Origin of the sequence: Delftia sp. K82, from assembly GCF_002193035.1 — a bacterium.
Lineage (GTDB): Bacteria > Pseudomonadota > Gammaproteobacteria > Burkholderiales > Burkholderiaceae_C > Comamonas > Comamonas acidovorans.
In genome coordinates this window covers 2,097,821-2,155,491 of sequence record NZ_MYFL01000001.1, presented here as the reverse complement: position 1 = coordinate 2,155,491, position 57,671 = coordinate 2,097,821, and the positions used below count along the sequence as shown (strand labels likewise).

Sequence of the window (57,671 nt, the reverse complement as noted above, 5' to 3'; positions counted from 1 at the left end):
AGCAGGGCCGCAGCTACTTCCTGGAGTCGCTGTTCAAGGACGTGATGTTCAACGAGTCCGGCCTGACCGGGCGCAACGCCAAGAAAGAGCGCCAGCTGCGCCTGATGCAGGCCGCCGGCCTGTGCGCCCTGCTGCTGGCCCTGGGCGGCGCGGCCCTGGCCTGGACGCTGAGCTACGAGAACAACCAGCGCTACCTGAACGAAGTGGCCGACAACGCCGGCACGCTGCGCCAGGCCGTGGAGGAATCCAAGGCCACCGACCCCGACAACGTGGTCGCCCTGGTGCCCATGCTCAACCATGCGGCGCGCGTGGCGCAGAGCAGCCGCTTCGAGGAATCGGCCCCGCTGGGCTGGCGCTGGGGCCTGCTGCAGGTGCCCAAGGTGCAGACGGCCGCCCACGCCACCTACCTGCGCCTGCTGGAAGACGCCTGGCTGCCGCGCCTGAGCAGCCATGTCGCGCGCTCGCTGCGCCAGGTCAGCACCGGCAGCCCCGAGGCCAGCTACGAGACGCTCAAGGCCTATCTCATGCTCTATGAGCCCGACCACTTCGACGCCACCTTCGTCAAGGCCTGGCTGCGCAGCGATTGGGAAAACACCCTGCCCCAGCATCTGGTGCAGGCCGGCCTGGTGGACCAGCTGTCCGAGCACCTGGACCGCCTCATCGACGGCCGCGTGGTGGTCTCCGCCCAGCCCATCGACGCCAACCTGGTCGCCGAAGTGCGCCAGCGCCTGGCCCAGATGTCGCCCGCCCAGCGCGCCTACAGCCGCCTCAAGCAGCTGCTGAACACCGGCGACAAGCTGCCGCCCGACTTCAGCGTGGTGCGTGCCAGCGGGCCCGAGGCGCCCCAGGTCTTTGCGCGTGCCAGCGGCAAGCCGCTCACCCAGGGCATCAGCGGCCTGTTCACCTATGACGGCTACCACGGCCTCTTCCTGCACGAGCTGCCCAAGGTCACCACCTTGCTGGCCAAGGAGGAAACCTGGGTGCTGGGCCAGGCCGAAGGCCGGCGCAGCGTGGCCCAGGAAGTGCTCACGGGCCAGCTGGCCAACGAGGTCAAGCGTCTGTACCTCATGGAGTACGCGCGCCTGTGGGAAACCTTCCTGGCCGACATCCGCCCCATACGCACGGCCTCGCTGGAGCAGGCCGGCGAGCAGGCCCGCCTGTACTCGTCCGCCAACTCCAGCCTGGAGCAGTTCATCCGCGCCGTGGCCCGCGAGACCACGCTGGCCCGCCGCCCGGACCAGCAGGAAGGCGGCAGCTCGGGCAGCACCAGCAGCTGGCTGGGCGAGAAACTGCAGCGCATCCGCGAGGAACAGCACCAGCTCAGCCGCCTGACCGGCAAGCCGCTGAACGTGGGCGGCATGCTGGCCACCGGCACGCTGGAGGCCGACATCGTGGACTTCCGCTTCCGCGAATACCGGCGCCTTGCCACCAGCAACGGCTCGGGCCCGGCGCCCATCACCGCCAGCCTGCAGGTGCTCAACGAGGCGGCGGCCGTCATCGCCTCGGCGCGCCAGCAGGTGATCCAGGGCGGCGGCGTGCCTCCCTCGCTGAGCGGGACGCTGGAGAAGGTGCGCTCGGAAGCCAAGCGCGTGCCGCCTCCGCTCAACAGCATGTACGAGGCCCTGGCCACGTCCACCTCGTCCTTCGTGGGAAGCAGCGTGCGCAGCACGCTGGGCGGCAACCTCAACGCCACCATCGGCGACTTCTGCCGCCGGGCCATCCTGGGCCGCTACCCCTTCACGCGCAGCGCCACGCGCGACGTGACCACGGACGACTTCGCCCGCCTGTTCGCCACCGGCGGCACCATGGACGAGTTCTTCCGCACCCAGCTGCAGACCATGGTGGACATCTCCACCGTGCCCTGGACCTTCAAGCAGGGTGTGGACGGCACGCCGGTGGGGGGCTCTGCCTCGCTGGCCGCCTTCCAGCGCGCGGCCTCCATCCGCGACGTGTTCTTCCGCGCAGGCGGCAACACGCCCAGCATCCGGCTGGAGATCAAGCCGCTGGACATGGACGCCTCCATCTCCCAGATGGTGCTGGACGTGGACGGCGAAATCGTGCGCTACCAGCACGGCCCGCAAATCCCCAAGGCCGTCTCCTGGCCGGGCACGCGCGGCACCGGCCAGGCCCGGCTGCAGATCACGGCCGCCGGCGCCCAGAACACCGGCATCGTGACCGAAGGCCCCTGGGCGCTGCACCGCCTGTTCGACCGTGCCCAGATCCTGCCGGGCAACTCGCCCGAGCGTTTCACGGCCATCTTCACCATCGACGGACGCAAGCTGCGCATGGAAGTCACCACCAGCAGCGTCCTCAACCCATTCCGGCTCAAGGCCATGGAGGAATTCGAATGTCCGGACCGGCTGTGAACGCCATGACCCTCCAGCGACCCTGCGCCGCCTGGTGGGGCAAGCTGCCAAGCCAGGGCGATTTCGTCGGCCGGCGCATGCCCCACGCACTGACCATGCGCTGGGACGAGTGGCTGCGCAACGGCATGGACCAGCTGCGCAGCGATGCGGCCGACAACTGGTCCACGCGCTTCGTGCACTCGCCGCTGTGGTTCTTCCTGTGCCCCGCCTCCATCCTGGGCCAGCCCATGGTGGGCGTGATCGGACCCAGCTCCGACCGCATCGGCCGGCTCTTTCCACTGGCCATCATGGCCACGGTGGACGGCAGCTCCGGCATGCCGGCGTCCGACCAGGACATCGAACGCTTTCTGAGCGGCGCACGCGATGCACTCATCGACGCCCGGCGCCTGCCCCTGTCAGCCCAGCAGCTCGACGAGCGGCTGGCCACCCTGCAATGGCCGTTCCAGCAGGACGGCCGCACGCCGGGCAGCGCCTCCATCCACAGCCTGCTGGCCGACCTCGACATGGGCACCTCGCAAGGCAACGCCGCGCGCCTGCCGCGCATGGACTGGCGCGCCTGCATGCGCCCGGGCTCCACCACCTCCGTCTGGTGGATCTCGGCCACGCCGCGCCACGCCCCTGACGAAGTGGTCCAGCACGAAGTGCTGCACCGCCGCCTGTTCACCCGGCTGTTCAAGGGCGCCTGAGTTCGTCCAGATCGCACCGTCCACTCCACACCATACCCAAGCAATACCGACCCGCCCATGGCCAATATCCAGGACCTGCTGACCGAGACCGCCGCCGAGCCGCCCTGCGGCCCGGACCTTACCTATGACAACGATTTCCAGGCCATGGAAAGCGCTGCGCAGGGCAAGGTAGAACAGCAGTTCGGCGACACCGTCATCCCCGCCGAGCCACCGGACTGGCGCGACGTGGAGCGCCAGGCCTCGGCCCTGATGCAGCGCACCAAGGACCTGCGCGTGGCCGTGCTGCTGTGCCATGCCTGGACCATCCTGCACGGCCTGCCCGGCACGCTGCAGGGCCTGCAGCTGTGCGGCGCCCTGCTGGAGCGCCACTGGGAGCATGTCCACCCCCTGCCCGAGGATGGCGACGACTACTTCATGCGCATGAATGCCCTGGGCACCCTGTCGGACGTGACAGGCTTTGTGCGTGACCTGCGCAACGCCGACTTCCTGCGCGGCGCGCTGGGCCAGATCAGCGTGCGCGACGCCGAACTGATGGCCAAGGGCAACGTGCCCGAGGACCTGCCGCACCTGACCGCCGACGAATTGCGCATGGCCTCGGCACGCGCGCATGCCGAGGGCCACGAAACCCTGCTGGCCGTCACCCCTGCGCTGCAGGAACTCGACCGGATCCGCGCCTGCTGCGAACAGCACCTGCCCAGCCACCAGCAGCCCGAGCTCGACGGCCTGCGCCAGCTGCTGCTGGCCCTGAGGCAATGGCAGCCCCAGTCCACAGCCGATGCCGACACGGCCGCCGAAGCCGATCCGGCCGCACAAACCGGTACAGAGGGCGGCACGGTGGCCCACCCCGCGCCAGGCTCGGCACCCGCCCCGGCGCGCAACCGCGAACAGGCGATTGCCCAGTTGCTGGAGATCGCCGCCTTCGTGGAGCGCACCGAGCCCTCCAACCCCGCCCCCCTGCTCATCCGCCGTGCCGCCCGCTTCATGCGCATGGGCTTCATGGACATCCTGCGCGAACTGTCGCCCGACAGCCTGGCCCAGGTGGAAGTGATCACGGGCGCCCACCTGCAGGACCAGCAGACATGAATGCCAAATGCTGTTTCATGGCCCTGGGCGTGGGTCTCTCGACGCCAGCCTTCGCAGATGCCGGTGCACGGCCTGCAAACGCCATCGAGCGCATCACGATCCGCGACGGCACCGCCAAAAGCGAAGACCCCCGCATCCATTGCGATTCACTGCGCATTGACGAAAAGCGCGCGCGCTACTTCCTGCGCCACGCCAAGCCCAGCAGCCAGTTCAATTACGCGCATGCCTATGAAACCGGTAGCTGCAGTGCCCGTGCCGTCGTGCGCTTCAAGGGAGGCCGCCAGGTCAACCTGACCATCGACAGCGGCACGGGCTGGGGAACGGCGGAGAACAAGCGCTCCATCGCCTACCTCTACTGCGAGGAATGCACGGACCTGCTGGACCCGGACTTCGCTTTCAAGGAGCTGGCTGCCCCATGACACCCACCCCATCCACCTGTTTCCACACGGCCTCTTGCGCCCTCAGCCCTTCGGTCCGCCGCAAGGCGGGACTCCAGGCTTTTTACTTCTGCGACCTATTTTTTTCTTGAAAGGAACACCCGCATGTCGCTCACCAAAACCGGCAAGAGTGGTCAGAAATTCATCGCGCGCAACCGTGCGCCGCGCGTGCAGATCGAGTACGACGTCGAGATCTACGGCTCGGAAAAGAAGGTGCAGATCCCCTTCGTGATGGGCGTGCTGGCCGATCTGTCGGGCAAGCCCGTCGATCCGCTGCCCGAAATCGCCGACCGCAAGTTCCTGGAAATCGACATCGACAACTTCGATGCGCGCATGAAGTCCATCAAGCCCCGCGTTGCGTTCCAGGTGGACAACACGCTGACGGGCGAGGGCAAGCTCAACATCGACCTGAGCTTCGAGAGCATGGAGGACTTCTCCCCCGCCGCCATCGCGCGGCGCGTGGGCGCGCTCAACTCGCTGCTGGAGGCCCGTACCCAGCTGCACAACCTGCTTTCCTATATGGACGGCAAGCAGGGCGCCGAGGAGCTGATAGGCAAGGTGCTCAAGGACCCTGCGCTGCTCAAGTCGCTGGCCGCCGCGCCCAACATCACTGCCCCGCAGGCCTTGGGCCCTGCATCCGAGGCTTGAGGCAGCACATCAGGAAGGCAAGCACGTCATGAATACCGCAACCCAACTCGAACAATCGACCCAGGCGCTGGCCGGCAGCGAATTCGGCAGCCTGCTGCAAAAGGAATTCAAGCCCAAGACCGACCAGGCCCGCGAAGCCGTGGAAGCGGCCGTGCAGACACTGGCCCAGCAGGCCCTGGGCTCGGCGATCACGCTGTCCAACGATGCCTACCAGACGGTGCAGGCCATCATTGCCGAGATCGACCGCAAGCTGTCCGAGCAGATCAACCGCATCATCCACCACGACGACTACCAGAAGCTCGAAGGCGCCTGGCGCGGCCTGCACCACCTGGTGACCAACACCGAGGTGGACGAGATGCTCAAGATCCGCGTCATGAACATCTCCAAGAAGGAGCTGCACCGCAACATGCGCCGCTTCAAGGGCGTGGGCTGGGACCAGAGCCCCGTCTTCAAGAAGGTGTACGAAGAGGAGTACGGCCAGTTCGGCGGCGAGCCCTTCGGCTGCCTGGTGGGCGACTACCACTTCGACCACAGCCCGCCGGACGTGGAGCTGCTCGGTGAAATGGCCAAGGTGGCTGCCGCGGCCCACTGCCCCTTCATCTCGGGCGCGGCGCCCGCCATCATGCAGATGGAATCCTGGCAGGAGCTGGCCAACCCGCGCGACCTGACCAAGATCTTCACCAATACCGAGTACGCCGCCTGGCGCAGCCTGCGCGAGTCCGACGACGCCAAGTACATCGGCCTGGCCATGCCCCGCTTCCTGGCACGCCTGCCCTACGGCGCGCGCACCAACCCGGTCGATGAATTCGACTTCGAGGAAGAGACCGACAGCGGCGACCACGGCAAGTACTGCTGGGCCAACTCGGCCTACGCCATGGCGGTCAACATCAACCGCTCGTTCAAGTACTACGGCTGGTGCACCTCCATCCGCGGCGTGGAATCGGGCGGCGCGGTGGACAACCTGCCGGCCCACACCTTCCCCACCGACGATGGCGGCGTGGACATGAAGTGCCCCACGGAAATCGCCATCAGCGACCGCCGCGAGGCCGAGCTCGCCAAGAACGGCTTCATGCCCCTGGTGCACCGCAAGAACTCGGACGTGGCCGCCTTCATCGGCGCCCAGTCGCTGGCCAAGCCCGCCGAGTACTACGACTCCGACGCCACGGCCAATGCCAACCTGTCGGCGCGCCTGCCCTACATGTTCGCCTGCTGCCGCTTCGCGCATTACCTCAAGTGCATCGTGCGCGACAAGATCGGCTCCTTCCGCGAGCGCACCGACATGGAGCGCTGGCTCAACGACTGGATCATGAACTACGTGGACGGCGACCCGGCCAACTCCTCGCAGGAGACCAAGGCCCGCAAGCCTCTGGCCGCCGCCGAGGTGCAGGTGCAGGAAGTCGAGGGCAACCCCGGCTACTACACCTCCAAGTTCTTCCTGCGCCCCCACTACCAGCTGGAAGGCCTGACCGTGTCGCTGCGCCTGGTGTCCAAGCTGCCTTCCGTGAAGCAGGGCGCGAAGTAAGACTGCCCGCCTACCTGGCTCCTGGTGCCGACACGCTCGCACCAGGGCCAGGCCCCATAACAAGAAACAGGCCTGGAGAAGCTTTCCCCTCCAGGACCCAACTCAGAGAGGCTTTTCATGCCCTGGAATGTAGACAACGCCGTCGCCACCCTGCAGACCAATGCCCGCGCCAGCTCGGCCGGCTACTGCGCGCGCTATGTGCGCGATGCGATCGGCGCTGGCGGCATCGCACTGCAGCGCACGCGCGATGCCAAGGACTACGGCACCAGCCTGGTGGCCGCCGGCTTCACACGCTACGACGCCATGCCTGAAGGTGGCTACAAGAAAGGCGATGTGGCCGTGATGCAGGGCTTCACCTCCTCGCCTGCAGGCCACATGCAAATGTTCGACGGAAGCGTCTGGATCTCGGACTTCAAGCAGAACGGCTTCTGGGCAGGCCCCGGCTACCGCACCCACAAGCCCGCTTTCAAGATCTACCGCCATCCCTGATGAGCCCATTGAGCCACGCCATGAACGCCTTTTCCAAAGCCTTCTTCACCCTGCTGCTGGCCGGCACGGCCTGCGCCACGGTGCAGGCCGCCCCCACCACGACAACGGCAGCGGACATCACCACCCTGTTCACCGACGCCCTGCATTGCCGCATCGAGTTTCCCGATGGCCGCGACGAAGCGCTGGCCCAGCGCCTGCGCGCCCAGGGCGTGACCGTGGTGGACCGCGCGCCCGGCGAAAGCCTGGACCTGCTCTACCTGTTTGCCACGCCGCTGGAGATCGATGGCACGCAGGTGTCCTCCATCACCGTGCGCGGCGGCAGCGGCAGCATTGTCGCGGCGCGCGCCACGGGCAGCCTGCAGGCGCTGGTCCAGCGCACCAAGGCCCGGCCGCAGGCGCGCAGCAGCTGGAACCTGGAAGGTTTCGGCGAGCTGCCCGCCCAGTACGCACGCGCCATGCCGCTCAGAAAGGGCCTGGACGAGACGCCACCGCGCATCGTCATCGGCCATGTGGCCGGCGAGGCGCCCGACGCCGTGCGCTGGGGCTGCCGCTCCTACGACGACTGACCGGGGCGCAGCCGCACCCCGCCCCTCTCTTTTTCCTGCGTTTTCACCATGCCCCTGCCCAGCTTCACCTCACAGCTTTCCCTGGACGAGCAACTCAAGGCCCTGAAGGACCAGATCCGCCAGGCCCCGGCCTCGGCGCCCCTGCGCGTCTACTACTTCCAGCTGCTGTGCGTGCTGGGCGAATGGCAAAAGGCACTGGAGCAGCTGCAGCTGTGCGCCCAGCTCGACCCGTCGTGCGAGCCCATGGCGCGCGCCTACCGCGAGGCCATCCGCTGCGAAGTGCTGCGTGCCGAGGTCTTCGCCGGCAAGAAAAAGCCCTTTCTCATGGGCGAGCCCGCGCAATGGCTGGCCTGCCTGATCGACGCCCTGGCCCATGAAGGAGCGGCCGCCCAGGACCTGCGTGCCCGCGCCCTGGACGAGGCGCCCGCCACGGCCGGCCACATGGGCGAGCACCGCTTCGAATGGCTGGCCGACAGCGATACCCGCCTGGGGCCCGTGTGCGAGCTGCTGGCCCACGGCAGCTACTACTGGCTGCCCTTCGACGCCATTGCACAGATCGGCTTCGAGCCCGTGCAGGACCTGCGCGACCTGATCTGGCTGCCCTGCGAGGTCACGCTGCGCGAGGGCGGCGCGCTGCAGGGCTTCATGCCTGCGCGCTATCCGCTGGCGCCCGGCGATGACGATGCCGTCCGCATGTCGCGCCGCACGCAGTGGAGCCCGCTGGACACAGATGCCTCCGATCCTGACGAATCCGCAGGCCACGTGGCCGGCCACGGCCAGCGCACCTGGGTCACCGACTCCGAGGACTTTCCCATGCTGCAGGTACGCCAGCTCACGCTGAGCACCGCTGCCTGATCCCCCGCCCCTTTTCCCCATCCGCAAGACCAGACACCTGCCCACAATGTCCGCATCGATTGCCTTCACCCTCTTCCAAGTCAACTACGCCAAGTCCATCGCCGATGAGATGGAAAGGCGCCAGCTGGATGTCCTGGTGCTCACGCCCCTGGAGTACCTGGGCATCCTCGCGGACAAGGCACGCATCGACCCGCGGCTCGCCTCCCGGCTGCACGCCATCCTGGCGCAGACTCCGCTGGGCGAGTACTGGACCAAGGTGATGAGCCCCAACGTGGGCGAGCCCTGGGTCGCGCCTGCGGCCCTGGGCTCCATGGATGCCTACATGATCGCCAGAACCCTGCAGGCCCTGGGCATGGCCGGCGTGGGCTCCTATGTCAAGACCACGTCCAGCGGCACCTACATCATCATCAGGGGCCATGCGGGCCTGCGCGGTCACCTGCTGCGCGGCACGCGCTACCTGGCCTCCAACCCGCGCATGGTGCAGATGGGCCTGGGCATGCGCGGGCTGCAGAACGTGGCCAGGGGCGGCTTCATCCTGGGCGTGGTGGTCTCCAGCCTCATCGAGTCGCTGGACTTCATGTTCAACGACGAAAAGACCATGCACGACCTGGTCGGCGGCATTGGCGTGGAGGCCGTCAAGGCCGGCCTGGCCACCATGGTGGGCCTTGGCATAGGCGCTGCCGTGGCTGGCGCCACCGCCGTGGCCGTGCTCCCGCTGGCCGCCATGGCTGTGGCCGTGCTGGTCACAGGCATGGCGCTGAATGCAGCCGACCAGAAATGGCAGATCAAGCAAAAGGTGATTTCCGCCCTGAAATCCCTGACCGATGACACGCCCCAGGGCCTGTACCGCGTCAACACCCAGTCGCCCGAATGGAAGAAGCTGAACCAGGACAACGGTCAGCAGCCCGACGGTGACATCGCCTGCGCGCCCGGCCCCGGCAGTACCGGCCTCTTGTGCAGCATCAACCGCCAGAAGTGACAGGGACCGAATACTCCATGCAAGACCGCGTCCGCCAGAACCGCAGGAACGCCATCTGGGCCATCCCCCTTGGCCTGGCCCTGCTCGCGGCCAATGCGTACCTGGTGCTGGCGGAGATTGCGCCCGACATCCGGGGCCTGCTCGATCGCGCGCCTGCCGTCAGGATCACGCCGCTGTCGCCACTGGCCATCACAGCGCTGGCCTTCCCGCTGGTGATGACTGCAGCGGTCATCGCCAATGCCATTCCCTGCAGCAAGACCGTGCTCAAGAAGGTGGAGTACGCACTGATGGGCGTCCTCGCCATCAATGTGCTTTCCATTGCCGTGTCCTTTCTGGTAGTTGCGCCACTGCAGCACTACGCCATGCCCCGGATGGGATATGAGCGCTGCAACATCCTTCAAGGCCATCCCAGCATGTACTTCACCGACTGGGTCAGCAACCCCGCATGGTGCGTGCGCGGCAAAAGCCGTGAATGGGTGAATGAGCAGGCGCTGCGGACGAAAGAGTCCTCCAGCCTGCCCTCCCTTTCCAGCCACTTCAGCTCCTGAGGACCCTGCATGCGCCCCAGTCCCCTCAACCCCATGCCCACGCTGCGCACGCGCCAGAACCAGGCGACCGCAGCCAAGGATCGGCTGCAGCCCGCCCTGCTGGACCGGTTGACCGACCATGAGCCCCATCTGCGCACCGAGCGGCCCGACGCGGTCTTCGTGAACGAATCCCGCCTGCGCGAGGCCCTGCTGCGCGACCTGGGCTGGCTGCTCAATGCGCGCGATGCCTGGGACCACGTGGAGATGGAGGGGCTGGAGCATGTGCAGCGCTCGGTCATCAACTACGGCATGCCGCCGCTGGCCGGCCAGCTGCTTTCCGAGCTGGACTGGAGCCATGTGGAGCGCAGCATCCGCGAAAGCATCCTGGCCTTCGAGCCGCGCATCCTGCCCAAGACGCTGGCCGTGACGCTGCTGGCCTCCACCGAGCAGCTCAACCACCACAACACGCTGCAGTTCGAGATCCGCTGCCAGTTCTGGTCCATGCCCTATCCGCTGGAGCTGCTGCTCAAGACCAGCCTGGACCTGGAGACCGGCCAGGTCTCGCTGCAAAACCTCAGGGCCTGAGCCCGGACGCCGCCACACACACCATGAATCCCCGCCTCGTCGAGTACTACAACCGCGAACTGGCCTATCTGCGCGAGCTGGGCGCCGAGTTCGCCGCCGCCTTCCCCAAGGTGGCGGGCCGCCTTTCCCTGCACGACACCGATGTGGCCGACCCCTATGTGGAGCGCCTCCTGGAAGGCTTCAGCTTTCTGAGCGCGCGCATCCAGCTGAAGATGGATGCGGAGTTTCCGCGCCTGTCCCAGCGCATGATGGAGATGGTCTGCCCCCACTACCTGGCGCCCACGCCATCCATGGTGGTGGTCCAGCTCAAGCCCAGCGCCAAGGAAGGCAACCTCGTGGACGGCTTCACCTTGCCTTCGGGCAGCGTGCTGCGCACCCACAAGTCACAGGAAGAGCAGACCATCTGCGAATTCCGCACCGGCGGGCCGCTGACGCTGTGGCCGCTGGAGATACGCCAGGCGCGCCTGGGCGGCCCGGCGCTGGACCTGCCCCATGCCCTGGTACCCCAGCTGGGCGAGGCCGGCGGCCACCTGCGCCTGCAGCTGGCCACGCTGGACGCCTCGCAGTGCATGCAGCTGGCGATGGACCAGCTGTGGGTCTACATCCATGCGGGCGATGTCGTCGCCTCCCACCTGCAGGAACTCATCCACACGCAGACGCTGGCCATCGTGGTCCACCACCCGCAGGACCCGCGCCAGGTCTGGGACGTGCTGCAGCCCGATGCACTGCGCGCCGAAGGCCATGACAGCGAGCAGGCGCTGATCCCCTATTCGCACCGCGCCTTCCAGGGCCACCGTCTGCTGCACGAGTACTTTGCGTTTCCCGCACGGCAGCGGTTCTTCTCGATCAACGGCCTGTCGCGCAGCATGCGCCGCATTGCCCATGACGGCGTGGGCATCACCGTGCTGCTGCGCCGCGCCGCGCCCACGCTGGAGCCGCAGATCGACGCGGCCAAGCTGCTGATGCACTGCATTCCGGCCATCAACCTGTTCGAGTACACGGCGGACCGCCTGCATGTGGCCTCCAACGTGCACGAGTACCACGTCATTCCCGACCGCACGCGGCCGCTGGACTTCGAGGTCTATGGCGTGCAGGCCGTCACCGGCCACCACGAAGGCAAGACCCAGGACCGCGAATTCGCGCCGCTGTACGCATCCACGCACGGCCTGCACTCCACCGAGCAGGCCTACTTCACCACGCGGCGCGAGCCCCGGCTGTTTTCCGAGCGCAGCCTGCGCAGCGGCCCGCGCACGCAGTACCTGGGCTCGGAAGTCTTCATCTCCCTGGTGGACCAGCGCGAGGCCCCGTTCTCCGACGACCTCAAGCAGCTGTCCATGCACACCCTGTGCACCAACCGCGACCTGCCCCTGCTCATGCGCGTCAACCAGCCGGGCGGCGACTTTGCGCTGCAGGAATCGGCGCCCGTGGAATGGGCCCGCGCCATCGCCGGCCCCAGCGCGCCCATCCCCGCCGTGGCCGACGGAGGCCTGACCTGGCGATTGATCTCCCACCTGAGCCTGAACTACCTAGCCATGACCGATCTGTCCGACGAGGAAGGCGCGGCCACGCTGCAGGAGCTGCTGCGCCTGTACCTGGACCTGGGCAACCACCAGTTGGCCGGGCAGATCGCCGCCATCCAGGGCATGCGCATCGAACCCATCACGCGCCGCCTGCCCCAGCACCGCCAACTGGTCTACGGCCGCGGCGTGGGCGTACACCTGAGCGTGGACGAGCCGGCCATGGCCGGCGTCAGCCCCTGGCCCCTGTCCAATGTGCTGGAGCGATTCTTCGCCCGCCATGTGGGCGTCAACAGCTTCACCGAGCTGCAGCTGCACTCGCGCCAGCGCGGCCCCGTCGCGCGCTGGACTCCGCGCCCCGGACAAAGGCCCGGCATATGAGCAACGCCGCCCACGCCCCCCTGCCCGAACCGGAACACCCCCAGTCTGCGGCTCCAGCTCCAGCTCCAGCTCCGGCGCCCGCGCGTGCGCCCGTGCAGGCCGCCGGGCCCGACGACGCCCGGGCGCGCCTGTTCTGGCAGCGCCTGAGCGCCAAGCCCTACCAGTTCGACCTGATGCACAGCCTGCGCTACCTGCAGGCACGCCATCCCGCGCTGCCGCGCCTGGGCCAGGCCACGCGCCCCAAGGACGAGCCGCTGCGCCTGGGCCAGGACCCGTCGCTGGCCTTCGCCCCCGCCACCATTGCCGAAATCCTGCCCTCGCGCGCCGGCGAGCCCGAGCGCATGACGGTCTGGAACTTCGGCCTCTACGGCCCCAACGGCCCGCTGCCCACGCACATCACCGAATACGTGCGCGAGCGCCTGCGCCAGCATGACGACGCCACGCTGGCACGCTTTTCCGACATCTTTCACCACCGCATGCTGCTGCTGCTGTTCCGCGCCTGGTCGGACGCACAGCCCACCGCATCGCTGGACCGCCCGGGCGAAGACCCCTTTGGCCGCTACATAGACAGTTTCATAGGCGCCGGCCTGCCCAGCCAGCGCGCGCGCGACCACGTGCCAGACCACGCCAAGCGCTTCATGGCCGGCCATCTGACCCGCTGGACGCGCAACCCCGAAGGCCTGTGCCAGGCCCTGTCGCACTACTTCCAGATTCCCGTGAAGCTGGAAGAAAACTGCCTGCACCACCTGGAGCTGGAGCCCGAGCAGCAGACCCGGCTGCAGGGCCGCCCCTGCAACTCGCGCCTAGGCGTGGACGCCGTCGTGGGCTCGCGCGTGCCCGATGCGCAAAGCAAGTTCCGCCTGGTGCTCGGCCCGCTGGGCCTGGCGCAATACCAGCAGCTGCTGCCCCAGGCCGCACTGTTCCAGACCCTGGTGGACTGGGTGCGCAACTACCTGGGCATCGAATTCGCCTGGGACTACGTGCTGGTGCTGCGCCGCCAGGAAGTGCCCGCCGCCCGGCTGGGCAGCAGCACCCAGCTGGGTTGGACCACCTGGCTCACCCACGCCGAGCCCGCCCAGGACGCGCGCGACTTCCGCCTGGACCCCGAAGCCTGGCTGCGCCAGCGCCGCCAGCCCGTGCGCGGCCGGCGCCCGGGCCCCAGCCCTCGAACCACTGAATCCCCGAACCACTGAATCACCACTTCCCTGCTCGCACACATGCCCACCGTACAGATCAAGTTCCTGCACAACGCACCGGTCCCTTCCACGCTGACGTTGGTCGAAGGCAACCGCCTGCGCGTCAAGCTCGAGGCCGTCGCAAAGACCTACAAGCTGGGCGCCAGGATCGATGCGCCCAGCATTCTTGCGGCCCAGCCCCCCGCCCACAACGCCCGCGCCGACAGCTGGCAATTCGACTTCGTGGCCCAGCAGCCCGGGCTCACCAAGCTCAGCATCGTGGCGGTGCAGGGAACCGGGCTCAGCGTCATGCCCGCAGCCATCACCGTGCAGGTGGAGAAGAGCATTTCGCTGCCTGCGGAGAAGACGACGGAGGGGATGCTGGTACGCCTGCTGTTGGCCGAGAACTTCTCGCCAGACGGCGCCCCCCGAAACGTCGCATGGAAAGCTTCCGACGTCCTGACGTCCATGCGCTGGATGCGTCGCGTCATCGAGAACCGGCTCAAGAGCGGCAAGCCCGAGGAGTTCATGGCCCGCGGTGCAACCACCATCGCCGACATCATCAAGGCCAACGACCGAGGCATGGTGCAGTTCCATGGCTTTCCGACCTATCCCACGCTGAACCAAAACATGCAGGAAAACCTCACGGACTACCTGCAGATCGCCAACAACGGCCTGCATGGCAAGCGGACGGCGTACCAGCAGTTTGTACAAGCGGCCATCACTGTTGCCTCCGAACCGCTCGCTGCGGATCCCACAAGCACCGGCCTGTATGCCTGGCGATCGGAAGGCAGTGGTTCGCCCGGTCCGGATTTCAAGGTGCACGCCACGCTCATGGGCAACACCTTCTACACGCATGCCCGACTGCGCAAGCAGGACTAAAGACCCTGTCCCACCAACTCCCGACACCATGCCCATGCCACAACCCAAGAGTTCCTGGCTACCCGCCTGCCGCATACGATGGACTGCATGTCTAGTGGCCACGCTGGCTCTGTCTGTCTCCGCGCCTGCCCATACATCTGAAGCGGCAGACAACGCCACCGCTACGCCAACACCAGCAGCACCCCGAGATCCCGTTCCCGCCGACTTTTCGCGCCCCAGCAAGGCAAGCATCCCCTCGCCCACCGTGCTGCGCGCCTACCTTCAGCTCAAGGAAAGGCGTGCAGGCACATCCATGGCGGGGAAGCCCCAGCACTTTTGCTTTGTCCAGCAGCGCTCCACGCCACCCGAAGATCCAGGACCCTTCGTCTGGATGATCTGGCAAGACGGCGGCGAGATTCTCAATCTGGGTCGGCTGCCGGCCCAGGTCCACGCGACGGCGCAAGAGGCCGAAGAAGACGGCCAAGGCTTGGCACGAAGCAAGTCCATCCACCTCGCCACAGACGTCCGTGAAACGGCAGAGGAAATCTACGGCAGCAGCTTTCTCGTCGAACGCGCCTGGGTGAACAGACTGCTGGCGCAGTGCAAGGCCAAGGGCCGCACCATCAAAGTGGCTCCTGCCCGATAGCCGCATGCCGCATATCGGACGCAACCGCTTTCCCGGGCCATGCCGTTTCAGGCAAGGCCGTCGCCTGCTCGCAAGGTGTCTGCTGGCCACCCTGGCGGGATTGGCTCTGCCTTTGCTGGCAGCGCCGGAAAGCGGGCGGGCCTCCGATTTCTCGCGTCCGGCGCAATCCCTGACTCCTTCTCCAGCCGCCCTGCGTATCCATTTGAAGAGCCGCCAGGCATCGACTGGCCACGGAAAGCCTGCAGCCCTCCAGCGCTTTTGCTTCGTGCAACAGCACAACCGCAGCGCAGTCCCTGCGCGATTGTCGGTCTGGATGGTCTGGCTCGAAGGTGGCCAGATCGCCAATCTGGGACAGCGCCGCTTCACCGCCAAACCATCGCCGGATGAAGCGCAATGGGATGGCGATGCCTTGTCTGAAGCCAAGGCTATTCACCTCGCCACCGACGTCCGTGAAACGGCGCAGGAAACGACCGGCAGCAGCATCCTTGTCGAACGCACCTGGGTCGACCGGCTGCTGGCGCAGTGCCAGGCCAAGGGCCGCAAGGTCGAAGTCCGCCCCCTCCGCTAGCCGGCATGCCCGGCCCCCATTCATCCACTCTTTTTCCGCACCCAAGACCCATGACAGAAATCAGCCGCCAATCCCTCTTCGGCAAGCTCAACCCGCTGCTGTTCAAGTCGCTGGAAGGCGCCACCGTGTTCTGCAAGCTGCGCGGCAATCCCTATGTGGAGCTGGTGCACTGGTTGCACCAGCTGCTGCAGGAAAACGATTGCGACCTGATCCGCATCCTGCGCCACTTCGACATCGCCTCCGACCGCCTGGCCGCCGATGTGCTTCGCCGCCTGGACCAGCTGCCGCGCGGCGCCACCTCGATCAGCGACTTCTCCGAGCACATAGAGACCGCCATCGAGCGCGGCTGGGTCTATGCCACGCTGATGTTCAACGACAGCCAGATCCGCAGCGCCTATCTGCTGTCGGGCATGGTGCGCACGCGCTCGCTGGCCAATGAGCTGCGCTCCATCTCGCGCGAATTCGACAAGATCTCCGAGCCCGCGCTCAGCGACGCCTTCGCCCGCCTGCTGCCCGACTCGCCCGAGGCACGCATGCGCGCGGCCGATGGCAGCGGGCTGGAAGGCACGCCGGGCGAAGCCAGCCAGGCCACGGGCGTCGCACCCGGCCAGGGCGGCGCGCTGCAGCAATACACCGTGGACCTGACGGCCCGCGCCAAGGCCGGCGAACTGGACCCTGTCACGGGCCGCGACGACGAGGTGCGCCAGATGGTGGACATCCTGCTGCGCCGCCGCCAGAACAACCCCATCCTGGTGGGCGAGGCCGGCGTGGGCAAGACCGCCGTGGTCGAAGGCCTGGCCCTGCGCATCGCCCAGGGCGACGTGCCGCCGCCGCTGCAGGGCGTGGAGCTGCGCGTGCTGGACGTGGGCCTGCTGCAGGCCGGCGCCAGCATGAAGGGCGAGTTCGAGAACCGCCTGCGCGGCCTGCTGGACGCCGTGCAGTCCAGCACCACGCCCATCGTGCTCTTCATCGACGAAGTCCACACCCTGGTGGGCGCGGGCGGCCAGGCCGGTACGGGCGATGCCGCCAACCTGCTCAAGCCCGCCCTGGCGCGCGGCACGCTGCGCACCATCGGCGCCACCACCTGGGCCGAGTACAAGAAATACATTGAAAAAGACCCGGCCCTGACCCGCCGCTTCCAGCTCGTTCAGGTGCATGAGCCCGACGAGCCCCGCGCCGTGGACATGCTGCGCGGCGTGGCCGCCAAGCTGGAAAACCACCACCAGGTGCGCATTGCGGCCGACGCGGTGGCCGCGGCCGTCAGCCTGTCGCACCGCTACATTCCCTCGCGCCAGCTGCCCGACAAGGCCGTCAGCCTGCTGGACACGGCCTGCTCGCGCGTGGCCATGGCCCTGCATGCCACGCCCGCCCAGCTTGAAGCCGTGCAGCGCCGCATCGAGGCCCTGGGCGTGGAGCAGGAAGTGCTGCTGCGCGAGGCAGCCCTCGGCCTGCCCACGGCCGAGCGCCTGCAGGCGCTGGAAACCGACCTGGCCAGCCTGCGCGACCGCCAGGCCACACTGGCCGAACGCTTTGGCCAGGAAAGCGCGCTGGCCCGCCGCATCCTGGAAACCGAGGCCGCCCTCATGGGCCTGAAGCCGCCCGTCTTCTCCACCGGCGCCGCCGCAGACCCGTCCGCTGCGGCACCGGAAACGGCCGCCGAAGCCACCGCAACCGAACCTGCCGTGCCCCCCCAGCGTGGCCGCGCTGGAAGCGCTGCGCCGCCAACTGGCCGAGCTGCAGGGCGATGCCCCACTGCTGCAGCCCGTGGTCGATGCCGGCGTGGTCGCCGCCGTGGTGGCCGAATGGACCGGCATTCCCGTGGGCCGCATGGTGCGCGACGAGGTGCAGTCCGTGCTCTCGCTGGCCGACACGCTGGAGAAGCGCGTCATCGGCCAGCGCCATGGCCTGGAGGCCATCACGCGCCGCATCCAGACCTCGCGCGCGCGGCTGGACGACCCGGGCAAGCCCATCGGCGTGTTCCTGCTGGCCGGACCCTCGGGCGTGGGCAAGACCGAGACGGCGCTGTCCCTGGCCGAAGCCCTGTATGGCGGCGAGCAAAACCTCATCACCATCAACATGAGCGAGTTCCAGGAGGCGCACACCGTCTCCACCCTCAAGGGCGCGCCACCGGGCTACGTGGGCTACGGCGAAGGCGGCGTGCTCACCGAGGCCGTGCGCCGCCGCCCCTACAGCGTGGTCCTTCTCGATGAAATCGAAAAGGCCCACTCCGACGTGCACGAGATGTTCTTCCAGGTCTTCGACAAGGGCTGGATGGAAGACGGCGAGGGCCGCTACATCGACTTCAAGAACACCGTCATCATCCTGACCTCCAACGTCGGCTCGGACCTGATTGCCAACATGTGCCGCGACCCGGACCTGGCGCCCACGCCGGAAGGCCTGGCCCAGGCCGTGCGCCAGCCGCTGCTGCAGACCTTCCCCGCCGCGCTGCTGGGCCGCCTGACCGTCGTGCCCTACTACCCCATCTCCGACGCCATGCTGGAGCAGATCATCCGGTTGCAGATGCTGCGCATACAGCGGCGCATCGAAGAGCGCCACGGCGCGCAGTTCAGCTTCGACGAAGCCGCCGTGGACTTGGTGCGCCGCCGCTGCAGCGAGGTCGAGTCCGGTGCGCGCATGGTGGACGGCATCCTCACCCAGAACCTGCTGCCGCGCATGGCCACCCACTTCCTGCAGGCCACCGTGGAAGGCCAGGAACTGCAAAGCCTGCACGCTGGCGCCAGCGGCGACGACTTCACGCTGGACGTGCGCACCCGCGCTGCGGAGCCCGCATGAACGGGCGCCGTCTTCCACTCGCCACCACGGCCGTGATTGCCGCCGCGCTGCTGGCCGCCCCGGCCGCGCAGGCGCTGGACCTGGGCGCCATCGGCCAGGCTGCCGACACCGTGCAGCGGGCCTCGGGCGCCGCCACGGCCGGCCAGCAGGCGCTGGAGGCCGGCCGCAGCGCGGCCAGCACGGCCACCAACGCGGCCACCGGTGCCGCCAGCGAGGCCCGTGCTTGGTGGGACCGCAACCAGGCCCAGCCCGAGGCGGCACAGTCGCCGCCCTCCGGCGCCGCCCCCGTGCAGGACGACCAGGGCGGCCCACGCCGCGTCATGGCCGTGCTGGGCGATGCCTGGACGGACAGCGCCCGGCGCGGCCAAGCCGTGGTCGCGCTCATGGACCAGGGGCCGTACCTCGTGCAGCGCCAGGCCGCCCATGTGGCGCCGGCCAAGTCGCAATGGCTGGCCCTGCCGCGCGGCGACAGCACCGGCGTGGCCATCGAACTGCCCAGCGACCCCGACGGCACGACCTATGACCTGTCCACCGGCCGCGCGCGCCCCGGTGGCCGGGGCGTGCGCATCTTCGCCCTGTCCGTCCACGCCGACGTGCCCCAGCGCGCGGGCCGGCGCAGCCTGGACGCCATAGAGCAGCACGCCATGCTGCGCGCCAGCTCGGTGCGCACCGAATGGCCGCGCCAAAGCGGCGACATCCTGGAGCCCACGGGCGGCAAGCTGCTGGTCTGGGCCAGCGATGCCACGCAGCGCTTCCCTTCCGGCTTTGGCGCCGACGGGCGCCTGTTCACCGCCGACGACCCGATGGTCACCCTGCCGCGCGGCTACACCGTGGTCACGCTGGAGCCGCAGGGCCTGCGCTTCGACCGCGCCCGGGAAATCGCCCTGGCCTTCCACGCCGTCCAGCCCGCGCAGGACATCGACCTGTCCCGCCTGGGCGCAGGCGATGCGGCCCAGGCCCTCATCGGCCTCATTGCCGAGCGCCACCCGCTGGCCGCTGCCAGCGGCTTCGATGCCGGCAAGCTGCGTGCCGACTACGGCCAGCGCCTGCAGACCGCCGCCGAGCGCGGCGACAGCGCCGCACAGGCCCAGGCCCTGGCAGAAATGGGCCAGCGCCTGGGCGATGGCCAATACCGCGTTCTGCTGCCCGGCGGCCAGGCCTGGCCCGCCCGCACAGACCGGGGCCTGTCCCCGCAGCTGCTGGCACGCGGCAGCGTCAACATGCCCATGCCCCGCACCTGGCTGCGCGAGGACGGCCGCATCGCCATCACCAGCGTGGCGCCAGGCTCTGCCGCCGCCAAGGCGGGCCTGCAGCCCGGCAGCGACATCCTCGCCATCGAAGGGGAAAGCCCGGCACGCTACCTGGACCGCATTGCCCCCGCCTCGCTGCGCGCCGGTGCCGAAGCCCGCCGCGCCGACCTGCTGGCGCTGGACCTGGGCACGCCCGCCACGTTGAACCTGCGCACCGCAGCCGGCACACCCAACAGCACATCCAGCAACCAGGAACAGAACCTGCGCCTGGACGCCGCCCCCGCCGCCACCACGGCCCTGCCTGCGGCCGAGCCCGCCCTCGCCTCCTTCCTGCTGCGCAGCGCCCAGGGCGGCAACCTGGCCTACATCGCCCTCGACAGCTTTGCCGACGGCGCCACCGGCCAGCTCAACCGCTGGGAGGGCGCCCTGGCCGCCGCCACCCAGGCCAGGGTCACGGGCCTGGTCATCGACCTGCGCGCCCACCGGGGCGACGACGCCTACCAGCTGGTGCCCCACATGCTGGCCTCGCTCTACACGCGCGACAAGCCGCTGCGCATGCAGGACGCCGCCCAGCGCCTGTTCGACCCCGCCGCCCGCGTCTGGCGCAGCCGTGGCGGCCTGGGCCTGCCGGCCCAGCTGCCGCTGGCCGCCTCGGGCACGCCCTTCACGGCCCCCGTCGCCGTGCTCACCGGCCCCGGCTGCGCCGGCCCCTGCGAACTGTTCGCTGCCTGGCTGCAGCACAGCCAGCGTGCCGACATCGTCGCCACCAGCGCCACGGCTGGCGCCACCGGCCCCGCCACGCGCGTGCACCTGCCGGCCGGCTTCATCGTGCAAGTCCCCCTGCTCGCAGAAACCGGCCCCGCTGGCGGCAACAACCCCGCCGCACAAGCCCAAGGCGTGACCCCGCGCCTGCGCGTGCCCGTGGACGCGGCCTTCACCGCCTCCATCCAGGCCGGCGGCGACCCGCTGCTGGACGCTGCCGTGCTCCACCTGGATCGCAGCCGCACCGCGCAGGCGTCGCGCTAGACCCACAAGCCCTTGCCGCCATGCCACCGCACCTGAACCCCGCCCGTTTCGTGACTTGTGCAGTCATGGCTGCCAGCGCGCTGGCGGCGGGCTGCTCGTCCAGCACCGACCAGATGCGGGTTACCCTCGCTACGCCGGTTGCGGCCAAGGCACTCGATCCCGCCGATCCCACCGACCGCAGCCAGTACCGCTATCTGTATGCCGTGTACTGCAATGGCCGGGTGGATCGACTCGATCTGAAGAACCAGGCCAAGACAGGCAGTTTTCAACTGTCAGAACGCAGCGGCAAGCCTGCGGCCATTGCGGCGCTGCCACGGCCAGGAGTTCGACCTGGCGGCTGCCTTGCCCGCCCTGTCGTCACGCAGGATGCACAGGGAAGCAGTGACGGATTGGTGAACATCGTCGCCAGCAGCCGGCTGGACCCCGATGCGGACGGCCGCAAGCCCTACCAGCTGCTGACCTTCGCCCTGCCGGGCTGGACGCTGCAGCAAGCGCGCAATCTGGGCAGCTTCGATGCATTGCCCCGCCTGGCCCGCGCCGCTGACGGAACCCTGGCCGTGCAGCCCCGGGACAAGGAACCGGCCGCCGCCATGGCCGCGCAGGCCGGGGCCTGGACGGCAGCGGATGCGATGGCCTGGACCAGCGCCCAGGCATGGTCGGCAGGCAATGTGCTGTTGATCTATGCCTTGCCCGGGCAGCCCGGCATGGGCGCTGCGCTGGCACTGGGCGCCGAGGCGCGCAACGTGCACCTGGCCGAGTTCCGCAGCGGTGGCAACGACATCCCGCCCGACCTGCACCTGGCGCCGGGTGGCCGGTTCGTGCTGGCCAGCCTGAAGCGCTCCGTCCCTCTGGGCGAGGGCCTGCGCAAGGTCGAAGCCACCGGGGAGCTACGGCTGTATGGCGCGGATGGCCGGCAGACCCGGGTGTTGAACCAGGCGAGCCTGGCCGGCAGCGTGCTGGCCCGGAGCCGGCCGGGCTCGCTGGACCCGGACCAGCCCAGAACCGACAACGACTGGTTCAACGTAGCCCTGACGCCGGGCGGCCTGGCGGTTTTCACCGACCGGCGCGGCAACTACCAGTTCATTGCGCTGGGCCAGCCCTTCGACAGCGACCCTGTCACGGATGACGCCCAGGATGACGCCGACGGCGCCCGTCCTGGGCTGGTGTACGCAGCCCGCTAGCAGCAGAGGACCTTCCAGCCACCCCATGCAAGCCCTTCATCGACCGGCGCACGCAGGCCCCGCCATCCAGGCCTGAAGCCCCGACCCCTCTTCCACCCCAAGCACCGCGAGATCCGACACCATGACACGCAGAGTCACCATCAACACCCCCCTGGCAGACCAGCTGCAGCTGCGCCGGCTGCAGGGTCGCGAGGAAATCAGCCATCTGTTCGCCCTGGAGATCGACCTGCTCAGCGAAAGCGACAGCATCGATCCCAAGTCCCTGCTGGGCAAGGGCGCCACCGTGGTGGTGGAGACCCAGGACGGCGGCAAACGCTACATCGATGGCCTGGTCACGGCCTTTGGCATGCGCGGCCAGGACGAGCACCGCAACTTCCTGTACCGCGCGCGCCTGTCGCCCTGGCTGTGGCTGGCCACGCGCCGCAGCGACTTTCGCATCTTCCAGAACAAGACCGTGCCGGACATCATCAACGAGGTCCTGGGCATCTACGGCCACCCCATGCAGCAGCGCCTGACGCGCTCCTACCGCACCTGGGAGTACTGCGTGCAGTACAACGAGACCGACTTCCAGTTCGTCTCGCGCCTCATGGAGCACGAGGGCATCTGCTACTACCACCAGCACAGCGCGGGCCAGCATGTACTGACATTGGGCGACGACATCGTCGCCTCGCACGACCCGCTGCAGGGCGGTGCCGTCATCCCCTTCCACCCGCCGGGCAAGGCCGCCGTGGCGCGCGAGGAATGCATACACGCCTGGGAACTGCACCAGCGCGTCAAGCCCGGCCGGCACTACAACGACGACTACGACTTCAAGAAGCCCCGCGCCGAGCTGTCCAACATGCGCCGCAACCCGCCCGGCCATGCGCACGACGCCTACGAAATCTATGAATGGCCGGGCGGCTACACCGAAACCGGCGACGGCGAGGACTACATCCGCGTGCGCCTGCAGCAAAGCCTCACGCGCCAGAGCACGGTGCAGGGCAGCTCCAACCACCGCGCCATGGCGCCGGGCTACACCTTCACGCTGGACAACTACCCGCGCGGCGACCAGAACCAGGCCTACCTGGTCACGGCCGTGGACTACGCCTTCGAAGAAAACCCGCGCGTCAGCGACGGCGGCAGCGGCGAGGGCTCGACACAGAAATTCGTGCTCCAGGCCCAGCCCACCAGCCTGCCCTTCAAGCCCCAGCGCATTACCGCCAAACCGCGCACCACGGGCCCGCAGACCGCCGTCGTCGTCGGCCCCGCAGGCGAAGAGATCTGGTGCGACCAGTACGGCCGCGTCAAGGTGCAGTTCCACTGGGACCGCATCGGCGGCATGAACGAGAACTCCAGCTGCTGGATGCGCGTGGCCACCAGCTGGGCCGGGCCGGGCTTTGGCGCGGTGCACATCCCGCGCATCGGTATGGAAGTCATCGTGGACTTCCTCAACGGCGACCCGGACCACCCCATCGTCATGGGCTGCGTCTACAACGCCTCCAACATGCCGCCCTGGGCGCTGCCGGCCAACGCCACGCAATCGGGCATCAAGACCAGATCCAGCAAGGGCGGCGCACCGGGCGCGGGCATGAAGAACGGCCAGGGCGACGCCAACGCCATCCGCTTCGAGGACAAGGCGGGCGCCGAACAGCTGTGGCTGCATGCTCAGAAGGACCAACTCACCGAAGTCGAGAACGACGAGGACAAATGGGTGGGCAACGACCGGCGCAAGACCATCGACCGGGATGAAACCAACGTCATCCACCGCGACCGCACCGAGACCGTGGACCGCGACGAGACCATCACCGTGCACAACAACCGCACGGAGCGCGTGGACCACAACGAGAAGATCAGCATCGGCGACAACCGCAATGAAGACGTTGGCATCGACGAGAACATCTCCATCGGCAAGAACCGCAGCAAGACCATAGGCCGCAACGAGAAGGACAAGATCGGGAACAACTGGTCGATCAAGGTGGGCAGCTTCAAGACAGAGACCATCGGACTGGCCTACATGCAGAACGTGGGCCTGGCCAAGATGGTGAACATCGGCGCCGCCTACAACGTCAATGTGGGCGCGGCCATGGTGGTGAATGTTGGGCTGAACCAGAGCACGACGGTGCTCATGAACCGCAGTGTTTCAGTGGGTCAGAACCAGTCCACCAGCGTGGGCAAGAACCGCACCGACGACACGGCCGACAACCATACGGCGACGGTCGGCAAGAACTCCGCCACCACCGTGGGCGAGGTGCAGACGATCACGGTGGGCAAGGAAATGGCCATCACCGTGGGCGACGCCATCGAGATCAAGTGCGGCAAGGCCGTGTTGCGCATGACCAGCGACGGCACCGTGCAGGTCAACGGACAGACGATCTCCATCAGCGGCAGCTCCAAGGTGACCGTGTCGTCTCCGGACAGCCATATCAACCCCGCTTGAAGGAAATCCCATGGCAATCCCACAAGCAAGCATTCCTGTCGAACCGTCCGATGACGGCAGCCTGCAGCACGCCGTGTCGAACGTACAGCTCCTGGCTGGACGAGTCATCGAAGCTCAGGAACTAGACCTGTATCTGGTGGCCCTTGTGCAAGACCCCGAGGTTTCGCTTCAGGCTCCCGCCGGCGTTCTGCTTCCGGAACTGGTTCCCGGAGACGAGGTCCTGCTCGCAGTCCTGCCCACCGGGCGGGCCACCATTACAGCCGTTCTCTCGCCTTCTCCTGCAGCGCCGTGGGGGCAGCGTGCCATCCGCCTGCAGTCGCAGGACTGCATCACGCTCAGTTGCGGGCAAGCCACGCTGAAGCTGACAGCCCAGGGCCTTGTCCGTCTGGTCGCACTGACGATTGAGCAGGACGCGCGGGACCTGCTGGATCTGGATGCGGCCGAAGTCCGCATCAACTGAAGGCTGGATCAGAGATGGACCTGAACGCTTTCGAGACCACGCAGGACATGCCCTGCAAGCGTGTGCCGCCATATGAGCACCAGATGCCCATGCTCTGGTTCAATGATCAGCGTATCGAATTCGGGACTTGCAGCGCCGCGCTCACCACGCATCACCCAACCGAGCTGCGGACGGATAGCAGGAATGATGGTCTCCCCCTCGCCCTCGGCGCTCAGGTGGACCCAGGCAACCCTCGTTCCCGCCCGTACCTGGTCCCGCCTGAATTGCATGCGCGGATGGGCGCAGTTCCATGCAGCCGGATCAAACGAGGCCGGCATTCGCGAGAGAAGGCCCGGCGACTGTTCCAGCTCCTGAGCCGCATAGCTGCCCCACAAGGCACGACGCGGCAACCAGCTGCGTCCTATGCAGCCAAAGCCGGCTGGCGAAATCCGGTCGGCTGGCGATCGGAGCGGGTCATCGACCCATTCGAGCTGATGCATCGGCGCTCCGTCCTGGGGAAGGCCTGCACTGAAGCCCGCCCCCACCGGATTGGGGCCGTGAAATATTTCGGGGTTTTCTGCATCCGCACCGCCAAAGGCGAGGTTGTAGGTCAGGGGAACCTTGAGCGCAGGCTCCAGCTCCTGCACCACAGGCACCAGCCCCATCTTGCGGCGCCAAACGCGCTTGCCAAAGACGCGGATGACGCGGTTTTCGCCGCCAATGGCCAGACCCGCGTCGAAACGTGCCACAGCCTTGCCGCCAGGTGCATGGGCATGGCCATTGAACAGAACATCCACGCGGGATTTCAGCGGGGCGATATCGGCCTCGTGGCGCACCACGTGCCCGCACCCATCAAAGGACTCATCACCGCGAAACACCGGCACCGCCTTGCCCTGTGCCACTGCGCGGCCCGCGAAATCCAGCGTGGCCTTGATCACCACGGTGGAGCACAGGCTGCCGTCGGCGCCATGTCCCGGCAGTATTTCCGCAGCAAAAGGCGTCAGATTGTCCAGCATCGCTTGGGTTCCTCCTGGGCGGCATTGTCCCTGATGCGATGCCGCTGCGACGTAGCGACCAGCCTCTTTTCATCATGACCGTTATTGAACTCCCCATTCCCCGGGCCATCGACATCCCCGTCATGGACGGGCAGGCGCCCCGCTTGGCACGCACACTGGTAAACCAGTACTGGCGCCGCGCCCAGTTGCTACAGCGCCCCGCGTCGCGCCCCGACGCATTTGCCGTGTTCGACGACAGCATCGTGCAGGCGCTGAGCGGCCTGAAGCAGCACCTGATGCACGCACCTGAGCTGGACCATGCCTGCCAGCAGGCCATCGAAACAGCTGGCGCTGAAATCCTGGATGAGCCCTCCCGCATCTTCGCGCTGGCCTGCCTGCAAGCCCTGCACCTGCAACGCAAGCACGTTCACGATGGGCTGGAGCAAACGCTGGGGGCCCATCTCCAGGCCCAGCCGAACGCGGTCTTCAACGCCATGCGGTTTTGCTTTGACAACACCGTCGCCGAATACTTCACCTGGCTGCTCTCCCAGGAAAAGCACAGGCAGAGCGCGCCATTGGCACAGTTGCTCCAGCGCCTCGCAATTTCCCGGCCAGCTGTCAGCGACGAATTCGCACAAGCCATCTCTGCATGGACATCCGGTCTTCCGGGCGGCGTAGCGGCCCTGTGTGATTGGCGATGCACAGGGCGTGGCGATGAAGCCAAGGCCATCGCAGCCACGCAACAAGACAGCGATGCGCAGGCCGCCTTGCTGGCGCTGGCGCTCATGGGGAGCCGGCAGGAAACGCCTGTGGCACGCACTCTTTTGGCCCGGATGCCGCATTCCACCGTGGCCTTGGCCCTGCTGGCCGCCAGGGATGGACATGCGCTGGCAAGCGCCTTGCGGCAAGGCCGGCATCCTCAAATGCCCTGGGCCCTGCAGGTATATGCGGCCTCGCTTGTAGGAGACATTCCTCTGCTTCGCCAGCTTGCTGCCCATACGGCCTTGGAGGATGAAGAGGCCTGCCGCACCTTGGCTGACGCCACGGCCCTGCTTACAGGAGAGCCTGCCGATATCGCCTTCGACATGGGTAATGAGGCATCCGGCCGTGCCGCCTGCGTGGATGCTGCCCTGGCCGCGCTTCCTGTTTCAGGCCCTGCACTGCGTCTGGGCCGCCCTCGCACACAGGTGGTTCTGCAAGAGTCCTCGGCCATGGTGGGAGCGCCCTTGCGACGACTGCTCTATCTGGAACATCTCTCACGCGTGGGCGCAGCGCTGTGGATCGAGGCCGACGATCTGGCCGTCGTTCAGGCCCTGGCCTGCAGCACGGCCTCCGTGATCGAACGTGCGGCATTCAACATCGGCAGGGCACAACCATGAACCCTCTCGTAATCGCAGCCACTGGCGCATGCACCCCCATCGGGACCCGGGCCTGGCAGACCGGCTGCGGCTTCACTGCACGCCAGTCGAGCTTTACCCGGCAGGCCATCACCGGCCAGGCCGAGCACCGTGCCACCGTATCCCGGGTGCAAGCCATTGATGCAGCCTGCAAAGGAACGGAACGCCTGATCCGGCTCGCAGCCCCTGCCCTGCACGAAGCGTTGCGCGGCCAGCCGGCGCCTGCCGCAGGCTGGCCGCTGCAGCGGCCCATCCCCCTCTTCGTGGCACTGCCCGACTCCTTGCCTGAACTACCGGGCTGGATAGACGCCGGCCGATTCGCACTGGAGCTTCCCCGCGCACTGGACCTCGCCGCAGAGTTCCTGCCCATCAAGGTCTACCCGGGTGGCGCAGTGGCAGGCGCCGATGCGCTGTCGCAGGCCTATCGTTTCATGCACGACAACCCCTCGGTGCCCGAAGTGATCATCGGCGGAGTGGACAGCTTCGTGGACACGGAGATCGCGGACGTGCTCTACCAGCGTCGCTGGGCCAAGGTCAACGGCGTGTGCGAAGGCTTCATTGCCTCGGAAGGCGCAGCCTTCGTACGACTGTCCCGCAAGCCGGCCACTGCAGATTTCGTCACGGTCTATCCACCATTCTTTGCAGACGAGCCACGCTCACGCCTGGACAGCGACACCCTGCCCGATGGCCGCGCACTGATCGAGGCCTGCCACGGTGCGCTGAAGGCAGCGCACATGCCGGTCAACGCCCTGCACTCCTATTGGTCCGACATGGATGGCTCGGCATGGCGGGGCGCCGAGCTGGCCAGCCTCTCCGCGGCGCTGGCGTCACAGGGCGGCCTGCCGCAAGCCCAGGACCCGGCAGCACTGCTTGGTCAAATGGGCGCGGCCTGGGCGCCTCTCATGCTCAGCCTGTTCCATGAGATGCGCCAGTGGCTGACGCACCCCGTCATGCCGTCGCCCCTGGCAGGCCACGCAGGCCTGCTCACGGTCACCGGGCTGAACACCCGCGTGGCCGCCTGGAGCGCCACCTGGAATCGCCATGCCCGCACGGCAGGAAGATCTTCCGCAGCCGGGCGGCGCCAATCCTCCATTTCCCAAGAGTCCTGAGTCCATCCATGGCCACCTACGTCAACGACCGCCGCGCCATCCACGAAGGCCGCAATCCGGCCATGATTCCTGGCCCGATCAACCCCGTCTTTCCCAAGCCCCAGGGACCACCGGTTCCCATCCTCAACATGGCCCATGGCCCGGGCCTGAAGAACGGCACGGCCACGCTCAAGATCGATGGGCACCCCGTGGCCGTTGCCGGCAGCCGCTTCGAGTCCATACCCGCCACACCCGACAAGCTCGGTGGTATCGCGGGCGTGCGTTCCGGCGTTGTCGGCGGCGCGGCCGAGCCCACCAGCTACAGCAGCGATACCAAGTTCGAGAACCGGGGCAGCGTGCGGTCCTTCGACACGACCAAAAGCAACGCCATGGTCATCAATCCTGGCTGGGCCATGCGCCTTGCCATGAAGGCGCTGCCCGGTCCCTATGACCAATTGGCGCAGAAGGTGATCGAAAAGCTGCCGGGCGCATTCTCCAGCCAGCTGTCGGCCCTTGGAGAAAGCCTGACCGATCCCAGCGCGCTGATCGGACCCGCCCTCAAGCTCGTGGGCAAGCTCATTCCCGGCGTCAACCTCGTCGTCGGAGGGGCCGCCATGGCCCAGGCGGCCGAGCAAGTCGCCGAACTCGCCCAGGAAATCCAGGAGCTGCTGGCACCGCCCCTGACCGACGAAAAAATCGACCAGATCGCCGAAGTGATCGCCGATGGCGTGGCCGCCATCACCATTGGCTTTGTCCTGGGCAAGATCGCCCAGCGCGCCAAGTCGCGCCGCAACCCCGTGGCACAGCGCACGGACAACAGCGTCAATCCCAACACGCAGGGCAACATCATCGACAACGCCTCCAAGGGAAGCATTGCCACGCCACCGACCTGCGAGCTGGGCACATGCCATCCCGTGATCTTTGCCACAGGCACCAAGATCCTGCGCGACACGGATTTCGAATTGCCCGGCCCCATGGCCCTGACCTGGCAGCGGTACTACCGCTCCAGCGACCGCCGCCCCGGCTGGCTTGGATGGGGATGGAGCACGCCCCTGTCCACCGAACTGGTGCTGGTCCACGATGCGGTGCACTACTACGACGCCCGCGGGCGCCGCATACAGCTGCCCGTGATTGCCGCCGGTACCAGCCACTTCGACCCGCGCGAAAAAATCACCGTCACCCACCACCAGCAAGGCGGCTGGAGCGTTGAAAGCGCCGATGGCACCCGGCACCTGTTCGCCCCCCCGGCCACCGGCCAATGGCGTCTGCCACTAGTGCACTTGGTGGACCGCAATGGCAACACCATCACCCTTCACTACCCGGCCTACACCGCCACAGGCATCGATGGCCGCGCGCCCCGCCCGCTGGGACTGACCGACAGTGCTGGCCGCAAGCTGCGCTTCACCTGGAGTGAAGACCAGGGACCCTCCGGCCCGCTCCTGCAGGAAATCCACCTGGAATCCCGTGTGATCGACGGTGTGGAACAGGTCGGCGGCCTGCTGGCACGCTATGCCTATGGGACGGATGGCAACGTCCCGGATGACGCCCATGCCAACCTCCAGTCCGCCACGGATGCCATGGGCGGCGCGGCGCACTATCGCTATCGCCAGCACCTGATGGTGGCCTACAGCAGCCGCACCGGCTTCACCTACCACCAGGAATGGAGCCGGCTTGACGCGGGCGGCCGCGTCGTGCGGACCTGGACCGACGAGCCCGGCACGCTGGACACCCGCTTCGACTACGACCTGGGCCGCCGCACCACCCATGTCACCGACGCCCTGGGCAGGCGCAGCAGCTACGAATACAACGCCCGGCATGAGGTCATCGCCATCGTCGAACCCGGGCCGGATGGCCAGCCCGTCCGATCCGAGACGCGCATGGACGCCGCCGGCAACCCGCAACAGGCGCGGGACGCCATGGGCCGCACCACCCGCTGGCAATTCGACGGCCAGGGCAACCTGCTGGCCGTCACGGATGCATCAGGTGCCACCACCCGCCTCAAATACAACCAGCTCAACCTGCCCGAAGAAGTCACCGACGCGCTGGGCCATGTCTGGCGGCAGGCCTACGACGCCCAGGGCAACCTGGTCGAGCGCCTGGACCCGCTCGGCCACGCCACGCGCTGGAAATACGACACGCGCGGCCTGCCCGTCGCCATAGAAGACGCGCTGGGCAAAACCCGCTATCTGCAGTGGGACGAAGCCGGACAGCTCGTGGCCTACACCGACTGCTCGGGCCAGGTCACGCGCTATGCGTGGGACATCCTGGGCAACCTCGTGGCCTCCACCGACGCCCTGGGCCAGACCACCCGCTACCTTCACGACGCGCTTGGACGCCTGCGCCGGATGTGGGGCGCTGATGGTTCCGAACATCACTATGCCTACGACCCCCAGAGCAACCTGCTTTCCTACACCGACCCGCAAGGCGCCATCACCCGCTACACCTACAACGGCCTGGACCAGCCCGTGGAGCGCCGCGATGCGCTGGGCGGCACGCTGCGCTACCGCTATGACGCCGTGGGCAGGCTCATCGCCCTGCAGAACGAAAACGGCGCCGTCACCAGCTTCACCTACGACGCCGCAGACAACCTGATCGAGGAAACCGGTTTTGACGGCCGCATACAGCGCTACCGCTACAACGCCGCCAGCGAACTGACCGAACTGCACGAGCGCGATGCCCACCTGCCCCCGGATACGCCCTACGATCCACGGCCCGACGCAGCCCTGCCCAAGCGCACCCTGTTTCGCAGGGATGTGCTGGGCCGCCTTGTCGCCAAGATCCACGTGGGCAGCGACGCGGCAGGTAATGGAGACGGAGGAACCACCACCTATGGCTACGACCTGCTGGGCCGCATGCTGCATGCCAGCAACCCCGATGCACATGTGCGCTTCGCCTACGACGCTCTATCGCGGCTGGTGGAAGAGACCCAGGTACACATGGCGCCCAGTGCAGACGAGCAGGCGCTGGCGACCTACAGCTATCGGCACGCCTACGACGCGCTGAGCAACCGCACGGACTGCTGGCTGCCCGGGGGCCGCCACGTCCAATGGCTCTACTACGGCTCGGGCCACCTGCACCAGATCCTCGCCGACGGCCAGGTGGTCAGCGACATCGAACGCGACGCCCTGCACCAGGAAATCGAACGCACCCAAGGCACGCTGACCAGCCGCTATGGCTGGGACCCCATGGGCCGCCTCACCTCCCACAAGGTCAGCCAGCAAGGAGCACTCCAGGGTCAGCCCGGCAGGCCTTCACCCCAGGCCCTCTGGGACCGGGATACTCCCCTGCCCTCCGGCCAGCGCATCGCCCGCCTGTACCAGTACGACCCCACAGGCAACCTCGTCGCCACGCGCGACGGCCTGCGCGGCGACAGCCAGTACCGTTACGACGCCCTGGGCCGCATCCTTGCCGCCCAGAAAAATGCTGCAGGTGGATTGCCCACCTCGGGCCGGAACCTGGAAACCTTCGCATTCGACCCCGCAGGCAACCTGCTCAACCCCAACCGTGGTGGAGACCTCAGCAGCGGAGGCACCAGCAACGAACGCGAACAGGTGCCCACCAACCGGCTCGCCGTCTACCAGGACCTGCGTTTCCAGTACGACCTGCACGGCAACATCGTGGAGCGCCGCATCGGCTGGCACACCGTGCAGCGCTTTCGCTACAGCGCCGAGCACCAGATGCTCGAATCCACGGTCACGCGCTACCACGACAGGCCCGGCCCGAAGATCGCCGGCTCGAACGCGCAGCCAGAGCCTGCCGCCACCGTCCAGACCACGCGCTACCGCTACGACGCGCTGGGCCGGCGCATCGACAAGCACGATGCCTTCGGGCGCACCACCTTCCTCTACGACGGCGACCTGCTCGCCGGGGAAATCCGTGGCTCACGCCTGAGCGAATACCTCTACGAGCCCGACAGCTTCGTGCCACTGGCCAAGCTGGAGTCGGAATGGAAGAACGAAGAAAACCGCAACGCACAGGCAGATACAGAAACGGTCCAGACCAGCTTCGCCACCTACTACTACCACTGCGACCAGATCGGCGCCCCCCAGGAGCTCACCGACGAAACCGGCCGCATCGTCTGGGCCGCCAGCTACAAGGTCTGGGGCCAGACCCAGCAGTTGCGGTACCTGCGCACCGGCACGGACGATGCGGCGGTGTTCACCCACGACCAGCGCCCGCTGGCCCTGGCCGCCCAGGGTGAGGTACAAAGCCTTGCGCTGGTGGAGCAACCGCTACGGTTCCAGGGACAGTACTTTGACGGCGAGACGGGGCTGCACTACAACCGGTTCAGGTATTACGATCCTGTGGTGGGAAGGTTTGTGCATCAGGATCCGATTGGGTTGGAGGGAGGTGAACTTCTATATTTATATTCTCCCAATCCAATATTCTATTCAGACCCGCTAGGTTTAATACGAGTCACAGGCAAGACCAAAGGCGGGCAGAACAGAGTATCTACCACCTGGAGAAGCACTAACGGACCATCTGTGAATAGAAGGCATCACCTGATACCACAGGAAATGCTAAAAAACAAATGTTTTGTAAACAGGCTAAAAGCCATTGGCGTCAAGAACCCTAAAGATTTTGTAGATCGGCAGATAGCAGATATTACAAATTTACTTCATTTTGATATTCACTCCGGCGGATGGAACAACGACTTCAAATCATGGCTTTGCCAAAATCCTAATTTCTCTCAATCTGATCTTCAGTCGCAGATAAAGAAAATGATGAAAGACTATAAAATACCTAAAGGCAGCAGAAGCTCTGGAGGACGATATGGTGGATAAAAAGCATCTAGACTATTTTAAAGAACTCCTTGAAGGAAGAGCTGACATTTCATTTCAAGGCTACCTTGCTGCCCACGAAGATTCATTGAGAAGCCAGTTCTCAGCAGCTAGGTTTGCTCGAATCAAATTTAAAAATGTTGACGAAATTGAAAAAATTCTCAACGAAGAGAAAATACCATACTCCATAAATAACGAAGCGGTAAAATACGAAAAATACCTCTCAACCTTTCACCCTGATTCTCTAAATGGAAAAGGTAGATTAAAAGAGGGTTTCAAGGAAACTTTGTTTAATGGGTTGTTCACAAAATTCAAGGACTCCGGCAATGCAGCTGCTGCAGATCTATACAAATATATTGGATTCAAAGAAGGCAAGAAATCAAAAATAAGCATAGAAAAAATGGAGGATATTGAGTATTTCGCAGAAATAGAAACAAGATTTGGAAACAAAGATTTTGGTCTATTTATACTAAGAGCACTATCTTCCATAGAAAGGCAATTTTCAGCTGCGGATGACATTGTCCTTAGAGCAAAAGAAGCCGTTAAAAATTTGGACGTATAAATCAGAGAATGATCATATTAATTCAATAGAATTTAAGGAAATTCTCTAGAGCGTGCTATGCAATTTTGAGCATCCGCGTTGACTTTGTGCGCTGGTGATTGCAAGGCGCAGTTCGCCGCCAAGGCTGAAGCCTTTGCAAGCGCTGCAACACCGCGAGCCCCTCTGCGCAGAGCCAACCCTTCGGGAAAGCCAGGAAAAGGGTTCGCCCGTCGTTGCAGCTCGCTTGCGGTATTGGTGTGCTACGCCTCGTTCCAGGCCCGTTCCCCGGCTTTCGCGGGTACTCAAAAGTGCATAACACGCTCTGAATTGATGGCGAGACGGGGCTGCACTACAACCGGTTCAGGTATTACGATCCTGTGGTGGGAAGGTTTGTGCATCAGGATCCGATTGGGTTGTTTGGTGGTGAAAATTTCTATGCATACGGTGTCAATCCAACTGAGTGGATTGACCCAAATGGTTTAAGCACTCATAGAAATAGAATGAATAAGGCCGCGGGGTTAGCACCCAAACACCAAACTCATCACAAAATTCCACAAGCATTGTTTAAAAAACGCCCCATATTAAAGTGTATAGATCAAGATGCTCTTGAAAATCTTATTAATCTACCTAAATATGCCGGAAAATTTGACGGTAAAAAAGGAAAATATTATGGCAAATCAACTCACAGAGGAAGTCACAACGAATATAGTGATGCGCTGCTAGATGCCATTGATAGAGAAATATCTTCTGCCGGCGGCTGTCCAAAGAAACTATCTAAAAGACTTGGTGATATGCAAAAACTTCTGCACAAAGAATTGAAGAATGGCACTCCAATAAGAAAATCTGAAGGATCAAATTTCAAGTTGTGGGATGATATCTTAAAGAAAGGCGGTTTCTAATGATTTCAGAAAATGATTTTCCTATTAATGTTCAAGAGATTTTTCACCTCATGAAAGATGGGCCACTACTGCAAACAACAGACAGAATTTCAGAAGAAAGAATATTAGATATTCATAAAGCGATGTACATGCAACAAGATGAGGACATAAAAAAACCTTATCGCTTCATCATTGACATTACCAAAGATGCATCCGGAGAAATAGAGTCCCCACCTTTTGATGAGAAAAGAAAAAAATTAATAGAATTAATTGGAAACACCAATTATTTTGACCATCTCAGGGAATATTTCTCAAAACATGCCATTAGCAAAATTTTGGATCCCCAAGAAATCACTGACATATCAGAAGCCATTTATGAAGATCTGATACTATGTGCGAAAGCGAGATTGATGATGCCTAGCTCTCATCCATATTTCGAGAAAATGCTAGATGTTTATCTAAGGCAAGGATTCCCGTGCGCATGGATTGGCGGTAAAAATTGGAAGAAAGGAGATTTTGTAGTTTACTCACGATAAATATTAGTGCAATAAAATATATCAAAATGATTCGGCTGATACGCGGGGCTTCTGCCTGATTAAATCAGGCAACGCCGCCTTTCACACGGCTACGACGAACTGAGCAACCGCACGGACTGCTGGCTGCCCGGGGGCCGCCACGTCCAATGGCTCTACTACGGCTCTGTTCACCTGCACCAGATCCTCGCCGACGGCCAGGTGGTCAGCGACATCGAACGCGACGCCCTGCCCCAGGAAATCCAACGCACCCAAGGCACGCTGACCAGCCGCTATGGCTGGAACCCAATAGGCAGCCTTACCACCCATAAGGTCAGCCAGCAAGGCGCACTCCAGGGTCAGCCCGGCAGGCCTTCACCCCAGGCCCTCTTGGAGTCGGAATGGCGGAGTGAAGAACACTGTAACGTGCAGGTAGAGACGGAAACAGCTCAGGCCAGCTTTGCCACCTACTATTACCAATGCGACCAGATCGGCGCCCCCAGGAGCTCACCGACGAAACCGGCCGCATCGTCTGGGCCGCCAGCTACAAGGTCTAGAGCCAGACCTATCAGTTGCAGTACCTGCGCATAGGCACTGACGATGCGGCAGTGTCTACTCACGACCAGTGCCTCCTGGCTTTGGTTTATAAGGAACATCATGGAAAACGCGGATTTCATAAAAGTCATCAAAGACGCAGCCTTGAAAGCATTTTCCAATTTAAGAAGTTCTCATCCAGAAGAGGATTTTTGTGCATTTGGCCTATACTCTGACGAGGGCGCTATGACTGTTTGCCCGTCAGCAAACACTACCTCGTTTTTAGAGAAGAAAATTAAAGAAGACCCAGAAGACACTCAATATTACAAATGGAGTACAGCCGAATGGAAATACGAATTCTCAGGACACGATTGGTTTACTGACGTTTCTGCCGAAATATCAAAATTTCATAGCACAAAACACAGCAATAAAGATTTTATAAAATTTCAGAAAAATCTTTTCGAATCATGTGTAGCTGCACTTGAGCAATTAAAATCCGAAAATTTTTTCGGCAACTGTATATTGGTTTTTTCTGTAACAGGCTATACCAATAATAAAAAGGAAATTTCATGGATCTCGCGCCTTAACAGCCCACAAGAAGCATCTAATTTCAAAAAATGGATTAATGAGCAAGACGAATAAATAAAATGCCCAACTTATTGATCTCGTAGAATGGATTTCTACAGAGTAAAAAACTTGAATATTTAGAGAATTCAGAAAAACACTAATGGAGTACACTCCATAAATACTCTATCTATTTTGGATGGGTATGTCTCCAGTCCACGCGTTACCGCCACGACGCTCTGGACCGGCACATAGACAAGCAGGATTCCTTCGGGCGCACCACCTTCCTCTACGGCGACCTGCTGGCCGGAGAGATTTGTGGCTTCCGCCTGATCGAATACCTCTATGAGCCCGACAGCTACGTGCTCCTGGCTAAGAGTAAATCAGAATGGAGGAACGACGAAAACCAGTTAAAGAAGCCTCAGAAAAATCTCTGCACCGCAGCTAACCCTGTTCTTGATTCTTTGATCGACTAGGTTGTGATTTTGGAATACCGGATTTTTAATATTATCAACAAATGTGAAATATCAAAATTTAATATTTTGAATAACTTCAGAAAATAAAAACCTATGACAACCATACCGGATTATCCAGCGGACGTGCAAGAGATTCTCATTTTCATGAGAGATGGAAAATTTCTCAACGGCATATACAAAAATAATGATAAACATACAGAAATCATCAAAAATATACATAAAGCCCTGGAAATATATACCGATCAAGATATAAAAGTTCCATATTACTTTCTGCCAGATATATTCAATTCCGTTCAGGGCGAAATTAAAATACCCACACCGCCAAATCAGTTAGAAAATTTCGCAATGCATCGTGATTCGGAAAACTATTACGAAAAAATAAAAACAAATAACAAGCATCTGATGATTGATTTAAATCTGGATGATGATGACTACAATTTTCTGACAAACATCTTCTACGAAGATCTTGTGGCTTGTGCAAAAGCCAGACTTTTCTCAGAAGAAAAAATCAATTTCTTCGAGAAATTATTCAAAATATATGAGTCATCAGGATTTCCCTGTGGTTGGAAAGGAGGCAATAATCCGAACAACGGTGATTTTGTAATTTTCTCTAAGACTGATCTCTAGCTATTTGAACAATCAATAACCATGGCCAGCACGATCGACACCATCATGACCTTGATGTCAGGCAGGTATCATCGTGACCCTCCTTTGGAAGAAGAAACAATCAAGGACACATCAAGAAGGATGAATCTGCCTGGCGACTACACCCAATGGATGCATTGGTCCAATGGAGGAGAGGGTGATTTCGGGGCTCTATATTTAGTTTTCTGGCCGCTGAACGACATTGATCAACTCAACAGAGAATTTTGCATTCAGAAGTATCTTGGCGCCAAGGCTTTGTGCTTTGCCACGGACGGCGGAGGAGTTGGCTATGTTTTCAGATCTCTCCCCAACGACTGTTCTGTTTGGTCCGTTCCCTTAGGAGATCTGGACTGGAACGCGGCAAGGAAATTAGGCGACAATCTTGGTTCGGCGTTGGTTGAATCCCTAAATTCCACATAGTCCGAGATGGACTAAAAAATCAAGCAAGTCAAAGCAATAGATTTCTTCAGCAGCCGCCGACCCGAATCAACGCAACCCAATAATATTCATGCCCCTCAATCTTCAACTTGCTGAGGAAACCATACAATTGCTGGCTGCCGCATTCTTTCATCACGATTGAAAAATCTCTTGAAAACCGCTTCAGCATCAGCCCGTTGCAGATGGATAAGGCGTGTGAAGCATTGAAAAATTATCTCGGAAAAAACGATTTCACTGCCTTATCCCCTCCTCCCACGGGAAGCAAGATCACTCAGGAGAATGATGATTTTTATGCCGAAGACGATCGTGTCTCCATCAGGATCTATCCATTGAATTCCGGAGACTGGGGCTATGAGATGGACGTTTACATCAGAGACAAAAAGTCTGATCTGACCATGCGTGGCGAGCTGCCTGAAGATTTCTGCAAGAATCCGCACGGCCTCAAATTTCATCTGTTTGAAGTCATGTGATTTTGTCCCGACCATGCACACCATCCCTGAACTCGCCAGCCCCAAATCCTGGCAATCCACCCTGCCCTCCCGCCGCGCAGAGATTTGCCAAGCCATTCTGGAGGGGCTGCCGCGCGGCTTCGAGTTCGCAAAACCGTTCCTCTCTACAGAACTTGCTGAGGTTGGCGGCACGGCATGGGAGGTTCCCTGCTTTTACGACGCGCAGCATGAGACCACGCTGACCCTGGTCCTGGGCGACGATTTCACCTACGGGGCAACGGCGCAGCGGTTGGATAAGCTGCGCGATTCGATTCCTGCGGAGGACTGGTCCTTGATTGCGCCGGTGGTCCATGCAGCGCAGGAGGCGGGTCCCGTGCATGTGCCCGCATTTCTGATGGGCCGCTTTCCCACGTTCGAGTGGGTGATTGAAGAGCATGTGGAGCTGTGCGATGGGCTGGAGCGGCCTGATTTCTACAGCGAGGACGGGCCGTTTCCCGCCTATGTCACGCAAGAGGAAGCGCAGCGCTTTTTGGCCGCCACGGGCTATCGCCTGCCTTGGGACCATGAGTGGGAGTACGTTGCGAAGGCAGGCATGGAGCGGCTGTATGTGTGCGGGGACGCAGTTCCCCAGCGCGATCTGTCCGGTGATGTGTGCCTGACCCAGTTTGGCGATGGGCAGCTTAACCGCGCGGCCGCCAATCCTTGGGGAATGGTGGCGTTGGCGGTGGCCACGTTCACCCGTCTGCAGGCCAGCCCGCACGAGTGGCGCATCCGTGGCGGTGCGGCGGCGTTCTATCCGTTTCAGCATCGCATGCAGCAGGCCATGCTGCTGACGGAGCTTCAGCTGCCGCTGGCCAACATGCCAGGGCAGATGGCGGGTCTGCGTCTGTGCCTCGATGTGCCAGCCATATAAGGGCATATAGGGTCATATGGGGCCATATGGGGTAAATCCGTGCACAGCCGTTGTTGTGGCGCTCCTGGCACAGCAATGTTCTGGTGGCGTCATTTTTCGGCTTTAGGATGGCGGGCCATGCGCAATTCCCACTCCCTTTGGACGGCGGCAGCCCTGGGCCTGGCAGCCTGTCTCGGCACCAGCCCGGCCCATGCAGCCCGGCCCATGATCACGGACGATGCCCGCATCGTCGATGCCAAGTCCTGCCAGCTGGAAAGCTGGGTCAAGTCCAAAAAGGACAGCACGGAGTTCTGGGCGCAGCCGGCCTGCAATTTCACGGGCAATCTGGAGCTGACGCTGGGCGCGGCACGCACGCGAGAGGACGGCAGCAGCCGGACCACGGATGTGGTGATCCAGGGCAAGACCCTGTTCAAGGAACTGCAGCCCAATGGCTGGGGCTGGGGCCTGGCCGTGGGCAATGCCCGGCATCCGAATGACGAGGGCCAGGGCCGGGGAGATCTGTACGCCTATGTGCCCGTCACGTTCTCGCTGCGCGATGACCGGCTGTTCTTCCACACCAACGTGGGCTGGCTGCGCACGGCGCAGACGCATCGCAACCTCATGACGTGGGGCCTGGCCACCGAGGCCCAATTGAGCCAGAGCACCTGGCTGATTGCCGAGACATTCGGCCAGAACCAGGGCAAGCCCTTCTACCAGATGGGCCTGCGCTACTGGCTGGTGCCTGGACATGTGCAGATTGATGCCACCTACGGCAATCGCGCGGGAAGCAGCACGCAGGAGCGGTGGTTCTCCATCGGCCTGCGGCTGCTGTCTTCGCCGTTCCTGCCCTGAGTCCTTTCCAGCTTGCGCCCTGCCAGGCCCTCTCACAGCGCGCCAAGCCGCCTGAGCACCATGAAGGCCGCCATGGCCAGCACGCCCAGCATCACAGAGAGCTGATTGGCGCAGGCCAGATTTCCATCCAATACGTTGTTGTAGATGGCCAGTGACAGGGTTTCCGTCCGGCCGATGATGTTGCCGCCGAGCATGAGCGACAGGCCAACCTCGCCCAGCGCACGGCCCCCCGACAGGATCAGGCCGGCCGCAATGCCGCGCCGGGCCAGCGGCAGCTCGATGCGCCAGAACACCGACCAGGGGCGGTGCCCCAGCATGGCCGCCGCCTCCAGCAGGCGGGGCGAAGTGCCTGCAAAGGCGGCCTGCGTGGGCTTGACCATGAGCGGCAACCCGGCAATGAAGGCCGCAATGACCAGACCCGTTTGCGAAAACACGATGTCGGGCCGCAGCACGGCCGGCAGCATCTGTGTGACAAGCCCTTGCCGGCCCAGCAGCACCAGCAGGCCATAGCCCAGCACGATGGGAGGAAACACCAGCGGCAGGCTGACCAGCGCATCGACCAGTTGGCGCCCCGCAAACCGGCGCCGTGCCAGCAGCCAGCCCAGGCCTGCGCCCACCAGCAATTGCAGCAGCAGGCTCCAGGCAATGACATGCGCGGTCAGGGCTAGCGGCGCCTGGGCGCAAACGGAGGCGGTCATGGACTGTCAGCTGCCAGCAGGCAATGGGTGGCCCATCAAAGGCCGTGCCGCTCCAGCACCTGGCGGGCCTGCGGCGTGGCGATGAAGTCCAGCAGCGCCTGCAGTTGCGGTGATGAGGCGCGGCCCTTGAGCACGGCCAGGCTCAGTTCAATGGGCGGATGGCAGCTGGCCGCCACCGGCACGCTGGCGCCCGCGCGGTCTTTCAGGGCAAGGGCCTCGGTCTTGTTGACAAAGCCTGCGTCCACCTCGCCGGTGGTCACATAGGCGCTGACCTGGGGCACCGTGGCCACTTCGACCAGGCGATCGCCCAGCGTCTGCGCCAGGCCCAGGCGCTCCAGGCAGATGCGCGCCGCGTTGCCGTACACGGCCTTGCTGCGGTCGGCGATGGCAATGCGCTTGAATTCGGGCCTGGCCAGGTCCTGCACGCTTTCCAGGCGCTGGCCGCGCGAGGCCACCAGCACCAGCTGGCCCTGGCCCAGCGTGATGTAGCGCTCGGCCAGTTGCATGGGCTCGACAAAGGCGCGGTCGCCAATCAGCACGGCGATCTCGGGGTTCTGGCGGGCCTGCGTCTCGATCTGCTTCATGTTGCCAAAGCTGGCCTCGGCGCGAATGCCCGTGGCCTGGCCGAAGGCCTGCAGCAGTTCCAGCACGGGCTTGCGGTAGCCGGCGCCAGCGGCCAGCAGCAGGCCTTCATCGGCATGGGCCAGGCTGGCCGAGCCAGCCAACAACAGCGCCAGGAGCGGCGCCAGGCCGCGGGACAGTATGCGTTTGAACATGGATTTCCTCCTCTAGAACGCGGCGTTGAAGCCCACGCCCCTCTCTTTACGAAATATTCAATCGTATACGACGAATTCCGCACCCACCCATGTGTTCCTACTGCAGCGCCCATAAAAAAGCCTCCATGCATGAGGCATGGAGGCCGGCAGGCATGGCTGCCTGCGTCTGGGGCCAAGGTGTTTGGCCGCAGCGCTTACTTGTTGGGCTTGGCCGCAGGGCCGGCAGCGATGGGCGCCACGCCTTCAGGCTTGACGTAGGTGACCGAGGTCACATAGTGCACACCGTCGTATTTTTCTGCGCCGTTTGGGCCGGTGCGCTCACCGCCGCTGCGCTCGTCGTGCGTGGCTTCGGCCACGTAGGTGCCCTTCCAGGGCATGTCGAACTGCACCAGGCCCTGCTCGTCGGCATGGGCTTCCTTGCTCCAGCCCGATTGCACGGTCAGCACGACCTTGGCCTTGGGCAGCGGCTGGCCCTTGTAGATGACCTTGAACTCGCCGGCCTTGCCTGCGGGCACCACATCCAGCGTGAGGCGCGGGGCCTGGGCGGCAAAGCCGGTGATCAGGCGCGCGGCCGGGTGGTACCAGTTGCGCAGTTCCTGCTCGCCCTTCTTGCTGGTGTACAGCGGGTAGCCGGCATCCTCGGCCACGATGCTGTCGCCCTGGCCGGCCTTGAAGGGCAGCGCAAAGCCAGTGCCGGTCTTGCGGCCATCGGCCGCCTTCTCGCCCTGGGCAGACACCAGGGTGGCCACTGGCTTGCCGAACTTGTCGAGCAGGCCCGGCGATGTCTCGCGCAGGTTGTCGCCAAACTCGCCAAAGCGGATCACGGCGGTTTCGCCGGCCGGCTGTTCCAGCCAGATCTGGTGGGCCTGGCTGGCGCCGCTGGCGGCCAGGAGTGCGGAGACAAGAATCCAGTGTTTCTTCATTGCAGCTTCCTCAAAGGACAAAAAAACAGCCATCGGCGCCACAACGGGCCGACGGCATGAACGTGCTTGGGGAGTGGGGTGCGGCCGCATGTCGCCGCATTGATTATTGAATGCGAATGGTTTGCATTCTATGCGCATTGCGCACCGCCCCAGCGCAGTTCACCAGGTGGCTGCAATGGGGTCCGGCCCAGCGCTCAGGCGGCATCCTCGATGCGCACCGGCTCGCCCGTGAAGGCCAGCGCCTCGGCGGCCTGCTCCCAAGGGCTCCGGTCAGCCGCCCTGGCCGGTCGCAGCACAAAGCCCTCGCCCTCCGCGTGCGTGGTGCTGGCCGCGGGCGGCAGCGGCAGGCCCATGCGCTCATGCGCCTGGGCCACCAGGGTGCGGGCGTAGATTTCCGCAGCCATGCTGCGCAGGCGCGGCTTGTAGACCTTGCCCACGTTGGTGGTGGGCAGCGCATCGATGATGCGCACATAGCGCGGGCGCGCAGGCGCTTCGTCCACGCCGGCTGCGGCAAAGGCCAGCAGTTCGGTCTCATCGGCCTGGGCGCCGGGCTGGAGCGCGACAAAGGCCACAGGCACCTCGCCCGCATAGGCATCGGGTGCGCCCACGGCGGCGCAGGCCTTGACGGCGGGATGGCGCTCCAGCGCCTGCTCTATCACCTGCGGATCGATGTTGTGGCCGCTGCGGATGATGACGTCCTTGGAGCGCCCGCGCAGCCGCAGCAGGCCATCGTCGCCGACCGAGCCCAGGTCGCCCGTGATCAGCCAGCCGTCATCGGTGAGGTAGCTGGACGGCTCAATGCCACCCAGGTACCCGGAAAACAGGTTGGGCGACTGGAACACCACCATGCCGGTTTCGCCGGGCGCGGCTTCCTGCCCTGATGGCCTGCCGTCAGGCCCCATGCGGCGCACGGCCAGGCGCGCAAACGGCAGGCGCAGGCCCACATGGCCCGCCGCCGCGTGCAGGCCGGGCGGCGTGATGGTGGAGATGCCCGTCATCTCGGTCATGCCCAGGCTCTCGTGCACATGGAAGCCGCTGTGCGCCTTGAAGCGCGCCGCCACCTCGGGCGACAGCGGCGCGGCGCCCGTGCGGAAGTAGCGGATGGAGGACACATCGGCCCCCTGCAGCGGCACCTCCACCAGCGCGGCCAGCACCGTGGGCACGGCCGACATCAGCGTGGGCTTCCACTGTGCCGCCATGCGCCAGAAGCCGGCAATCACGGCCTTGTTGCGGAACAGACCGGTGGTCGGAATGATGACGTGGGCCCCGGCCGAGAAGCAGGCCAGCGAGCCCGGCAGCACGCCCGCCACATGGAACAGCGGGTAGCCGTTGATGGTGCGGTCGGCCGTGTTCAGGCCCTGCATCTGCACGCTGGCCCAGGCGGTGTAGACCTGGGCACCATGCGTCTGCACGGCGATCTTGGGCGCGCCCGTGGTGCCCCCGGTATGGAAGTAGGCCGCCACGTCGCCGGCCTGGGGCTGGCGCCCGCTCACCAGCCGGTCGGAGGGCTGGGCGGCCAGGGCGGCATGCAGATCGCTGGCGGGCCAGCGCTGTCCATCCCCCTGGGGAACCCGGCCTTCATGTGAGACCCAGAGCACATGCGCCAGGTCCGCATCCAGCGCCGTGACTTTCTCGCGGATGCCGGCATCGTCCTCGTCCGCCCAGGCGATCAGAAAGCGCGCGCCCGTGGTCCGCATCAGGGCAGAGATCTTCTCGGCACTCAGCAGCGGATTGATGGGCTGCACGATGCCCGCCGCCTCGCCGCCCCACAGCGCAAAGTGGTACTCCATGCAGCCGGGCAGCAGGATGGCCACCGTGTCGCTGGCGCCCATGCCCAGCGCATGCAGGGCGTTGGCCGTCTGGTGGATCTTGCCAAGCAGTTCGGCATAGCTCAGGTGCCGGGCATCATCCACGCTGCCGGCCTGGGGCAGAAAGCTCAGCGCCCTGCCCTGGCCGTGCTCACGCGCGGAGTTGCAAAAGAGGTCGTAGACCGAAGTCGCGGTGATCAGTTGCGCCATGGGCCGGCTTTCGATGGCTTCGACATCGGCCAGGCTGCAAACGGCCCGCAGGGGCCGGAACATGGATTGCGCAGGGATAGGACTCATGGCCATGGATTCACTCCGCGCCCAGGCCGTTGGTGCGCACCACCTCGCCCCAGCGCGTGTAGTCGCTGCGGATCAGGCCCTCGGTGTCCTGGGGGTTGAGGTAGGCGGCCGCCACGCCGATCTTCTCGAAACGGTCGCGCACCTCGTCGGTGGCCAGCAGCTGGCGCGAGGTGGCGCTGAGCTTGTCGATGATGGCGCGCGGCGTGTCCCTGGGTGCCACCAGGCCGCCCCAGGACGATGCCTCATAGCCGCCAAAGCCCTGCTCGGCCATGGTCTGCACGCCGTCCAGCGCCTTCACGCGCTGCGGCGTGCCCACCGCCAGCGCCCTCAGCCGGCCACTGCGGATATGGGGCAGCGCCGACACCATGTCCGCATAGATCACCGGCACCACGCCGCCCAGCGTGTCGTTCATGGCGGGCGCGCTGCCCTTGTAGGCCACGTGCTGCATGGTGTGCAGCTTGGCGGATTTCATCAGTTCCATGCTCAGGTGGCCCGAGCTGCCCGCCCCGGAGCTGGTGTAGTCCAGCGTGGCGGGCTGCGCCTTGGCGTACTGGAACAGCGATTTGAGATCGGTCACCTTGGGCAGGGACTGCGCATTGACCGCAATCACATTGGGCAAGTCATAGATCTTGGTGACCGAGGCGAAATCCGTGGCCGGGTGGAACTTGACGTTCTTGAAGAAATGCGGCGCCATGATGGTGGGCGTGACCATCATCATCAGCGTGTAGCCATCGGGCGCAGCCGTGCGGAACTGGCCTGCCGCCACCGCGCCCGATGCGCCGGGCTTGTTCTCTATCACCACGGGCTGGCCCAGCTGGCGCGCCAGCGCCTCGGCGTAGACGCGCGCCGCGCCATCGGTGGGTCCGCCCGGCGGGAAGGGAACGACCAGGCGGATGGGCTTGTCGGGCCAGGCGCCCGTGTCGGCCAGCGCGGCACCACACGGCGCTGCGAACGCGGCCATGCCGATGGCGCCCAGCGCCAGCCCCTTGGCCAGCGCCTGTCTTTTTGTCATGAATGCCATCTTGTCTCCTTGAATGTTTATGTGTTCTGGCTGGCCCATTCTGCCCAGCGCACCCTCTTTGACAATGGCGGCGGCGGTTGACATCATGTCAAACAATATTGACACCCCCTTGGACCGCAACGCATGGATCTCCTGGCATTCAACATCCTTGTCCAGATCATCGAGCACGGAAACCTGAGCCAGGCGGCAAAGTTCTTGAACATGTCGCGGGCCAACGTGAGCTACCACCTGGCCCGGCTGGAGAAGTCCCTGGGCGCATCGCTGCTGCGCAGAACGCCCCAGGGCGTGGAGGCCACCGAGGTCGGCCAGCGCATCTACCGCCATGCCCGCAACATCCTCAACGAGACCGAACTGGTGCGCGAGCTGGCCCAAAGCAGCACGGACGACATCTCGGGAAAGATCGGGCTGAGCGTACCCACCGGCTACGGCCACCTGGTCATGGCGCCGTGGCTGATCGAGTTCAAGCGCGCCCATCCGCAGGTGGTGCTGGACATCCGCCTGGAAAACTTCATAGACAACCTGCTCAAGGACAGCGTGGACATCGCCATCCGCGTCATGTCCGACCCGCCACCCATGCTGGTGGCGCGCGACATGTGGCCGGTGCGCTACAGCCTGTGCGCCTCCAGCGACTGGCTGCGCAGCCACCGCCTGCCGGAGACACCGTCCGAGCTGTCGCGCACGCCGCTCATCACATCGGGCGGCGAAAGCGGCAAGGTGCGCCTGCAGATTGCGCGGAACGGCCAGCCGCTGGAGGAGCTGGACATCACGCCCACGCTGATGTCGCGCAGCTACCCTTTCCTGTGCGACTGCATCACTGGCGGCCTGGGCGTGGGGCTGGTGCCCGACTACATGGTGCGCCGCGAGGTGGAAGATGGCCGCGTCGTGCTGGCCATGCAGGACTACGAATTCAGCATCAACCAGGGCCGCATGTTCATGCTGTACATGCCCAACCGCTTCCAGTCCGGTGCCGCCCGGGCCTTGATCGACTTTCTGAGCGACAGGATGGGCCTTGCGCGCATCATCCGGCCGGGTGACTTGCCCGACACGGCGCAGGCCTTGCCACCGCCGAAATGACGCGGGAACAAAGTTTGTAGACGACTGGTCGGTTTTTACGTTAGACTTCGATCCCATGAAGAAACCCGCACAGGAAACACGCCAGCACATCCTTGATGTGGCCAAGGCGTTGATGACCCAGAAAGGCTATACGGCCGTCGGCCTGGCCGAGGTCGTCGCGGCTGCGGGCGTGCCCAAGGGCTCCTTCTACTACTACTTCAAGTCCAAGGAAGAGTTCGGCCAGGCCCTGCTGCAGGAGTACTTCGACGAGTACCTGGCCAAGATCGATGCGCTCATGGAGACGCCCGATCCGGCCATCTCCCGGCTGATGACCTACTTCCGCCATTGGACGCAGAACCAGTGCTCGGCCCATGCAGGAGGCCAGTGCCTCGTGGTCAAGCTGGGCCCCGAGGTCTGCGACCTGTCCGACGACATGCGCTCGGTGCTGCGCACGGGCACCGACGCCATCATCTCTCGCCTGACCGACTGCGTGCGCGCAGGCCAAGCCGATGGCTCCATCACATCCGACCTGGACGCGCCTGCGCTGGCCGAATCGCTGTACCAGCTGTGGCTGGGCGCCTCCCTGCTGTCCAAGCTGGGCAGGCATGAGGAGCCATTTGCCGCAGCCCTTGTGTCCACGAAGCGGCTGCTGGGCTGAGCACGCCTGGCCGCCGCTTTTTATTTGCCTTGTTTGTAGACGACTGGTCAACTTCAAAACCCACACCCTTTACCTATCCCTCTTCCTTTTTGTTCAACCACCACCACTGCACACCATGACCGACCACAGCCTTCACACCGATCTGTTCTCCCCCACCCAATTGGGCGGCCTGTCGCTCGCCAACCGCTTCGTCATGGCCCCGCTGACCCGCAGCCGCGCCGGTGACGACGGCGTGCCCACCGAACTGCACGCCGCCTACTACGCCCAGCGCGCCAGCGCGGGCCTGTTGATCAGCGAAGCCGTCAACATCTCCGCACAGGGCCGGGGCTACAACCTCACGCCCGGCATCTGGACCGAGCAACAGGTCGCCGGCTGGAAGAAGGTCACCGACGCCGTGCACGCGGCCGGCGGCAAGATCGTGGCCCAGCTATGGCACGTGGGCCGCTACTCGCACGTGGATCTGCAGCCCGGTGGCGTGGCCCCTGTCGCCCCCTCTGCCATCAAGGCCGAAGGCGTCACCTTCACGCCCAACGGCGTGGCCGAGGTATCCATGCCCCGTGCCCTGGAAACCAGCGAAATCCCCGGCATCGTCGAGCAATACCGCCATGCGGCCGAATGCGCCAAGCGTGCAGGCTTTGACGGCGTGGAAGTGCACTCGGCCAACGGCTACCTGCTCGACCAGTTCCTGCGCGACTCCACCAACCACCGCAGCGACGCCTATGGCGGCAGCATCGAAAACCGCGCCCGCCTGACGCTGGAAGTCACCGACACCGTGGCCAAGGTCTGGGGGGCCGACCGCGTGGGCATCCGCCTGTCGCCCGTCACACCCAACGCCGGCAACACGCCGCTGGACAGCGACGTGATGGCGCTTTACGGCTACCTGATCCCCCAGCTCAACCGCTTTGGCCTGGCCTACCTGCACTTCGTGGAAGGCGCCACCGGCGGCTCGCGCGAACTGCCGCCCGGCGTGGACCTGGACGCGCTGCGCAAGCTCTTTGACGGCGCCTACATGGGCAACAACGGCTATGACCTGGAACTGGCCATGGACCGCCGCGCCAAGGGCCTGATCGACACCGTGGCCATCGGCCGCCCCTTCATCGCCAACCCCGATCTGGTGGCCCGCCTGCGCCATGGCAAGGAACTGGCCGTGGCCCCGCACGAGGCCTACTACGGCGGCGGCGCCCAGGGCTACATCGACTGGCCTGTGGCAGCCTGAGCACAGGACTGGCGCCCCGCGATCTGCGGCACACTGGCTGACCTGCGTCCTCATCGAATGACCAAGCGAAAGACCAAGCCATGCAACTGCTGATCGTGGGCGCCACGGGGCTGGTGGGCAGCCAGGTGCTGCAACAGGCCCTGGCCGACAGCCGCATCACCCGCGTCGTGGCCCCGGTACGCCGGGCGCTGCCGGAGCACCCCAGGATGCTCGCCCCCATCGTCGATTTCGAGCACCTGCCCGAAGACGCCGACTGGTGGCGGGCCGACGCCCTGGTCTGCACCCTGGGCACCACCATCAAGACAGCCGGCAGCCAGCCGGCGTTTCGGCGTGTGGACCATGACTATCCGCTGCTGGCCGCACAGTTGGCGCGGCGCCACGGCACGCCCACCTATGTGCTGAACTCGGCCATGGGCGCCGACGCCGGCTCGCGCATCTTCTACAACCGCGTCAAGGGTGAGCTCGAGCGTGACCTGCAGGCGCAAGGCTTTGCCTCCCTCACCTTCGTGCGCCCCGGCCTGATCAGCGGCCCGCGCACCGAGCACCGCGCGGGCGAGCGCTTCATGGTCGGCGTTCTTGGCGCCCTGGGCCCGCTGCTGCCCCGGCGCTGGCGGCTCAACCCCGCGCAGCGCATCGCCCATGCCTTGATAGAGGCAGCTGTCAACGCCAGGCCCGGCGTCCATATCGTGGGTTCCGAGGCGCTGGCCGAATGAACCCGGCGCCTGCACGCGCAAAAACAGAACCCTTCAGGAACCCCTGCATGAACCCGCATATCGCCCCCGTCGATCTCGCCAAGTCCTACCGGCTGATCAACCACGGCCCCACCGTCCTGGTCTCGGCCCGCCACGGCGGCGTGGACAACGTCATGGCCGCAGCCTGGTGCTGCGCGCTGGACTTTGCGCCCCCGAAGCTCACCGTGGTGCTGGACAAGGCCACGGCCACGCGCGCCCTGGTCGAGCAAAGCGGCATGTTCGTGATTCAGGTGCCCACGGCCGCCCAGTTGCGACTCACGCACGAGGTCGGCACGCTCAGCCTGTCCACCGATGCCGGCAAGCTCGCCACCAGCGGCGTTCAGCTGTTCGACATGGAAGGGTTCGACCTGCCCTTCGTGGACGGCTGCGCCGGCTGGCTGGCCTGCCGACTCATCCCCGAGCCCCACAACCAGCAGGCCTACGACCTGTTCATCGGCGAGATCGTGGGCGCCTGGTCCGACACCCGCGTATTCAGCGACGGCCACTGGCACTTCGAGGACGCCGACTCCGCGCTGCGCAGCCTGCACTATGTGGCGGGTGGGCAGTTCTATGCGATTGGGCAGGCGTTGAACGTGCAGGACGGATCGCCCTGAAACTCGCCAATGGCGGCATGGCTGTATTGCACAATCCAGCCATGCTCTCGGCCACTGCCTCTTCCCTTGCATCTTCCCTTGCCTCTTCGCGCGCAGTCCCCACGCGCGAAACCTATTCCGAGTTGCAGCAGGCCTACGAGCACTTCAACCAGCGCCTGTTCGACGATGCCCTGCCCCATTGCCTGATCACGCTGCAGCGCGAGAAACGCACCTGCGGTTACTTCTCTGCCGCGCGTTTTGCGTCGCTGGATGGCAGCACCACGGACGAGATTGCGCTCAACCCCGCCTACTTCGCGGCCGTGCCCATCATCGAGACGCTGCAGACCCTGGTGCATGAGATGACGCACCTGTGGCAGCACCACTTCGGCAAGCCGGGCCGCGCGCGGTATCACAACGAGGAATGGGCGGACAAGCTGGAATCGCTGGGCCTCATGCCCTCGTCCACGGGCCGGCCGGGCGGCCGGCGCACGGGCGACATGATGGCCGACTACGCCATGGCGGGCGGCCCCTTCCTCGCGGCCTGCGAGCAGTTGCTGACCACGCGCTTCCAACTGAGCTGGTACGACCGCTTCCCGGCCATCGAGCATGTGGTCACGGGCCAGTGGAGCATGGCCACGCAGATTCAGGGCATGCAAGGCACCCAGCCGCCCATGTCCTCAGTGCCCGCCCTGGCCGAAGCCGTGCGGCCCGTAGGCACCTCGGTGGCTGTGCCGGGCTCCACCACCGGCGAGACCATGGTGCAGCCCGTCAACAAATCCCTGCGCGTCAAGTACCGCTGCGGCGGCTGCGCGGCGCCCGTCAATGTCTGGGGAAAGCCTGGGCTGAACCTGATCTGCGGCGATTGCGGCAAGGGCTTCATGGCCCAGGATTGAGCGCCCGGCAAGCCAGAGCGCTGCACCTGCCCTGCCCCACCTCCCGGCACAAGCGCCTGTGCGAACTCAATGCAGCAGCGTGGCCACCAAGGTCACCTCGGGCACGCCTGCCAGTGCCTTGGACAGCGGGCACTGGGACTTGGCCTCCTGGGCGATTTTCTGGAACTGCGCATCATCGATGCCGGGCACCTTGGCCTGCAGCGTGAGGGCAATGCGGTCGATCTTGAAGCCCTCGCCATCCTTGGCAAGCCGGACCTTGGCCGTGGTGTCCAGCATCTCGGTGGCGATGCCCGCCTTCTCGCAGGCAAAAGCAAAGGCCATCGTGAAACACGCCGCATGCGCGGCGCCCACGATCTCCTCGGGATTCGTTCCCTTGCGGTCATCCCCGAAGCGGCTGCCGAACCCGTAGGGATGGTCCTTGAGCGCCCCTGTTTCGGTGCTGATGCGGCCCTGGCCGGTCTTGCCTGCACCTTCCCAATGGACGGAAGCGGTTTTCTCGGACATGTGTTTCTCCTGTGCGTTGATTGGACAAGCCGCCATCACAGCACAGGCGCCACAGGGCAAGGCGTGGTCCCGGGGCGCGCGCGCCCCTGAGAGCACGTCCTACAGAGCCAGGCTTAAACACTCATCCAGCGATCTTTGTGATGGCAACGCCGGCCCCCTCACCCCACAAACACCTGCCGGGTATCCGTTCGCCCCACGATCACCGCCGCCAGCACCGCCGCCCCGGCCGCAACCCCAAAATTCGCCAGATACGCCGCCTGGGCCGAAGTCTCCAGCAAGGCCGCAAACAGCGATCCGCCAATGGCCAGGGTGGCCGCCACGGCAATGGCCTCGCACAGCTGCAGGGCCGAGCTGTTGGCGCCCTGCTCACCGGGTGCGGACATGGACAGCGTGAGCACCGACAGGCTTGCCGAGAGCAGGCCCATGCCCAGCCCCGACACGATCCAGCCCACCACCGCCACCCACACGGGCACGGCCGGCCAGGCCACCGATGCCGTCAGCAGCACGCCTGCCAGCACCGCGCTGGTGCCCACGCGCAGGAAGCGGTGACGGCTCCAGCCGTTGCGGCTGTGTCCCTGGTACCAGGAGGCGGAACACCAGCCCAGCGCACCCGCGCTCAGCACCAGCCCCGCCATGGGCGCTGACAGCCCGTGCTCGCGCGCCAGCACCAGCGGCAGAAACGCCTCGGCCCCGAAGAATGCTGCAAACACCAGCCCGCGCAAGGCGATTACGCTGGGCAGCCCGCGCCCGGCGCGCAGCGTGCCGGCCGGCAAGAGCTTCCAGGTGCAGACCAGCGACAAGGCCGTGGCCACCGCCACCGCCCCCAAGGCGCCCGCCGATTGCCTCTGCCCGCCCACATACAGAAGGCAGATGCCCGTGGCCGCGCCCAGGGCCCACAGCCCGCGCTGCACACCGCCCTGCATGCCCCGGCCATGGCCGCCCAGGCCCTGGAGCGCCGGGCGCAGCATCGCCCCGGCCGGCAAGGCCAGCAGGGGCACGCCCAGGAACACCCAGCGCCAGCCCAGGTGCTCCACCACCAGGCCGCTCAACGCCGGCCCCACCAGCGCGGGCACCACCCAGGCCGTGGCAAACGCCGCAAAAATGCGCCGCCGCAGTGCCTCGGGATACCGCCGGCCCACCAGCACGTACAGCGCCACCGACATGCCACCCGCCCCCAGCCCCTGAACCAGCCGCCCCGCCAGAAACACCGGCATGGAAGGCGCAAAGCCCGCCAGCAGCAACCCCGCCACAAAACACGCCATGCCAGACCACAGCGGCGCCGCCGGTCCGCGCGCGTCGCACCAGCCGCCGGCCACCGTCATGCCCACCACGCTGGTGGCCAGGGTCACGCCAAAGGCAACCGCATACAGCGGCACCCCATCGAGCGCGCGGGCCACCGCTGGCATGGCGGTGGCCACGGCCAGGGCCTCAAAGGCAATCAAGGCCACCAGCGAGACGATGCCGATCGTCGTCAGGCGGTAGGGGGAGGAGAGGATGGACCAGCTCTCGGTGGTCGTCGGCCGGACCTGATCGTCCAGCGTGAGGGAATCTTGATGGGGCATGGATGCTTCTTGGTTGCAGGGTCTGCGCCGGCCATGGCGCAGTGCCATGGCGACGAGAAGCCTGGAGCATGCAACCTCAAGTGCGGTTGAGATCAAGGGGGTCCTGCCCCCAAATACCTCTTACCGCTCGATCACACGCCAATACTGGCCAGAGGAGCGGCTGGTGGCCGGCAGCATGACGGCAATGCCATTGTCATTGGCCGTGTCCAGCACGACGGCATCCGACAGGAAGCGGTTGTAGAGATGGAACTGACCCGGCAGGTCACTGGGCGCACAGCGCCATTGCTGGCCGCTGAAGCGTGGGGAGTCCCCCGCCGACGCCGTCATCTTCAGTTCAAGGTACGGTTTCCCGGCCACGCTGGTGACATCGAGCGCCATGGCGCCCGGTCCGAACGCCGCATTCTGGACCAGCCAGTAGCCCTTGCCGGTGCGCATGAACCTCCATCTGTCGGCGCCCAGAATCATGGCCGGGACGGAAATCTGCAATGGCTTGACGTTGTACAGCCCGGGGGGAGACACCAGGCCCGTGCCCTGCAGCAGCGCTACCGCATTGCGCCTTTCACTCCAATACAGGTTCTGCAGCCCGACCCATTGGCGGTCCTTGAGCATGGGGCATTGGTCGTACAGGTAGTCGCCCGTCTCGTAGCGCCGAAAATCCGCATCGCTGAGCCGCTGGGCCGAGAGTGCGTGTGCCTCGGCGGAGATCCGTGCCAGTTCCCGCATGGCGGCCGTCATGGCGATCAAGGGCGCGGATGAACCACGCACTGGCCTCACCGGCAAGATGCGGCGAGCATTTGCAAGGTCGGAGGCCACGGCCCGCCAGCGCAATGCCAGGGTGCTGAATTCCGTTGCCATCGCCTGCGGCGCGGGCCCGAGGCGGACCACCGCGTTTGCCGGTGGCGGCTGCCTGGCATGGTGCGCGGCGGCCACGCGAAGCAGCGAGGCATGACTTTCCAGCTGCGCCACGACGGGTGCAGCCGCCGCAATGGCCGTATCCATCTCCGTCTCGACGGCTGCGACACCCGCATTCCATCGGGCCTCGTCCAGCGGCGCGTCGGCGGCCAGCGAAACGGCATCCAGCTGGTCGCACAGCTGCTGCAAACGCCCGACGGCCTGCCCCAGCTTTTGCACCGTATCGGCCAGCCCGTCGATACGGGCACGCAGCGTGCCCCAAGCGGCCGATGCCGCCTTCAGCGAAGGGAACGACTGCATGCTCTCCAGGCTCCTTACCAGCGTCATGCGGCCGCTGGCATCGTCCAGATCAAGCCCGGTCAGGAATGAGAACTCGGCGATATCGGTCCATACCTGCCGTGCGACTGGCTCACGCGCGGGCTCGGCTTCGACGCGGCAGCTCGCTGCCATGGCGCCACCGCAGCACAGCGCCGTGGCAGCGGCGGGCAGCCACAGAAGCCGGGTCATCTGGCTGCAGTGCCGGCCATCAGCAGGCGCAGGGCCCGAGGCGCTGCCGGCATCTGTCGGGGCTCCAGCACTTCGATCAGCCACGTCGTGAACGGCGTCGGGCAGACATCTCCCAGGTGCTGCGAGAACTCGATCTGGTCGCCGGCGTACGTGAAGTTGATCTTCAGGGGCGAGCAGAAAAGCCTCTCGTCCCCGTTGCCCGTGCTGTCATGAAAGTCGCTGCCGGTCACCATGTCGATATTGATGCGCTGGGCCGAGGCATCGGCAAACTCCAGCCAGGCCTGCACCGACGAAAGGCGGATGCGGCGGTAGCTGGCCAGTGCCGGATGGCTGGTGGCAATGGACAGGCTGATGGGCTGCCCATGCGCCAGCTGCTGCAGCAGCGCGGCGTCAGTGACCCGCAATTCCCGCCGCAGATCCCCTTGGGTCCTCGCATTGGCCGCCTGCGCGCTGGCGTGGTCTGCCAGCAGGGTGGCGTGTGCATCTGCCATGGCAGCGGCCGTGCCTGGCATCGACAGACGGTGGCCGGGCTGCTTGCCTGTCTCGTAGGCCTGTGCGGCGCGGACACCGAAGCAGTCCACGAAGAAACCGCGGCGCGCACTTTCTGCCCTGAGGGTGATTTCCCCCTGCAGCCGCGCGCTGCGCTCCAGCTCTGTCAGCGCCAGCTGCTCCAGCGCCTGCAGGCGCTTGCGCTTGCCGATCACCGCAACGTATTCCAGCTTGAGCGTGGCAAGCTCACGGGCAATGGCATTCTTGGATGCGCTTTGCTCTGCCAGCAGGCGGCCATAGACGCCCACCTTCTGCACCTGTGTCTTGAGGGTGTTGGCAGCGTTGCGCACCGCCGCCTCGGTGCCTTCCGTGGCAAGCACCAGATCCAGCCGGTTGACTGCATCGTTCTCCAGCACCGTCCAGGCGGCCTTGGCTTCATTGGCATCCGGCATGAGCGCAAGCGCACGCATGGTGTCGCCCAGCTCCCGGGAAATCCCCTCGACATCCAGCCCGCCCAGCGGCCCACGGATCACCGGCAGCACCGCATTCAATGCGCCCTTGGCGGGATCCACCAGATTCTTGAGCGTGCTGGAGTTGTGCCTGGCCCATTGCAGCGGAATGGCAAACGACTGGCCCAGGGCCTTCAGCGCCTTGAGCGGGCCGTCTATGCTGCCGCCAAGCGTCTTGGCCTGCCCGTACAAATCCTTCAGGCCGAGCACGCCTTTCTGACCGGTCTCGGTCAGCGCCTTCGGGTCGGGCGGCACGCCCACGCACAGGGCGGCCACGCTGCCCGCGACCGCAATGACGCCAAAGGCGATTTCCAGGCTCATCTTCACGGTGCGCACGATCTGGGCAACGTCGCTTTCAAGCTTGAGCCGCATGGCGGCAAGTTCCGCTTCAAGCTCCTCCTGGCGCACCGTGCGTGCGGCGCGGTCAAGGGCCTCGATCTGTTGAATCAACCGCTGCTCCAGCTCGGTGCAACGTGCCTCCAGCGTCTTGAGGTCCAAGGTATCCCGGTCGGCAAACGCCTGCGCGACGCTGCCCACGGCACCTGCCAGCTCGCCGCTGGCGCGCAGGCTGCGCAGGTGGGCCTCCATGGCCGCCATCACCTCCTGCCGGGCCTTGGCCAGCGACAGATAGCTGCCGGCGCTCAGATCAGGAATCGGCCTGGCCAACCCGTCAACGCCCATGACCGGCAGCAGACGCTGCAGCGAACCCGCCGCCTGGATCAACTCGCCAAACCCGGACTCGACCCCTGACCAGCGCGTGATCCAGGCCAGCGCCTCATGGCACAACGCCAGCTCGGCCTCGCTATGGCCGGGCCTGCCCACCATGCCGGCGCTCAGGGCAAACAGCGCGGCCAGCACCCTGTGCATCGGCTCGCCATGCTCCAGCAGGCCGGGCGGCACGGGGGTGTGCTTCACCACAGCCCGGTTGTCCTGCCACAGGAAATTGCTGAACTGCGGCCGCGCCACCGTGTCCCAGGCCTCCTCCAGCGCATAAGGGGTGTCGCGCGTGGGGCCGCCGTACAGCGTGAACCGGCCCTCCACGGCTTCCACGAAAATGCGCACCCTGCTGAGCTCGTTGTCCGCGTCATGCAGCATGCGCAGAACCGTCGTGCCTTCGGAAACAATGCGGCGGGCAACCACCGTCAGCCGCCGCACCGCACCGTCAAGCCGCCTGTCGAACCCCTCGGGCACCACCACGGTATCGGCATGGATGTCCAGCGCCTGCAGGCCGGCCGCGTCGGCCTCGTCCAGCGACACCTTCAGGTCCACCACCAGATCGGCCACGATGCCGAAGGGATTGAAGCTGCCGTCCGGCGCGCGGCCACCGCTGCAGACCAGCGGCCCTGGCGGCACCAGGCCCTCGGCTCGGTAGCGATCGATCAGGGGCCGCAATTCAATGGGAGTCATCGCGGGAGTCATTGCTGAAGTCATGGCGGGTGATTCCAGGTAAGGCACTGCACCTGTGCAGCGGTTGGACAAAGGCCGGAGCAGATCGCTCAGGCTGCCTTCTTGCTGGCAAGCTCCACCAGTTGGTCCACGCTCTGCGCCTTCTTCGGCGTGCCGCCAAAGCGGCGGAAATGATCTGCCTGTCCGGCGACACGCGCCCAGCCCTTCTTGGCCGTGCCCAGCACCACCGTCAGGCTGAACCAGTTTTCCCCTTGCAGGGACTTGCGGCCGGTGGTGCTCAAGACCTTGTGTAGGTTGCCCAGATCGGCAGAAATCGCACGCCATGCCTCGCCTAGCGTCTTGAGCTTGGGTCCCAGGTCTTCAATGCTCTTGCTGATGCTGTCAAAGCGATCATTGCTTCGGTTGTAGTAGCCGATGAATCGCTCGTTCGTAGCCATCGTGGCCTGGATGGTTCTCACCTCATCCACCTTCTCGGCAATCTTCCTGCGCGTGACCGCAAGGTCCGCACCCACACCGATATCCACCCCCGCCAGAATCAGCGGCCCGAAAAGCGGAATGGCCAGATAGGCCGGAGACGTGGACAGCACGATGACCTCATCCTTTTCCTTGCGGCGCAGGGCCTTCAAGTCGTTCTCCAACTTCTCCACGGCGGCCTTCAGCTTCTGGTTGGCAGCACCCTCGGCGCCCAGAGTGGTCGTGAACTTCTGCTTTTGTCCATTGAATGCGGTCTTGCAGGCATTCAGGCGCATCAGTATTCCGTTGCCGTTGTCAAGAATGGAGTTCTGCAGCGCGAAGGCACGCACCGATCGTGCATTGGCGTCTTCAATCAACTGCTCCAGCGCGCTGCTGAAATTGCGCTTGATCTGCTCCGACCGCCCGCTGGGCGTATCGCTTTCCCAAACCTTGACCAGGGCCTTCCATTTCGCTTCCACTGCCGGCTCCGCCGATGGGGTGGGCGCCCCCTCCAGATCGAATCGGTCCACCAGCTCGATCAGCCGTTCATAGGTGGTTGCCGCCACATCGTTGTACTGAACGATATCGTCGGCAAGGGTCAGCATCTTGTCCTGCACGTCAGC

The 57,671-nt window shown here is 64.8% G+C and carries 51 protein-coding genes and 1 pseudogene (2 of these 52 running past the window's edge); 41 read left to right on the top strand and 11 right to left on the bottom strand.

Annotation, left to right across the window (positions count from 1 at the left end):
* From tssM to KDK82_RS09460, 22 genes and pseudogenes are all read left to right on the top strand, one after another.
* Positions 1 to 2,366: the 3' portion of a type VI secretion system membrane subunit TssM gene (gene tssM / locus KDK82_RS09565; RefSeq protein WP_088164705.1), read on the top strand. The gene continues 1,291 nt to the left of window position 1, outside the view; the window shows 2,366 of its 3,657 coding nt (coding positions 1,292-3,657); the start codon falls outside the window, past its left edge; its stop codon occupies positions 2,364 to 2,366.
* Entirely contained in the window at positions 2,348 to 3,052 is a 705-nt protein-coding gene (gene tagF / locus KDK82_RS09560; protein WP_034393871.1) for a type VI secretion system-associated protein TagF, read from the top strand. The genes tssM and tagF overlap by 19 nt, the downstream gene beginning before the upstream one ends.
* A 57-nt stretch (positions 3,053 to 3,109) precedes the next feature.
* Complete coding sequence (tssA, locus tag KDK82_RS09555) at positions 3,110 to 4,135, top strand: type VI secretion system protein TssA (protein ID WP_088164704.1); 1,026 nt, start codon at positions 3,110 to 3,112, stop codon at positions 4,133 to 4,135.
* Positions 4,132 to 4,554: a hypothetical protein gene (locus tag KDK82_RS09550; RefSeq protein WP_088164703.1), complete on the top strand. Its 423-nt coding sequence runs from the start codon at positions 4,132 to 4,134 to the stop codon at positions 4,552 to 4,554. Before tssA ends, KDK82_RS09550 begins: the two co-directional genes overlap by 4 nt.
* A gap of 123 nt (positions 4,555 to 4,677) precedes the next feature.
* Positions 4,678 to 5,220: a type VI secretion system contractile sheath small subunit gene (gene tssB, locus KDK82_RS09545; protein ID WP_013802360.1), complete on the top strand. Its 543-nt coding sequence runs from the start codon at positions 4,678 to 4,680 to the stop codon at positions 5,218 to 5,220.
* Positions 5,221 to 5,248: 28 nt separating this feature from the next.
* On the top strand, positions 5,249 to 6,742 hold the full coding sequence (tssC, locus tag KDK82_RS09540; RefSeq protein ID WP_012205676.1) for a type VI secretion system contractile sheath large subunit: 1,494 nt from the start codon (positions 5,249 to 5,251) through the stop codon (positions 6,740 to 6,742).
* A 117-nt stretch (positions 6,743 to 6,859) separates the two neighbouring features.
* A complete protein-coding gene (locus tag KDK82_RS09535; RefSeq protein ID WP_013802359.1) occupies positions 6,860 to 7,231 on the top strand; it encodes a hypothetical protein in 372 nt (123 codons plus the stop codon).
* A gap of 20 nt (positions 7,232 to 7,251) precedes the next feature.
* Positions 7,252 to 7,797: a hypothetical protein gene (locus tag KDK82_RS09530; protein WP_256974433.1), complete on the top strand. Its 546-nt coding sequence runs from the start codon at positions 7,252 to 7,254 to the stop codon at positions 7,795 to 7,797.
* Between the two features lie 48 nt (positions 7,798 to 7,845).
* Complete coding sequence (locus KDK82_RS09525; protein WP_088164701.1) at positions 7,846 to 8,652, top strand: type VI secretion system accessory protein TagJ; 807 nt, start codon at positions 7,846 to 7,848, stop codon at positions 8,650 to 8,652.
* 46 nt (positions 8,653 to 8,698) lie between these two features.
* Entirely contained in the window at positions 8,699 to 9,631 is a 933-nt protein-coding gene (locus KDK82_RS09520; protein WP_043823013.1) for a hypothetical protein, read from the top strand.
* Between the two features lie 17 nt (positions 9,632 to 9,648).
* Positions 9,649 to 10,179, top strand: a complete 531-nt coding sequence (locus KDK82_RS09515) for a hypothetical protein (RefSeq protein WP_088164700.1) — start codon at positions 9,649 to 9,651, stop codon at positions 10,177 to 10,179.
* Positions 10,180 to 10,188: 9 nt separating this feature from the next.
* Positions 10,189 to 10,743 carry a type VI secretion system baseplate subunit TssE gene (gene tssE, locus KDK82_RS09510; protein WP_012205683.1) on the top strand — a complete coding sequence of 185 codons (555 nt, stop codon included), beginning with the start codon at positions 10,189 to 10,191 and terminating at the stop codon, positions 10,741 to 10,743.
* A gap of 23 nt (positions 10,744 to 10,766) precedes the next feature.
* Complete coding sequence (tssF, locus tag KDK82_RS09505) at positions 10,767 to 12,641, top strand: type VI secretion system baseplate subunit TssF (RefSeq protein ID WP_012205684.1); 1,875 nt, start codon at positions 10,767 to 10,769, stop codon at positions 12,639 to 12,641.
* On the top strand, positions 12,638 to 13,834 hold the full coding sequence (gene tssG, locus KDK82_RS09500; RefSeq protein WP_088164699.1) for a type VI secretion system baseplate subunit TssG: 1,197 nt from the start codon (positions 12,638 to 12,640) through the stop codon (positions 13,832 to 13,834). The genes tssF and tssG overlap by 4 nt, the downstream gene beginning before the upstream one ends.
* An 81-nt stretch (positions 13,835 to 13,915) precedes the next feature.
* Positions 13,916 to 14,698 (top strand): hypothetical protein, encoded by a 783-nt coding sequence (locus KDK82_RS09495; RefSeq protein ID WP_256974432.1) that lies wholly within the window; start codon positions 13,916 to 13,918, stop codon positions 14,696 to 14,698.
* A gap of 244 nt (positions 14,699 to 14,942) precedes the next feature.
* Complete coding sequence (locus tag KDK82_RS33115) at positions 14,943 to 15,323, top strand: hypothetical protein (protein WP_256974431.1); 381 nt, start codon at positions 14,943 to 14,945, stop codon at positions 15,321 to 15,323.
* 4 nt (positions 15,324 to 15,327) lie between these two features.
* Positions 15,328 to 15,891 (top strand): hypothetical protein, encoded by a 564-nt coding sequence (locus tag KDK82_RS09485; RefSeq protein ID WP_088164696.1) that lies wholly within the window; start codon positions 15,328 to 15,330, stop codon positions 15,889 to 15,891.
* Positions 15,892 to 15,941: 50 nt separating this feature from the next.
* Positions 15,942 to 18,684: pseudogene (gene tssH, locus KDK82_RS09480) on the top strand (type VI secretion system ATPase TssH).
* Positions 18,681 to 20,960, top strand: coding sequence for a S41 family peptidase (locus KDK82_RS09475; protein ID WP_088164695.1), 2,280 nt, complete (start codon positions 18,681 to 18,683; stop codon positions 20,958 to 20,960). The pseudogene tssH and the gene KDK82_RS09475 overlap by 4 nt, the downstream one beginning before the upstream one ends.
* Positions 20,961 to 21,025: 65 nt before the next feature.
* On the top strand, positions 21,026 to 22,141 hold the full coding sequence (locus KDK82_RS09470) for a hypothetical protein (protein WP_256974430.1): 1,116 nt from the start codon (positions 21,026 to 21,028) through the stop codon (positions 22,139 to 22,141).
* 121 nt (positions 22,142 to 22,262) lie between these two features.
* Positions 22,263 to 24,557 (top strand): type VI secretion system Vgr family protein, encoded by a 2,295-nt coding sequence (locus tag KDK82_RS09465; RefSeq protein ID WP_088164693.1) that lies wholly within the window; start codon positions 22,263 to 22,265, stop codon positions 24,555 to 24,557.
* Between the two features lie 10 nt (positions 24,558 to 24,567).
* On the top strand, positions 24,568 to 25,017 hold the full coding sequence (locus tag KDK82_RS09460) for a hypothetical protein (protein ID WP_088164692.1): 450 nt from the start codon (positions 24,568 to 24,570) through the stop codon (positions 25,015 to 25,017).
* Between the two features lie 8 nt (positions 25,018 to 25,025).
* Here KDK82_RS09460 and KDK82_RS09455 read toward each other — a convergent pair whose 3' ends face one another.
* A complete protein-coding gene (locus KDK82_RS09455) occupies positions 25,026 to 26,012 on the bottom strand; it encodes a DUF2169 domain-containing protein (RefSeq protein ID WP_088164691.1) in 987 nt (328 codons plus the stop codon).
* Between the two features lie 74 nt (positions 26,013 to 26,086).
* Between KDK82_RS09455 and KDK82_RS09450 the strand changes: the two genes are divergently transcribed.
* The 13 genes from KDK82_RS09450 to KDK82_RS09405 all read left to right on the top strand — a co-directional run bounded on the left by KDK82_RS09450 (position 26,087) and on the right by KDK82_RS09405 (position 40,038).
* The gene (locus KDK82_RS09450; protein ID WP_088165479.1) at positions 26,087 to 27,370 is read left to right on the top strand and encodes a hypothetical protein; all 1,284 of its coding nucleotides are present in this window, start codon (positions 26,087 to 26,089) and stop codon (positions 27,368 to 27,370) included.
* The gene (locus tag KDK82_RS09445; protein ID WP_088164690.1) at positions 27,367 to 28,497 is read left to right on the top strand and encodes a 3-oxoacyl-ACP synthase; all 1,131 of its coding nucleotides are present in this window, start codon (positions 27,367 to 27,369) and stop codon (positions 28,495 to 28,497) included. The genes KDK82_RS09450 and KDK82_RS09445 overlap by 4 nt, the downstream gene beginning before the upstream one ends.
* Positions 28,498 to 28,505: 8 nt before the next feature.
* Positions 28,506 to 33,260, top strand: coding sequence for a DUF6531 domain-containing protein (locus tag KDK82_RS09440; RefSeq protein ID WP_088164689.1), 4,755 nt, complete (start codon positions 28,506 to 28,508; stop codon positions 33,258 to 33,260).
* Positions 33,250 to 33,819 carry a hypothetical protein gene (locus tag KDK82_RS09435; protein WP_088164688.1) on the top strand — a complete coding sequence of 190 codons (570 nt, stop codon included), beginning with the start codon at positions 33,250 to 33,252 and terminating at the stop codon, positions 33,817 to 33,819. Before KDK82_RS09440 ends, KDK82_RS09435 begins: the two co-directional genes overlap by 11 nt.
* Positions 33,820 to 34,124: 305 nt before the next feature.
* Positions 34,125 to 34,697, top strand: coding sequence for an RHS repeat domain-containing protein (locus KDK82_RS32970; protein ID WP_218827084.1), 573 nt, complete (start codon positions 34,125 to 34,127; stop codon positions 34,695 to 34,697).
* Entirely contained in the window at positions 34,697 to 35,212 is a 516-nt protein-coding gene (locus KDK82_RS31895; RefSeq protein ID WP_143343430.1) for a hypothetical protein, read from the top strand. Before KDK82_RS32970 ends, KDK82_RS31895 begins: the two co-directional genes overlap by 1 nt.
* A gap of 455 nt (positions 35,213 to 35,667) precedes the next feature.
* Positions 35,668 to 35,745 carry an RHS domain-containing protein gene (locus tag KDK82_RS33425; protein ID WP_230590973.1) on the top strand — a complete coding sequence of 26 codons (78 nt, stop codon included), beginning with the start codon at positions 35,668 to 35,670 and terminating at the stop codon, positions 35,743 to 35,745.
* Between the two features lie 100 nt (positions 35,746 to 35,845).
* Positions 35,846 to 36,364, top strand: a complete 519-nt coding sequence (locus KDK82_RS09420) for a DUF4303 domain-containing protein (protein ID WP_157760125.1) — start codon at positions 35,846 to 35,848, stop codon at positions 36,362 to 36,364.
* A 491-nt stretch (positions 36,365 to 36,855) separates the two neighbouring features.
* Positions 36,856 to 37,389, top strand: a complete 534-nt coding sequence (locus KDK82_RS31885; RefSeq protein ID WP_143343429.1) for a hypothetical protein — start codon at positions 36,856 to 36,858, stop codon at positions 37,387 to 37,389.
* Between the two features lie 21 nt (positions 37,390 to 37,410).
* Positions 37,411 to 37,827, top strand: coding sequence for an SMI1/KNR4 family protein (locus KDK82_RS31880; protein ID WP_143343427.1), 417 nt, complete (start codon positions 37,411 to 37,413; stop codon positions 37,825 to 37,827).
* A 107-nt stretch (positions 37,828 to 37,934) separates the two neighbouring features.
* The gene (locus KDK82_RS09415; protein WP_230355392.1) at positions 37,935 to 38,315 is read left to right on the top strand and encodes a hypothetical protein; all 381 of its coding nucleotides are present in this window, start codon (positions 37,935 to 37,937) and stop codon (positions 38,313 to 38,315) included.
* Between the two features lie 13 nt (positions 38,316 to 38,328).
* The gene (locus tag KDK82_RS09410; protein WP_088164684.1) at positions 38,329 to 39,207 is read left to right on the top strand and encodes a hypothetical protein; all 879 of its coding nucleotides are present in this window, start codon (positions 38,329 to 38,331) and stop codon (positions 39,205 to 39,207) included.
* 117 nt (positions 39,208 to 39,324) lie between these two features.
* The gene (locus KDK82_RS09405; RefSeq protein WP_088164683.1) at positions 39,325 to 40,038 is read left to right on the top strand and encodes a hypothetical protein; all 714 of its coding nucleotides are present in this window, start codon (positions 39,325 to 39,327) and stop codon (positions 40,036 to 40,038) included.
* A 32-nt stretch (positions 40,039 to 40,070) separates the two neighbouring features.
* Here KDK82_RS09405 and KDK82_RS09400 read toward each other — a convergent pair whose 3' ends face one another.
* The 5 genes from KDK82_RS09400 to KDK82_RS09380 all read right to left on the bottom strand — a co-directional run bounded on the left by KDK82_RS09400 (position 40,071) and on the right by KDK82_RS09380 (position 45,561).
* Positions 40,071 to 40,736, bottom strand: a complete 666-nt coding sequence (locus KDK82_RS09400) for a molybdenum ABC transporter permease (protein ID WP_088164682.1) — start codon at positions 40,734 to 40,736, stop codon at positions 40,071 to 40,073.
* A gap of 35 nt (positions 40,737 to 40,771) precedes the next feature.
* Positions 40,772 to 41,512, bottom strand: a complete 741-nt coding sequence (gene modA / locus KDK82_RS09395) for a molybdate ABC transporter substrate-binding protein (RefSeq protein WP_088164681.1) — start codon at positions 41,510 to 41,512, stop codon at positions 40,772 to 40,774.
* Positions 41,513 to 41,706: 194 nt separating this feature from the next.
* A complete protein-coding gene (locus tag KDK82_RS09390) occupies positions 41,707 to 42,435 on the bottom strand; it encodes a DUF4198 domain-containing protein (RefSeq protein WP_088164680.1) in 729 nt (242 codons plus the stop codon).
* 194 nt (positions 42,436 to 42,629) lie between these two features.
* Positions 42,630 to 44,546, bottom strand: coding sequence for an AMP-binding protein (locus tag KDK82_RS09385; RefSeq protein WP_088164679.1), 1,917 nt, complete (start codon positions 44,544 to 44,546; stop codon positions 42,630 to 42,632).
* Positions 44,547 to 44,550: 4 nt separating this feature from the next.
* Positions 44,551 to 45,561 carry a tripartite tricarboxylate transporter substrate binding protein gene (locus KDK82_RS09380; RefSeq protein ID WP_088164678.1) on the bottom strand — a complete coding sequence of 337 codons (1,011 nt, stop codon included), beginning with the start codon at positions 45,559 to 45,561 and terminating at the stop codon, positions 44,551 to 44,553.
* 123 nt (positions 45,562 to 45,684) lie between these two features.
* On the opposite strand from KDK82_RS09380, the gene KDK82_RS09375 reads away from it, so the two are divergent.
* From KDK82_RS09375 to KDK82_RS09350, 6 genes are all read left to right on the top strand, one after another.
* Positions 45,685 to 46,635: a LysR family transcriptional regulator gene (locus KDK82_RS09375; RefSeq protein WP_088164677.1), complete on the top strand. Its 951-nt coding sequence runs from the start codon at positions 45,685 to 45,687 to the stop codon at positions 46,633 to 46,635.
* Positions 46,636 to 46,690: 55 nt separating this feature from the next.
* Positions 46,691 to 47,272 (top strand): TetR/AcrR family transcriptional regulator, encoded by a 582-nt coding sequence (locus KDK82_RS09370; RefSeq protein ID WP_088164676.1) that lies wholly within the window; start codon positions 46,691 to 46,693, stop codon positions 47,270 to 47,272.
* A gap of 115 nt (positions 47,273 to 47,387) precedes the next feature.
* Positions 47,388 to 48,488, top strand: a complete 1,101-nt coding sequence (locus tag KDK82_RS09365) for an alkene reductase (protein ID WP_088164675.1) — start codon at positions 47,388 to 47,390, stop codon at positions 48,486 to 48,488.
* Positions 48,489 to 48,568: 80 nt separating this feature from the next.
* Positions 48,569 to 49,201: an NAD-dependent dehydratase gene (locus KDK82_RS09360; protein WP_088164674.1), complete on the top strand. Its 633-nt coding sequence runs from the start codon at positions 48,569 to 48,571 to the stop codon at positions 49,199 to 49,201.
* 47 nt (positions 49,202 to 49,248) lie between these two features.
* Positions 49,249 to 49,833, top strand: coding sequence for a flavin reductase family protein (locus tag KDK82_RS09355; RefSeq protein ID WP_088164673.1), 585 nt, complete (start codon positions 49,249 to 49,251; stop codon positions 49,831 to 49,833).
* A gap of 41 nt (positions 49,834 to 49,874) precedes the next feature.
* The gene (locus tag KDK82_RS09350; protein WP_088164672.1) at positions 49,875 to 50,705 is read left to right on the top strand and encodes a SprT-like domain-containing protein; all 831 of its coding nucleotides are present in this window, start codon (positions 49,875 to 49,877) and stop codon (positions 50,703 to 50,705) included.
* A gap of 66 nt (positions 50,706 to 50,771) precedes the next feature.
* On the opposite strand, the gene KDK82_RS09345 is transcribed toward KDK82_RS09350, so the two are convergent.
* From KDK82_RS09345 to KDK82_RS09325, 5 genes are all read right to left on the bottom strand, one after another.
* Positions 50,772 to 51,209: an OsmC family protein gene (locus KDK82_RS09345; protein ID WP_016447025.1), complete on the bottom strand. Its 438-nt coding sequence runs from the start codon at positions 51,207 to 51,209 to the stop codon at positions 50,772 to 50,774.
* A 158-nt stretch (positions 51,210 to 51,367) separates the two neighbouring features.
* A complete protein-coding gene (locus KDK82_RS09340) occupies positions 51,368 to 52,771 on the bottom strand; it encodes an MFS transporter (RefSeq protein ID WP_179217876.1) in 1,404 nt (467 codons plus the stop codon).
* 120 nt (positions 52,772 to 52,891) lie between these two features.
* Positions 52,892 to 54,133 carry a hypothetical protein gene (locus KDK82_RS09335; protein WP_256974428.1) on the bottom strand — a complete coding sequence of 414 codons (1,242 nt, stop codon included), beginning with the start codon at positions 54,131 to 54,133 and terminating at the stop codon, positions 52,892 to 52,894.
* Between the two features lie 53 nt (positions 54,134 to 54,186).
* On the bottom strand, positions 54,187 to 56,595 hold the full coding sequence (locus KDK82_RS09330) for a hypothetical protein (protein WP_256974427.1): 2,409 nt from the start codon (positions 56,593 to 56,595) through the stop codon (positions 54,187 to 54,189).
* Between the two features lie 89 nt (positions 56,596 to 56,684).
* Positions 56,685 to 57,671: the 3' portion of an alpha-xenorhabdolysin family binary toxin subunit A gene (locus tag KDK82_RS09325; protein WP_088164668.1), read on the bottom strand. It continues 252 nt past the right edge of the window; the window shows 987 of its 1,239 coding nt (coding positions 253-1,239); the start codon falls outside the window, past its right edge; its stop codon occupies positions 56,685 to 56,687.

Excerpts from the sequence above, each read along its gene's own strand:
- tagF (WP_034393871.1), top strand. The coding sequence starts at position 2,348 with ATGTCCGGACCGGCTGTGAACGCCATGACCCTCCAGCGACCCTGCGCC.
- tssA (WP_088164704.1), top strand. The coding sequence starts at position 3,110 with ATGGCCAATATCCAGGACCTGCTGACCGAGACCGCCGCCGAGCCGCCC.
- KDK82_RS09550 (WP_088164703.1), top strand. The coding sequence starts at position 4,132 with ATGAATGCCAAATGCTGTTTCATGGCCCTGGGCGTGGGTCTCTCGACG.
- tssB (WP_013802360.1), top strand. The coding sequence starts at position 4,678 with ATGTCGCTCACCAAAACCGGCAAGAGTGGTCAGAAATTCATCGCGCGC.
- tssC (WP_012205676.1), top strand. The coding sequence starts at position 5,249 with ATGAATACCGCAACCCAACTCGAACAATCGACCCAGGCGCTGGCCGGC.
- KDK82_RS09535 (WP_013802359.1), top strand. The coding sequence starts at position 6,860 with ATGCCCTGGAATGTAGACAACGCCGTCGCCACCCTGCAGACCAATGCC.
- KDK82_RS09530 (WP_256974433.1), top strand. The coding sequence starts at position 7,252 with ATGAACGCCTTTTCCAAAGCCTTCTTCACCCTGCTGCTGGCCGGCACG.
- KDK82_RS09525 (WP_088164701.1), top strand. The coding sequence starts at position 7,846 with ATGCCCCTGCCCAGCTTCACCTCACAGCTTTCCCTGGACGAGCAACTC.
- KDK82_RS09520 (WP_043823013.1), top strand. The coding sequence starts at position 8,699 with ATGTCCGCATCGATTGCCTTCACCCTCTTCCAAGTCAACTACGCCAAG.
- KDK82_RS09515 (WP_088164700.1), top strand. The coding sequence starts at position 9,649 with ATGCAAGACCGCGTCCGCCAGAACCGCAGGAACGCCATCTGGGCCATC.
- tssE (WP_012205683.1), top strand. The coding sequence starts at position 10,189 with ATGCGCCCCAGTCCCCTCAACCCCATGCCCACGCTGCGCACGCGCCAG.
- tssF (WP_012205684.1), top strand. The coding sequence starts at position 10,767 with ATGAATCCCCGCCTCGTCGAGTACTACAACCGCGAACTGGCCTATCTG.
- tssG (WP_088164699.1), top strand. The coding sequence starts at position 12,638 with ATGAGCAACGCCGCCCACGCCCCCCTGCCCGAACCGGAACACCCCCAG.
- KDK82_RS09485 (WP_088164696.1), top strand. The coding sequence starts at position 15,328 with ATGCCGCATATCGGACGCAACCGCTTTCCCGGGCCATGCCGTTTCAGG.
- KDK82_RS09475 (WP_088164695.1), top strand. The coding sequence starts at position 18,681 with ATGAACGGGCGCCGTCTTCCACTCGCCACCACGGCCGTGATTGCCGCC.
- KDK82_RS09470 (WP_256974430.1), top strand. The coding sequence starts at position 21,026 with ATGGCTGCCAGCGCGCTGGCGGCGGGCTGCTCGTCCAGCACCGACCAG.
- KDK82_RS09465 (WP_088164693.1), top strand. The coding sequence starts at position 22,263 with ATGACACGCAGAGTCACCATCAACACCCCCCTGGCAGACCAGCTGCAG.
- KDK82_RS09460 (WP_088164692.1), top strand. The coding sequence starts at position 24,568 with ATGGCAATCCCACAAGCAAGCATTCCTGTCGAACCGTCCGATGACGGC.
- KDK82_RS09455 (WP_088164691.1), bottom strand. The coding sequence starts at position 26,012 with ATGCTGGACAATCTGACGCCTTTTGCTGCGGAAATACTGCCGGGACAT.
- KDK82_RS09450 (WP_088165479.1), top strand. The coding sequence starts at position 26,087 with ATGACCGTTATTGAACTCCCCATTCCCCGGGCCATCGACATCCCCGTC.
- KDK82_RS09445 (WP_088164690.1), top strand. The coding sequence starts at position 27,367 with ATGAACCCTCTCGTAATCGCAGCCACTGGCGCATGCACCCCCATCGGG.
- KDK82_RS09440 (WP_088164689.1), top strand. The coding sequence starts at position 28,506 with ATGGCCACCTACGTCAACGACCGCCGCGCCATCCACGAAGGCCGCAAT.
- KDK82_RS09435 (WP_088164688.1), top strand. The coding sequence starts at position 33,250 with ATGGTGGATAAAAAGCATCTAGACTATTTTAAAGAACTCCTTGAAGGA.
- KDK82_RS31895 (WP_143343430.1), top strand. The coding sequence starts at position 34,697 with ATGATTTCAGAAAATGATTTTCCTATTAATGTTCAAGAGATTTTTCAC.
- KDK82_RS33425 (WP_230590973.1), top strand. The coding sequence starts at position 35,668 with ATGCGACCAGATCGGCGCCCCCAGGAGCTCACCGACGAAACCGGCCGC.
- KDK82_RS09420 (WP_157760125.1), top strand. The coding sequence starts at position 35,846 with ATGGAAAACGCGGATTTCATAAAAGTCATCAAAGACGCAGCCTTGAAA.
- KDK82_RS31885 (WP_143343429.1), top strand. The coding sequence starts at position 36,856 with ATGACAACCATACCGGATTATCCAGCGGACGTGCAAGAGATTCTCATT.
- KDK82_RS31880 (WP_143343427.1), top strand. The coding sequence starts at position 37,411 with ATGGCCAGCACGATCGACACCATCATGACCTTGATGTCAGGCAGGTAT.
- KDK82_RS09410 (WP_088164684.1), top strand. The coding sequence starts at position 38,329 with ATGCACACCATCCCTGAACTCGCCAGCCCCAAATCCTGGCAATCCACC.
- KDK82_RS09405 (WP_088164683.1), top strand. The coding sequence starts at position 39,325 with ATGCGCAATTCCCACTCCCTTTGGACGGCGGCAGCCCTGGGCCTGGCA.
- KDK82_RS09400 (WP_088164682.1), bottom strand. The coding sequence starts at position 40,736 with ATGACCGCCTCCGTTTGCGCCCAGGCGCCGCTAGCCCTGACCGCGCAT.
- modA (WP_088164681.1), bottom strand. The coding sequence starts at position 41,512 with ATGTTCAAACGCATACTGTCCCGCGGCCTGGCGCCGCTCCTGGCGCTG.
- KDK82_RS09390 (WP_088164680.1), bottom strand. The coding sequence starts at position 42,435 with ATGAAGAAACACTGGATTCTTGTCTCCGCACTCCTGGCCGCCAGCGGC.
- KDK82_RS09385 (WP_088164679.1), bottom strand. The coding sequence starts at position 44,546 with ATGGCCATGAGTCCTATCCCTGCGCAATCCATGTTCCGGCCCCTGCGG.
- KDK82_RS09380 (WP_088164678.1), bottom strand. The coding sequence starts at position 45,561 with ATGGCATTCATGACAAAAAGACAGGCGCTGGCCAAGGGGCTGGCGCTG.
- KDK82_RS09375 (WP_088164677.1), top strand. The coding sequence starts at position 45,685 with ATGGATCTCCTGGCATTCAACATCCTTGTCCAGATCATCGAGCACGGA.
- KDK82_RS09370 (WP_088164676.1), top strand. The coding sequence starts at position 46,691 with ATGAAGAAACCCGCACAGGAAACACGCCAGCACATCCTTGATGTGGCC.
- KDK82_RS09365 (WP_088164675.1), top strand. The coding sequence starts at position 47,388 with ATGACCGACCACAGCCTTCACACCGATCTGTTCTCCCCCACCCAATTG.
- KDK82_RS09360 (WP_088164674.1), top strand. The coding sequence starts at position 48,569 with ATGCAACTGCTGATCGTGGGCGCCACGGGGCTGGTGGGCAGCCAGGTG.
- KDK82_RS09355 (WP_088164673.1), top strand. The coding sequence starts at position 49,249 with ATGAACCCGCATATCGCCCCCGTCGATCTCGCCAAGTCCTACCGGCTG.
- KDK82_RS09350 (WP_088164672.1), top strand. The coding sequence starts at position 49,875 with ATGCTCTCGGCCACTGCCTCTTCCCTTGCATCTTCCCTTGCCTCTTCG.
- KDK82_RS09345 (WP_016447025.1), bottom strand. The coding sequence starts at position 51,209 with ATGTCCGAGAAAACCGCTTCCGTCCATTGGGAAGGTGCAGGCAAGACC.
- KDK82_RS09340 (WP_179217876.1), bottom strand. The coding sequence starts at position 52,771 with ATGCCCCATCAAGATTCCCTCACGCTGGACGATCAGGTCCGGCCGACG.
- KDK82_RS09335 (WP_256974428.1), bottom strand. The coding sequence starts at position 54,133 with ATGGCAGCGAGCTGCCGCGTCGAAGCCGAGCCCGCGCGTGAGCCAGTC.
- KDK82_RS09330 (WP_256974427.1), bottom strand. The coding sequence starts at position 56,595 with ATGACTCCCATTGAATTGCGGCCCCTGATCGATCGCTACCGAGCCGAG.